A 57,671-nucleotide genomic window follows, 5' to 3' on the forward strand; every position below is an offset into this window, starting at 1 on the left:
CAACAACATCAATACTTTATACGTGAATGATGGTGTGAAGATGTCTCTTAAGACTGTTTACGTTTGGGAAACTGCAGATCCTTACACCGGAGATTACAGCCAAAATCTTGCTAACTTTAGAAACACAAGAACAAGTTTTGACGGAGATCTTGCTCATCTTGTCAATTACCCGTCAACTACAAGTGTTGCTTATCTCAACTCTCTTTGTACGACAGCGAGATATGCTTATTCTGGAATCAATATGACTTATGGGAATATTCCTACTTATTCTTGGACGATTATGGCAATGACTCATGAGATGGGGCATTCTTTAGGTTCTCCACATACACATGCTTGTGCTTGGAATGGAGATTCTACACCTATCGATTGGTGTGGTCCTACTGCTAGGCCAGTATTAATTCAGAACGAAGGACTTGACTGTACGTCAGATGTAATACCTACCAATGGTGGGACTATTATGAGTTACTGTCACTTGATGCCTTCTGTCGGAATCAATTTTACCAACGGATTTGGTGATCAGCCTGGCGCTTTGATTAGACAAACCGTAGAATCTAAAGCATGTCTGGGTGTAGATTGTACGACTGCATGTAATGTGACTGTTACAAATATGACTGTCGCAAACGTTACTAAAAATACAGCAACGGTTACTGTTACAGATGCTACATCTACGCAATGGAAATACAGGGTTACCAAAATAGATGGAACACCTGTGAAGTCTGGATTGAGTGCAAACAAAGTATTTGATATTACAGATTTATCTCCCAATTCATTCTATAGAGTAGAAGTAGGAACAGAATGTTCTGCAGCTTTCCAAAGAAGCCAAATTATTTGGACAGATGATAACTGGTGTGGTAAAACAATTACCGATTCCGGAGGTGCAGAGGCCAACTACACAGACCAAGAGTCTTGGACCAAAACTTTCTATCCAGATAACGCAAATGAAAAATTGAAACTAACTTTCACAGAGTTTGATCTTGAAACGGGTTACGATTTCCTAACAGTAAGAAATGGTCCGGCTGCGAACTCTCCACTTTTCACTGGCGCAAATAATATGTCTGGAACTACCATCAGAGGTCCATTCACATCCACTCACGCTACAGGTGCAATCACACTTGTTTTCAGATCAGATCAAATGGTAAATAACAAAGGATTTATTGCTAATTTAAGTTGTGCCGTACTTGGAGTTGATGATGTTGCAAGTTCTAAAGACATTTTGTTGTCTCCAAACCCAGTGAAAAATCATTTCACATTGGCGGGAGTTTCAAAAATAACTTCAGTTGAGGTTTATGATATTTCTGGAAAATTGGTAAAGCAATTTGATAAAGAAAGTTTATCTAAGAATTCATTCAATATTTCCAAACTTAAAACTGGAAACTATGTAGTGAAAATCAAAACAGATAAGGAAAGTTTCAACAAGAAGTTAATCAAAGAATAAGATTACTCGAAACGATATTTAATAGTAAAACCGACAGCAATGTCGGTTTTTTTTATTTCAAATGTTGAAGGTTTAATTAAAGAAAATTTAAAATTATTCAAACTCCACATAGATTTTTTCACCAGTGCTCATTCCGAAAAGAGTAGAAGCACCATTCAAAACGCTGCCTTTGTAAATCGTAATTTCCAGCAAATCTGTATCATTGAAAATGACAGACGATTTCCCGTGAGATTCCGGTTCTCTCTCCCAATCGGTCACGATGTCTGTGTACTGATCTGATATTTTTGAAACCACAATATTCCGGAATTTAACCGTGTATTTTTCTGAAACAGAGGCGTACTTATCAAAAAACTTCCGGCTGATGTTGGAGACTACATTTCCAAAATTATCCACGTACATCACTTCGCCAACAATCATCTTTTCATTTTCATTGTAAATCGCTCTTGGGAAGGAAACATCTTTTATAGATTTGATTTTTCGTCCAATCACTTCCGGTAATCCACCTTTGTAAAGATGCATCGCTGCAGGTACAAAAATCTCTGTTGCGGGAAAAATCACCTTGTCATCAAATCGATTGTTTAGTGTAATCTCGTAGATAGATTCTGGTTTAATATCAAAAAACATCAGATTGGTGATGCCGTTATCTGCACATATGAAATAGTGTCCGTCTATTTTGGCAAGAATGTTTTTTCTGTTTTTATGATAAAAACTATCTACCGCCACGATATGAATGCTGCCTTCCGGAAAGAATTTGTAGGCATTTCTCACAATGTAAGCCGTTTGAAGAAGGTTGTACGCTGTAATGTTGTGGGTGATGTCCACTACTTTTACTTCCTCGCTCCAACTGAGAATTTTCCCTTTTATGCTTGGGACGCGGTGATCCACAAGTCCATAATCCGAAGTGAGAGTAATGACAGCCATATCTTTTAATTTATTGCAAATTTAATATAATTCAATTTTTAAAAGCCTCAATTCATGTCAAATCTATTCATATATTTGTTAGACTAACCACTAATATTATTTATGTTCGAAATAAATTATGAACTTGAGGGCATCAACACCAAAACTTTTTATGGTGTGCAGAATCAAAACTTCAACCTGATAAAATCCAGCTTCCCAACGCTCAAAATCACAGGCAGAGACAACTTTGTATTTGCAATGGGGAACAGAGAAACCTTGGATTTGCTGAAACAAAAACTTGATGATGTTTCAGATTATATTTCCAAGCACAATTCTTTAGAAATTAAACAATTAGAATCTATTCTGAAGCTGAAAGACGAGTCGGAAAAACAATTGATTTTTGACCAGGACATCATCGTAAAAGGCGTCAATGGAAAAGTTATCAAAGCGAAAACGACCAATCTTAAAAAACTCGTAAAGGCATCGGAAAAGAAAGATATGGTTTTTGCCATTGGGCCTGCGGGAACCGGAAAAACCTATACCAGCGTTGCGCTAGCCGTACGAGCCTTGCGTGATAAAGAAGTTAAAAGAATTATTTTAACAAGACCTGCGGTAGAAGCTGGGGAAAGTCTTGGTTTCCTGCCTGGAGATTTGAAAGAAAAGCTGGATCCATACATGCAACCTTTGTATGATGCGCTTCGGGATATGATTCCGCACGAGAAGCTGGAAGGCTTTATGGAAAAGCGCGTGATAGAAGTTGCGCCATTAGCATTTATGAGAGGTAGAACTTTGGATGAGGCTTTTGTAATTTTAGATGAAGCACAAAATACAACACATTCTCAAATGAAAATGTTCCTCACGAGAATGGGAATGAATGCAAAATTCATCATCACCGGAGATCCTAGTCAGGTAGATTTACCAAAAAACCAACAATCAGGACTCAAAGAATCGATGACAATTTTGAAAGATGTAGAAGAAATTGGGTTTGTTCATCTATCCGAAGAAGATGTTGTGAGACATCCTGTGGTGAAGAAAATCATTATGGCTTATAATAGTATTGAGAAAAAATAGAAATCCTTTTTTTGGAACAGAAGTTGTAAAGCATAGTTAGAATTTTAAATTTTTAAAACTATGAAAAAGATTTTTGTTGCGGCTGCAATAGCCGTTTTTGGGTTTACTCAAGCGCAGGAAGGATTCAAGCTAGGAGCTCACATTGGAGCGCCAACTACTGGTAATTCTCCATTTACTTTAGGTTTGGATGCGGCTTACAGATGGAATATTGCAAAGAACTTCGACTTAGGAGTGGCAACTGGATATTCTCATTATGTGGCAAAAAGTTATAGATATGAAGGCGGGTCTTACAAAGGCAAAGATTTCGGATTTATTCCTGTGGCCGTTTCTGGTAAGTATTCTTTCACAGGAGCGCCAATTGCTGTAGGATTAGATTTAGGATATGCGATTTCAACCAATGAGTATGTAAATGGTGGATTGTATGCACTTCCAAAATTTATGTATAATATGCCAACCGGTGAATTGTATGTAGGTTACCAAAGTATTTCGGGTGATCACGACAGAAGATATTACAATGACAGACCAGTTCCGGGTAAAGAATCTGTAGGTGCTGTGATTGTAGGTTACAATTTTTACCTGAAATAATTAATTAATAAAAAATATTTTTTAATATAAACTCCGGTGTTTGCATCGGAGTTTTCGTTTGTGGTAGCTATTTTAGAATAAAATATTAAATGATTGTTTAATGATATTTTCATTTAAAATTTTGAATTATGTTAATAATAATTTTGTTGTTTCAAATTAATTGTTAATTTAGCAACGTTTTAAGTTAATTTAACATTTAATAACAACTAAAAATCATTATCATGAAAAAAATTATTTTAATCGGAGCGATCGCGCTGTGTGGAGCTATGAATGCTCAAACAAAATTCGGGGTAAAAGCTGGTTATGCTTTGTCTTCTGTCAATACAAAAATAGATGGAGTTGATGAAGAAGATATGGACGAAATGGATGCAATGTCAACCTTCTATGTGGGAGCTTTGGTAGAGCATAAGTTAACGGATAAGTTTGGATTACAAGCGGAGTTGCTTTATTCTCCTATGGGCGCAAAATACTCTGAATCTGTAGGTGGTGATAAATATGAGTTAAAACATAAATTAGGAACTTTACAGCTTCCTATTGGTGCAAAATATTACCCAACAGAGTCTTTTGCACTTACAGCTGGTCTTAACTTTGGATTTATACTTTCTGCGAAAGAAGAAGAAACGTGGACAGAAGACGGAGATTCTGGATCTGAAACAAATGATATAGAAGATACAAGTAGTTTAAACTTAGCGCCATTTATCGGGGCAGAATATACACTACCAATGGGCTTGTTCTTTGATGCTAGATACAATTTTGGCGTAAGTAATCTGTATAACGGAGAATTCAAAGATGAAATATCAACGAAAAACAGCTTCTTCCAAATCGGTGTAGGCTACAAATTCTAATCAATTTTTAAATATTAAAATTAAACTCTGATGCAAATCAGAGTTTTTTTTGTTGATTTAATTCCTGATTTTCATTTTCTTAATCCCGAAAAAATCGTATTTTCGCATCAAAGTAAAGCTATTATAATGAGTAAATCTATTGAAGATTTGAAAAGCCTTTCTAGGCAGATTAGAAGAGACATTCTTAGAATGGTTCACGCCGTAAACAGCGGTCATCCAGGTGGTTCTCTCGGATGTACAGAGTATTTCGTTGCATTGTACGGTGAGGTTATGAATTACAAATTACCATTCACAATGGAAGGTGAAAACGAAGATTTGTTCTTCCTTTCCAATGGTCACATTTCGCCTGTATTTTACAGTACTTTGGCAAGATTTGATTTCTTTCCGGTAGCAGAATTGGCTACTTTCAGAAAACTGAATTCCAGATTGCAAGGTCATCCGACTACACACGAAGGTTTGCCAGGCGTAAGAATCGCTTCAGGATCTCTGGGCCAAGGTTTGTCAGTTGCTTTAGGCGCAGCGCAAGGTAAAAAACTAAACGGCGACGATTCTTTGGTTTATACACTTCACGGTGATGGCGAATTGCAGGAAGGTCAAAACTGGGAGGCGTTGATGTACGGAGCAGCCAAAAAAGTGGACAATATTATCGCAACAATCGATTTCAACGGAAGACAAATTGATGGTGACACAGACGATGTTTTGTCACTCGGAGATTTGAGAGCAAAACTAGAAGCCTTCGGATGGTTGGTCTTGGAAGAGAAGAATGGTAACGATTTAGAAGCAGTTATCGGAATTCTAAACAGAGCAAAAGCAGAAACTGGAAACGGAAAACCTGTCGCGATTTTGTTGCATACAGAGATGGGAAGTGGTGTAGATTATATGATGGGAAGCCACTCTTGGCACGGAAAAGCTCCAAATGATGAGCAATTGGAAAATGCTTTCAAACAGTTGTACTTAGAAGCTCCGGCAGATTATTAACGCTTGCTATTTTGAAAAAAATCACATTTTTTCTTGTTGTTTTTAGTTTTTTGTGGTCATCTGCTCAAAACAAAAAAATTGTGTTTTCAAAAGAATTGAAATACACATTTTTGGATGATAAAACCAAAAACCAAAACGTAGAAATTGATATTTTTGGTAATGCTTCAAACGAATTATTACTTAGCAGTCACATAGATCAGTTGCCTCTCAATCTATTCATCGATGATCTTGGCGTGAGTACGGTGAGTTTCACGATGAATAACCAATTGGAAAATAGTGTCTTTTCATCGATTTTTTCTCAGATGATGTACGCCTCGCCAGAGCAGAAAAAAGGAGATTTGGAGATTAATAAAATCTCCGGAACAGAAACTATTTTAGGTCTTCCTTGCCAATATTATACGGTCAATTTTATAGATAAAACAAAAGAAGAATCTATGAAAATCTGTATCAATGAAACTTATCCAATCAATACATTTACAGCATTGACGGGTGTTTTGAAGGTTTTTACCAAAAGCAATTATTCCAATGGTTTGAAAGGTCTCATTCTCAAAGGCGGCCCCAATACGGATAAGTTTGAAACAGAACATTTCATCCTGAAAAGTATCAAAGATTCTGATGCCTATGTTTACTTCAATCATAAAGAAAGTATGATGAAGCATCAGCGCAAGATGGATTCTTTGATGATGGAACAGCGAAAATGGGAAGATGATTATGCCGCATTGGATTCTACCGCAGTTGCAGATAGCACCGCTTTTGCAGGCGATTATCCTTACATTCAGGAATATGTTTCGACTTACAAGAAGGAAAATTCGGTAATGGCCAATCTTTCCATAGACAATCCCAATTCCAAAAATCTTTTAAAAGGCGCCCCTCAATATTGCAGCAACTTGCACAAAGATTTTCCCGTGTTTGAACATAAAGAAGTTGCAAGACATCTCAAAAACTACGCAGGACAAGTTTGCGATATGTATCTCACGCAGTCTTATGACGAAACTGTGGACGAAAAAGGAACGATGGATGAGATCCGCCGAGAAGTTCTTTATCTTCTGGATGTCCGAGACAAACTATCAAAATCTGACCAGAAAAAACTCGACAAATACCTCAATCAATTAGATTAATTCTTCAAAAATAAAGTCAACTTTGACGATTAAAAATTAAAATTTAAAGATGAAATATACATACACAGAAAAAAAAGATACACGTTCAGGCTTCGGAGCTGGTTTGGCAGAATTGGCTGACACCAACCCAAATGTTGTCGCACTTTGCGCAGATTTGATTGGCTCTCTGAAGATGGAAAAATTCATAGAAAAAGCACCGGAAAGATTTTTCCAGACTGGTATTGCTGAGGCCAATATGATGGGCTTGGCAGCAGGATTGACAATCAACGGGAAGATTCCTTTCGCGGGAACTTTTGCCAACTTTGCAACGTCAAGAGTTTACGATCAGATCCGTCAGTCGATTGCTTATTCTAATAAAAATGTTAAAATCGCTGCTTCCCACGCCGGAGTTACTTTGGGAGAAGATGGCGCAACACACCAGGTTTTGGAAGACATCGGAATGATGAAAATGCTTCCTGGGATGACCGTTATCAATCCTTGCGATTACAACCAAACCAAGGCTGCAACTCTTGCAGCAGCAGCACACGAAGGCCCAGTTTATCTTAGATTCGGTCGTCCTGTGGTTCCAGTTTTCATTCCAGAGGATATGCCTTTCGAGATAGGAAAAGGAATTCTTTTGCAAGAAGGAACAGACGTTACCATCGTTGCAACCGGACATTTGGTTTGGGAATCTTTGCTTGCCGTAGAAGAATTGGAAAAAGAAGGAATCTCTTGCGAGGTTATCAACATTCACACAATCAAACCTTTGGATGAAGAAATTATCTTGAAATCTGTAGAGAAAACTGGAAAATTAGTTTCAGCAGAAGAGCACAATTTCCTTGGCGGACTTGGAGAATCTATCGCTGGAATGTTGTCCAGAAGAAGACCAACACCTCAAGAATTTGTAGCTGTTCAAGATACTTTCGGAGAATCAGGAACGCCGGCAGAATTGATGAAAAAATACCAGATCGATGCAGAAGCTGTCGTAAAGGCCGTGAAAAAAATCATCGAGAGAACAAAATAATTCTCAGAAATTACATCATACAAAATCCACCATTTTCGGTGGATTTTTTGTTTGCAAAATTTTTAGGAGCTTATCCCGCTATCCACTATTACTCCTCGCGCCAATGCTTTTCCCCAGGCTAGCTGTGGGGTAACCGTTACTATCGGGGCTATGGGATTTTCAACCAATTCAAGTTTTCTTAATTAGTTGAACATTCCAAAACCTAGAAATCACTATGCTAAAAACCAGTATGTCGGTGCTTCGCACCTCGTTTTTAGTTGTAAATATTTCTACCAATATTTCAGGGCTTTGCCCTTTGTTGAAAAAAGATTCTTTTTAATACCAATTGTACTTTAAATTGCAATTGCTTGTCCGTTTTTAATTATAATACTAAAATCAGCAGTCAATTTGTCGTTCCGCAGGAATCTAAACTGTTTTATTATCAGTGTGTTGAGATTCCTACGGAATGACAAACAAACTGTTAAAAACTAAGTTATTACTAATTACGGACTATTCATAAATTGCAAAACTAAAATGCTCTGTAGGAGCTATCTGTTTGTAGAAAATCAATTTTGAATAAACAATTCCGCTCCGTAGGAGTGATATCTTTTTGTTGTATTTAATGGTAGAATTTGTATAATACAAAGTTTTAGATTTTTTACATCTTAGCTAATCATATATTTTTTTTGATTCAAAACCATAAAGCAACGAAGTTGCGAAATGTTGATAGAATCTTCAAGGTGTATAAAAAGGTACGAAGCACCGACTACGGCATTAGAAAAAAATAATAAACTCTATGATTATATGATGAATAGAAAGGTCGCTCCTCTGGAGCTTTGTTTTTCGTAATTGCATTTTTTCTATTAACAGTAAATCCCAATAGGATTAATTACAGCTCCGTTAGGAGCGAACTGTTAATAGAAATATAGAGATTTTTTAAATTAAAGCTCCAGAGGAGCGACCTATTAATGATATTTTATTTTTTATTGTACAACAATGATTCTAAACAAAAACTTAAGTAATTTTGAAGATGCTTCAAATTCCGGAACATAAAATCCCAATCACACAACTGAAAACCAATTTTGATGTTCAGATTTTCATCAAGAGAGAAGACCTTATCCATCCAAAAATTTCCGGAAACAAATTCTGGAAACTCTTTTTCAATGTCAATCAATATTTGGAATCGAAACCTGAGAATCCTTTGCTAATTACTTTTGGTGGCGCATTTTCAAATCACATTGCTTCGGTTTCTGCTTTCGGGAAAGAGTTTGGAATCAAAACCATCGGAATCATCCGCGGAAACGAATTGGAGAACAATTGGCAAGAAAACCCCACACTTTCCGAAGCTTCAAAAAACGGAATGGATTTTCATTTTGTGTCAAGAGAAGATTATCAAAACAAAGAAAAACTCTCGGGAAATTTTTCAAATTTATATCCGAATTCATTGATTATTCCGGAAGGTGGAAGCAATGAATCTGCTGTGGAAGGTGTGAAATATATGCTGGGAAATGACACCAAAGATTTTGATTATCTTTGCACCGCAGTTGGAACTGGAGGAACAATTGCCGGGATTTCCAAATTTGCGGAAGCTGGTCAAAAGGTTTTAGGAATCAAGGTTGTAAGAGATGATTCTTTAGAGAAAGCAATTTTGAAATGGAGCGGAAGAGAAAACTTTGAGTTGAAAGATGCTGATGAAAACCGCTACGGTAAAATATCAGAAGAGAATGTTCGTTTTATAAATTGGTTCTTTGAGGAATATCAGATTCCCTTGGACCCGATTTATACGGGAAAGCTGATGCAAACCATTTTTGAATTGGCAGAAAAAGGATTTTTCCCGAAAGGTTCAAAGATTCTGGCTTTTCATAGCGGCGGATTGCAAGGCATAAAAGGAGCGAATCTGTTTTTGAAAAGCAAAGAAAGAGAACTGATAAATTGGAATTTGTGATTGCGGGACAAAACCCCTTCAGAGTTTTAAACTCTGAAGGGGTTGACAAAGATGTGGATTACTAAATTTTGAAATGGAAATGTTGAAAAGAATTTAGAACCCCATAGCCCCGATTGCAGCGGCATCCTTTTTTGTCTTTCTGCTAAAGTTCTTTTTTTGACATAATGTCGAAGACAAAAAAGATATAGCGGAAAGCGGGATTAAGCTTCCATAAAATTAAAAGTATTTTGTAAAAAATAAATATGAGAAAGTTATTAGTGATTGGTTTTGTGGGTGTTTTAGGCTTGGTGAAAGCACAAACTTGGAAAACGGAAGACCAATACATCCAAAAATTCGCTCCGTACGCGGTGGAAGAAATGGAGAAATATAAGATTCCGGCGAGCATCACTTTGGCTCAGGGACTTTTGGAAACTGGTGGCGGACAAAGCCGACTGGCGCAACAGGGAAAAAACCACTTCGGAATCAAATGCAAAGAAGATTGGACGGGCAAAACAATGAGCCACACGGACGACGCTCCCAACGAGTGTTTCCGCGTTTATGACGACCCGAAGCAGTCTTACGAAGATCACTCGATTTTTTTGGCAACTCGGAAATATTACGTTGGATTGTTCAAGCTGGATCCGAAAGATTACAAAGCTTGGGCGCACGGATTGAAAAAAGCTGGCTACGCAACCAATCCAAGATATGCTCATATTTTGATTTCAAAAATTGAGAAATACAGACTCTACGAATTTGATAATACGACTAAAGATGAAGTTTATTACGCTATTCTGAAAATGTATCCAAGCTTGAACCAGGATGCGGTTTTTATGGCGCAACTTGGACAGGAAAAGCAGAATGAAAAAGTGGTTCCGCCGACTATCAAAGTGGATTATAAGCAAGGTTCGTATGCAAAACAACAGAACGAAGTTTCGGATATTGTTGATTCTAAAACAAAGTCTGCGCTTTTGAAAAATATCTTGGTGAAGAATCATCCAAACGATGGACTTAAGTTTTTCATAATGCCTGTGGATGCCGATGTTTCTGAAATTTCTAAAAAATTTGGAATCAGCGAAAAACGTCTGATGAAGTACAACGAATTGGAAAGTACCAAACTGGCGAAAAATGACATCATCTTTCTCGAAGGTAAAAATTCTTCCGGAAACAAGGCGACTTACAAAGCCGGAACGGGCGAAACGATGCACGATATTGCTCAGAAATTCGGAATCAAAGAGAAGAAATTGTACAGCAAAAACAGGATGAGCCAAGGTGAGCAACCAAAATCTGGACAATTAATTTATCTTCAAAATAAGAAACCGCGAAGCTAAAGGTTGGAAGTCAGAAGCTGGATGCTGGAAGATTTCAATCATATATTTTCTCGCAGATTGTGCTAATTAGGCAGATTTTTAATCTGCGAAATCTCCAAAATCTGCGAGATAATTTTAATTTTTTACATTGAATTAACCTCCGACTTCCATCTTCGGACTTCGGACAAAAAAACAAATAATGTTATACCAAAGAAGTTCAGCGCTTTTTGAAGAAGCGTACAAATATATCCCGGGAGGTGTGAATTCGCCGGTTCGTGCTTTTAAATCTGTGGGTGGCGTTCCGCTTTTTATGAAGTCTGCGAAAGGTGCTTATCTGACCGATGAGGACGACAGAAATTACATCGATTACATCAATTCTTGGGGGCCAGCCATCTTGGGACACACGCATCCTGAAGTTTTAGAAGCTTTGAAATCTCAGGCGGAGAAAGGTTTTTCTTTCGGAACGCCAACGGAACTGGAAACCGAGATTGCAAAATATATCGTAGAAAACGTTCCAAACATCGACCAAATCAGAATGGTTTCTTCCGGTACAGAAGCTTGTATGAGCGCGATTCGCTTGGCAAGAGGATTTACAGGAAGAGAAAAAATCATCAAGTTTGAAGGTTGTTACCACGGACACTCGGATTCGTTTTTGATTCAGGCAGGAAGTGGAATGGCAACGTTTGGAAGTCCAAATTCGCCAGGCGTAACGCAGGGAACAGCGAAAGATACTTTGCTGGCTGAGTACAATAATTTTGAACAAGTTGAAGACCTTTTCAAAGCGAATCCAGAACAGATTGCCTGCATCATCGTAGAACCGATTGCTGGAAATATGGGTTGTATTTTGCCTGAAAATAATTTCCTTCAAAACCTTAGAAAAATCTGCGACGAGAATGGCGCACTTTTGATTTTTGATGAAGTAATGACAGGATTCCGATTGGCTTTTGGTGGCGCACAGGAGGCTTTGAATGTGAAAGCAGATTTGGTGACTTACGGAAAAGTGATTGGAGGCGGATTGCCAGTTGGTGCTTTTGCCGGACGCAACGAAATTATGAATTATCTTTCGCCAAGAGGAAACGTTTATCAAGCCGGAACTTTGAGTGGAAATCCTTTGGCAATGCGAGCTGGACTCAAAACTTTGCAATTAATAAAACAAGACCCAGAATTCTTTAACAAATTAGCAAAAACCACAGAAACCTTAGATTTCGAAATTGGAAAAATCCTAAATGAGAAAGGAATAAAACATAGAATCAACCGAAAAGGAAGTATGATGTCTGTCTTTTTTGATGCAACGTCTGTCAGCAATTTCAAAGAAGCGAACGAATCTGGAATTGGATTGTTCAATAACTTCTTTCATCAGCTGTTGGAACAAGGGATTTATCTTCCGCCGAGTGGCTATGAGACTTGGTTTATATCGTCAGCGATTGGCGATGCTGAGATTGATAAAACTTTGGAAGCCGTTAGAAACTTCCATTACTAAGATAAAAAGCGACTTGAAAATTATTTATCAAGTCGTTTTTTTGTTGAAAATCATATTGGAATTGCATTTAATTTGTGGTAAATTAGTAACTCCAAAATGAGAAATCGAATCTCGTTTAACTACCGTTCTTTTCTGTGAGGGCGGTTTTTTTATTTAAGATTACTTCGCTGGTTTTGCTCTCAAATACTGATGTGGATAGAAATTTTCTTCATCATTTTCCCAAGCAGATTGTACTGCGAAATACGGATTTCTCAAGATTTCTCTGGCTAAGAAAATTAAATCTGCTTGTTCGTTTTCCAAAATTTCTTCGGCGTGATTGGCATCTGTAATCAAACCAACTGCGCCAGTTTTGATGTCCGCATTTTTCTTTACGGCTTCGGCCAAAGGAACTTGATAGCCAGGATTCAGTGGAATGGTGACACCACTGATATTTCCACCGCTGGAAACATCTATCAAATTTACATTTTTGGTTTTGAGAATTTTCGCAAGTTCTACGCTGTCGGAGATTTCCCAGCCGTTTTCTGCATATTCGGTTCCGGAGATTCTTACGAATAAAGCTTGATTTTCTGTGATTTCAGAATTGACGGCATCTACAATTTCCATTAGGAATCTGGCTCTGTTTTCTGCGTTTCCACCATATTCGTCGGTTCTGGTATTGGAAAGTGGTGACAAAAATTGATGAATCAAATAGCCGTGGGCACCGTGGATTTCTATCACATCAAAACCTGCTTCAACGGCTCTTTTCGTTGCTTTTTGGAAATCTTCTACCAAGTTTTTGATTTCTTCAATCGTCAAAACGTGTGGCGTTCTTTCTGAATGGTGAAAAGGAATTGGACTTGGCGCAATGGTTTCCCAACCTTCTTCGATGCTGATTTGTCGGTTTTCCCAGGTCGAGCCTTTTCTGCCAGCGTGAGCCAACTGGATTCCGATTTTGCTCTCTGAATTTTGGTGAACAAAATCCACGATTTTTTTCAAAGCTAGAGCTTGCTCGTCATTCCAAATGCCAAGACATTTGTTAGTAATTCGTCCGCGAGGTTCTACGCCAGTGGCTTCTACCATTACCAATCCAACGCCTCCTTGCGCACGACTGCCGTAATGTACAAAGTGAAAATCATTGGCAACGCCATCTTCCGCAGAGTACATACACATTGGCGACATTACGATTCGGTTTTTCAGTTCTATGTTTCTGAATTTTATGGGTGTGAAAAGTTTCATTTTTAAATTTAATATTAGATTGATTTAGTTATTGAAATAGACAGGAAATTTCATTGTGTTTCCATAATTGGTCCAAGTTCCTTCGAATTTCAATTGATTTTTGTCTAATGATTCTTTGATTGAGAGTTCGCCGAAGAAAATCCCGTTATGTTTTCCTGTTCCTTTTTCAGAGAATTTCAAATCATAGATTTTGGATTCGTCTTTCGAATTTTTTGTTTTTTCTGAATTAAAAATAATGGTTCCGCTAAAATCTGCTTTTGTTCCTTCAACATCAGAATATCCATTCACTTTATAGGTTTCAGGAGAATCTTTATCTAAAAAAACAGAATAAAATCCAACGTTCATTTTTGCTTTATCATCAATTTTTCCAATATAGGATTTGGCGTCATTCATAAGTAGCTTAGAAGTTTGCGCATTGGTAATAATGCTCACAAAACTCATCATTAAAAGGAAAAAATATTTTTTCATAACTGTCAATTTAAAACGTTGAATCACTCGCAACCCGACTTGAACGGAGCTCTTTTTTGTTATTGCGATTATTGAAATGTTCTTTTGATGGTAAAATGTTCTTCGCAATGACAAAAAAAGCGGGAGTGGAAGGCGGAATAGTTGCCCAAATTATTAAACTCCAAACTGCGAAAGGTGATGGTCCAGATGTTTTGCCATCATATTGTTCCATTCTGTGGCCGTCAATTTTCCGAAGTTGAAACTTTCTTTGCCTTCAAATGCATCTGCGCCCAATTGTTGCGTTTTCTGGATAAATCCGATGAGGCGCTTTCTCTCTTCTTCGAAGTTTTTGCTGTCGGTAATCACAAACATTGCACCAGTAGGAAGGTTTTGCTTGTAAGGCAATTCATTGGTGACTTTGGATTTGACAAAATTTTTCATCAACCATTTTGTGATGAAGGTTGGTTTTCTGTGTTTTTCCTGTTCGTAGATGAGTTCGTAAGTCACGTTGCAGTGCGCGAGCATTTTGTCCACGGACATCAATCCCCATTTTGGGAAAGAATCTTCTGTAAGTGCGTTGATTCGTTTGATTAAGTGGGAAGTATCGGTTTGGTCAAATATATTTTTCATAATTAAAGTCTGTTTTTTGGTCTAAAAAATTTGAAAACAAATATAAGCACAAAACGAGAAATCGGTGTTAAGTTTTTATAAATGCTGTTACAAAATTGTGAGTTAGGTTCAGATGCTTTAACTTTGCACAAACCTAATCTAATGAGTAAAAAAGAAACGAAATACATCTTCGTGACAGGAGGTGTAACATCGTCACTGGGTAAAGGAATTGTCTCCGCTTCTTTGGGGCTTCTACTGAAATCACGCGGTTTCAAAGTGACTATCCAAAAACTTGACCCTTATATCAACATCGATCCAGGAACGCTAAATCCTTATGAACACGGCGAATGCTACGTGACCGAAGATGGCGCAGAAACAGACCTTGACCTTGGACATTACGAAAGATTCCTAGATTCTCCAACTTCCCAAAACAACAACGTTACAACAGGAAAAATCTACCAAACCGTTATCGAAAAAGAACGTAAAGGCGATTTTCTTGGGAAAACTGTTCAAGTGATTCCGCACATTACCAACGAAATCAAACGCAGAATAAAGATGCTTTCCAAGAAGGATTATGACATCATTATTACAGAAATTGGTGGAACTGTGGGCGATATTGAATCGCTTCCTTATATAGAAAGTGTTCGCCAGTTGCAATGGGAATTGGGCAAAAATAATTCGATGGTGATACATTTGACATTGTTGCCGTATTTATCTTCAAGTGGAGAATTGAAAACCAAGCCTTCTCAGCATTCCGTGCGTCAATTGATGGAAAGTGGAATTCAGGCTGATGTTTTGGTTTGCAGAACTGAACATACCATTCCAAAAGAATTGCGTTCCAAATTGGCTCAGTTTTGTAACGTTGGATTAGAAAACGTTATCGAGTGTATTGATATGGATACGATTTACGAAGTTCCATTATACCTACAAAAACAACATTTTGATGAGGTTGTTCTCAAAGAATTAAATCTTCCTATTGGAAAAGAAATTAATCTAAAAGACTGGAAATCATTCCTTAAAAAATATAAAAATCCAAAACGCAGTGTAGAAATTGCTTTGGTCGGAAAATACGTTTCGCTTCAGGATTCTTATAAATCTATTGCGGAAGCCTTCATCCACGCAGGTTCCGATATGGAAACAGAAGTGAAAGTAAGATGGGTTTACAGTGGCGATATCGAACAAGAAGGTGCAGAAAAATTGTTAAACGGCGTTGATGGAATCTTGATAGCGCCTGGTTTTGGAGACAGAGGAATTGAAGGTAAAATTCAGGCTTCGAAATATGCGAGAGAGAATAAAGTTCCTTTATTAGGAATCTGTTTGGGAATGCAGATTATGACTATAGAATTTGCCAGAAATGTCTTAGAATTGAGCAAAGCCAATAGTGTAGAGTTCGATACTTCTACGCCGGATCCCGTGATTTCTCTAATGGAGGAGCAGAAAAATGTGGTAGAAAAAGGCGGAACAATGCGTCTTGGTGCGTGGAAATGTGTTCTGAAAACAGGCTCAAAATTGGCTGAGGTTTACGGTGCAAAAACCATCTCCGAACGTCATCGCCACAGATATGAGTTCAACAGTGATTACAAAAAAGACTTCGAGGAAAAAGGCTTGATTCCAACAGGTCTGAATCCGGAAACAGATTTGGTAGAAACTTTGGAATTGAAAGATCACCCGTTCTACGTTGGCGTTCAATATCATCCGGAATATAAAAGTACTGTGGCGACACCACATCCATTATTCAAAGCTTTTATCAGCGCAACGGTTAAGAAATAGTAAAAAGTATTAAGTATAATGTACAAAGTATGATTCAGAATATGAAGAAATACATTGTACATTATACTTTTTTTACATAATACAGCAGAAAAAAAGTATTTCTCTGAGCCATTCGTCTTTATAATGGATTCTGAAAAATAAACACTATTTTTGCAGACCAAAATGAATTAGGTTTTGAACTGTCAGTCTGAGGCTCTCGAAGACTTTCAAATTAAAAACCTTAAACTTTAAACTCAATTCTATAATGCAACAGAATAACGGACTAGATAAAAGCCAGCTGATTAGCTTCGGTATTTTTTCTATGATTCTTATCGGTTTTATGTTTTATTTCCAAAACAAAAACGCACAGGAGCAACAAGAACAATTGGCAATAGATGCCAAAAAAACGGAACTTGTCACCAAGGCCAAACCCCTCGCTACAAACTTAAATGCAACTGCAGTTACACCAACTTCTGTTCAGAAAGTGAAACTTCACAATGATGAGCTGGATTTGGAATTTTCCAGCGTTGGCGGACAATTAAGCTCTGTAAAACTGAACAAGTTTCAGGCGTTTGGAGGAAAACCACTTTATTTGTTTAATAACAACAATGCGAGCTACGGTTTCCAGTTCAAAGACAAATCCGGAAAAGTTTTCAATACCAAAGATTTGGTTTTCGCACCACAAGTTGCAGGAAATGTTGTGACTTTGAGTTCTCAAATCGGAACGGCGACGATTCAATTTATTTATACACTTAAAGCAAAATATACGGTAGATTTCCAAGTTAAAACACAAGGTTTGGCAACATTGGTAAACGATGGTAAAGCCAATTTTGTTTGGGATTACAACGTAAGAGGTGCAGAAAAAGGACGTTCTCAGGAGGAGACTCATACAGAGTTTTCTTACGCATTCAACAATTATAAAGATTACGATTACGACGCTCGTACCGATATGGATGAGCCAGATGAAACCCTTAACTGGATTGGCGTGAAGCAACAGTTTTTCTCTGCAGTAATTGAAGCTAAGAATGGATTCACAAAATCAAAAGGTTATCAGGAACCAATCGAGGAAGGTGAGTTTTTGAAGAAATTCAATTTTGACGGTCAAGTTAATTTAGCTGGAAACGAGCTGAATCAAGATTTCACTTGGTATTTTATGCCATTGGATATGGATTTGCTTAAATCGTTTGATAAAAACTTCGACGAGATTTTGCCACTAGGTTGGTCATTCATTGGCTCATTGAACCGCCACGTATTTATGCCGATGTACACCTTGATTTCAGGTTGGGGCATCGCAGCAGGTTGGGCCATTTTCTGGATGACGATTATTATCAAACTAATCTTGTCTCCGGTAATGTTCAAACAGCACAAACTAAGTGCGATGATGAAAGTGATTCGTCCGGAAATCGATGAGGTAAATGCCAAATTCAAGGATGCTGACCCGATGAAAAAACAGCAGGAAACAATGGCGGTTTACAGAAAAGCTGGCGTGAATCAGATGGCAGGATGTTTACCAGCCTTGGTTCAGATTCCGCTCTTCTATGCACTTTTCCGATTCTTCCCGAATATGCTAGACCTCCGAGGCAAGAGCTTCTGGTTCGCACCAGATTTGACGGCTTATGATGATGTGATTAAATTCGGATTTAATATTCCATTGTTGGGAGAGCATTTGAGTATTTTAGCATTAGCTTGTACGATTGTAATCTTGATTTACACTGTGATGACTTCCGGAAACATCCAGCAACCACAACAGGAAGGAATGCCGAATATGAAAGTGTTGATGTACATTTTCCCAATCACATTCCTGTTCTTCTTGAACAGTTCTGCATCAGGATTGTCTTGGTATTATTTCGTGTCCAATGCAATTAACATTGTAATTATTTTGGTCATCAAATATTTCATCCTCGATGAGAAAAAAATCCACGCTCAGATTCAGGAAAACAAACAGAAGGAACCGAAAAAAGAAGGTAAGTTCCAAAAACGAATGAGAGAGATGATGGAGCAAGCGCAAGAGCAACAGAAAGCACAGCAAAACAAAAAGAAATAAATATAAGGCGGTAATTTTTTACCGCTTTTTTTATTTCTCAACCCCTTCAGAGTTTCACATTCTCAATATCATTTATCAGCTATCGATTATCAATTATAATTAGGAGCTTAATCCTGCTGTCCACTATATCTTTTTTGTTTTTCACAACGTTCGTTAAACCAAACAACGTGAGCCACATAAAAACAAAAAAGGATGCCGTTCCCATCAGGGCTAGGGATTTTCTAGAAAGTTCAACATATTCAATTAACTCCTTCAGGGGTTTCAAACTCTGAAGGAGTTTTTAGATAAAAATAAAAATCCCGAAATTTGCAAACAATCTTAAACCTAAAACCTTGAACCTAGAATCCACTTACGAATATCTTCAAACTTTTTTAACACCAGAACGTCTCCAAAAAATCGAACATTTTTCCAAAGAAAGTTCAGATTTCGTTTTGCCAGTGATGGAAGATATTTACCAATTCCGAAATGCTGCGGCGATTGTCAGAAGCGTGGAAGCTTGCGGATTTCACAAAGTCGTGGCGATGGAAAAAGAAAACTTCTTCGAACCCAACTTGAAGGTTACAAAAGGCGCAGACACTTGGGTAGAAGTGGAGAAAATGCCGAGAACAATAGAATCTCTCCAAAATATTAAAAATAGAGGATATAAAATCGTCGCAGTTTCTGCAGAGAACAACGCAAAAATGCTTCCGGATTATAAAGTGGATGAACCATTGGCTTTGGTCTTCGGGACAGAGTGGGAGGGAACTACGGATGAATTGTTGGACTTTGCTGATGAAACTTTGGCAATCCCAATGTTTGGATTCACGAGAAGCTTCAATGTTTCTGTTGCCGCCGCAATCTGTATGTACGAACTCAAACAAAAACTCCTGAAATCCAACATCGACTACAAATTGTCCGAAGAAAAACTACTTCAACTGAAAATCCGCTGGGCAAAGAATTCAATTCCGAGTGGTGATATGATTTTGGAGAAGTATTTGAAGGAGAATTCTTAGGTTTATTTGATGAAAAACTTAATTTTTTTAATTGTTCTATTGTTGACTTTTTCTTGTAAAAAGGAAGAAGAGAAAAAAGATATTGTAAATCAAAAAGATATTATAAATCAAAAAGATGGCGATTGGATAATTTTGAATGATAAAAACAAAATTCCTGAACAAATCAAAGATTTTTTTGTTGCATCAGAAAAAGATGAATTAAAAATTGCCAATCCTGATGAGGAATTTAATATAACAGATGTTGTTTTAAAACCTAATCTACCTTTCAGACAATTGAGATTATTAGAAAAGAAAAATCAAACTTGGCGAATGGTTTAAATCCAAGGTGGGATTGGAAAATCTTATCAATTCTATGAATTTAAAATTCAAGGAGACACAATCTCGGAAATCAAAAAAGCTTATTCTTTTGAAAATATTGAAACAAATGATTCATTAGAATATTATATTAAAAAAGAGAAAGTGAAATTTGAGAAAATCAAAATAAAATATGAGTAGTGAATTTAATTCTTTTTGAATTTAAAATTTTTTTTAAAGCACTCAATCAATTTAAAAAGAATTTTTTTAGACTAATGTTATAAATTTCCATCAATATATTTTCTGATTTCCAAAAGACTTTCGTGGAACTTTTCCAGTCTGTGATTGTCATCTGTTTCAATCAATTTTACGTTTTCAAAAGCCGTATTGAAAAGCCAATTTTGATTCAAAACTTTGTCGTTTTTGGTTGCGATGATTAAAGTGTTTTTAGGATTCTTATACTTTTTAAGTTGAGGTAAGAGTGACTTTGGAAACTCAAAATCTGCAATCCTTTCTTCAATATTCAAAAGTGGACTACTCAATATTAAGATGGATTCTGTGCCCTGATTTAATAATCTTTCTCTCAATTGATAAGCGAAATTTGCGCCAGTAGAATCTCCAATTAATATTAATTTTCCTGCATTTTTCAATCTTATTTCAGCTTCAGCCAAAAGCTTAGAAATATCACTTTCATTATTCCATTCAATAAAATCGTATTCAAATTCGTGTTTGAAGTATTCTTTCAGATTCAGAAATTTTCTAGAATTTTGGTCAGAGCCTAATCCGTGGATGTAGAGAAGTGTGGGTTTCATTGGATAAAATTAAACTTATTAATTTAATCTAATTTCAGATAAGTAATTTACTTTAAATCATTGAATATCAATAAAAAAATATTATCAATAGCGTCGGGCTTCAGCCCGATGTGTAAAATTGTAGATAAGTAAGGCTTTAGCCAAAATTTTGATTAGGTTTAGGCTAAAGCCTAATGTTCTCTTTGCATAAAAATGGGCTAAAGCCCATTCCTATTGATATTACAGAATTTTATTATTCCAAGGTTAGATTATTAGATTTTCAATAATTTCCCATTTATTAAGCTGTTCATCGTTGGCGAAAAACATTCTCATAGGATTATCATTTCGTGCTTGTCCTTTCTTGCCAGGCGTGTTTAACCAAATTTGATATTCTTCTTTTAATGTTTTTGCAACCAATTGACTTGGGACTATATAAACATCTGGCAATTCATTAGCTTTAAGATTGACAAAACAATAAATCAGATTTTCAGATTCTATATTTTCGTCTTTTTTACTTAGAAGCCATCCTTTTCTTCTGGAATCTCGATTAGCTTTTATTTGAATTCCAACAGATTTAAAAGAATTTTCAGAAGAAACCAAAATGTCAATTCCTTTTGTGTTTCTTGATGTCAACATTGCAATAAACCCCTTTTGTGATAATATAGCAGAAACATAATGAGCTCCTGCAATTCCTGTTAAATTGGATGATATTTTCATATTTAAATTTTGTTTAAATGAGAATTTACTTTACCTTTTCTATGAGAAAATCCCCTAAAGAAGCTGTTCCTCCTTTTAAACCAAATTGTCTTTCATAAGCCTCAATAATTATTTTAGAACTTGGAGGATGCGAATGACTTATCTGAACTTTCAAACCTTTGGTGATTTTTCCTATATTTCTTTTTACAGTAATGTTGTAAGTGTGGTTCATAATTATAACTTTTTTTAAAGTTTATTTCCCCAAAACTACCAACAAAATCCACGTCAAACTTTTCCCAATTTTGCCCAAAAATTTCTATTTTTGATAAGATGATAACCAAACTCAAAAAAGAATTCGAGGATTTGTATTTTCGGGAGATTTCAACCGTGAAAGGTCTGGAAAATCTTTCCGGAAAAATTCCCATTGCGAAGAATACATTGCGAAGATTTCTGGGGAAAATGAAATCTGAAAGCAATCTCAGCGTACATTCTCTCAACACGATTTCCAAATTTCTGAATTACAAAAATTTTGAAGACTTCAAAAATCAACAAGAAAAAAATCCAATATCAATTTTGGATTTGGGCACAAAGCAATTTTATGATTTTCTAAAAGAAAGAAAACCTAAAAATGAATTAGAATCTGTTTTCCAAAATATCAATATCCAGAATGCGGAAAGAATCATCAATAATCCCGATTTGCTCCGGTTATTTTTCTTGGAATACAGAGATTCTGCCGATGTTTTGGAATACGTTCTCGGCTGGCATCCGACGTATCACAGGTCTGCGGATTCCGATTATCAGGATGTTTTGCTGAATGTCGCTTCTCATACAAAGATTTCTCATTTCGGAGTTTTTGCTAATAGTTTTGTGATTCTGGGGAAATTCTTTTCCGAAGACAATCCCGATTTCGAAAAACATTTCAAAGATTTGGAAAAGTCTTATCAGAAGATGAAAAAAGAGTTTGGAAATCAGTACATTTTTCCTGTCGCAAGGTTTTCTGTAGCGAAACTTTTTGTCTTACACGCTCAAGATTCTGAGGATTTACGTGATTTTATTAATGAACAAATTCAGCTTCCAATCAACGAAAACTTGGACGAACTGCAAACCATTGTTTTCAAAGTTCATTTTGCAGATGCGCTCAATAAGATTGGAAAATATGAAGATTCGTTTGCATTGATGAATGATTATAATGAGGATGATTTTGATGAAATCTGGACCAAATATTACCACGAAAAATACAAATATCTTTTCATCGTTACCAAAATAATGACTTTGCTTGGACTCGGAAAAACCAAAGAAGCAAAACAATATTTTGATGATTTCAAAATCGATTGGAAAGACAGGCATCTCACGTTTGACATTGCATCTTACATCAAGCTTCAATATTTTACGCTTGGTTATTTCTTGGACAAAATTAATAGCGAAAACTATCTCAAAAACCTGAAAAATGAAATCGAAATCACGGGTTTCAAAAGATGGAACTCAATTTTTGAAAGACTAAAATGCTAGGCTTTCTCATCATTTTTATCGGTCATTTTGCATACGGAATTACCAATGCACTTTGGAAAAATCCCAGAGAAGCAGTCGGCACTTTTCCATTGATTGCAATGCGAAGTTTCGGTTGTATTCTTGTTTTTTCAACAATTTTTCTGATTTCCCAATTCTATGGAATCGTAAAATTTCCTTCAATCAGTTTTCTCAAATTTGCAGAGATTTTCGGACTTTGTATGGTTAATTCTTTAGGCTTGGTTTTCTACGTCACGTCCCTGAAATACGGCAACGCCAACAAAGTCATAGGCTTCGGAAAACTCAATATCGTGATTTGGATTCTTATTAGCGTTTTTATTTTCAAGGAAGATATTTCTACCAAAAAAATCATTCTCGGAATCGTCATTACTTTAGGAATCTATCTCATCGATTCTCAAAAAAGTTTTCAGAAAATCAAACCCTCCAAAGCATTATGGTTTACAATTTTGTCCAGATTATTTTGGTCGACCGCATTTTTGTTCATTCCTTACATCAAAGAATTTGGGATTCTGTTCTTCTGTATTATTTTGGAATTAGCAGTTTTTACAGTCAGTTTCACGATTTCAATATTTCAAAAAAACAAAATTGAAATCCGTAAAATTGAAACCAAAACTTTCAGAGAAATTACATTTTTAATCCTTCTTGGATGTATCGGAACATTGAGTTTGAACTTCGCCATTGCCGAAATCAGTATTTTCTTATTTGCAATTTTAGCATTGATGGAACCTATTGTTGGACTTGTTTTCGCAAGGATTTATTATAAGGAAAGTTTGGAGTTTCGTCAGATTTTGGGAATCAGTTTGTCTTTGTCTTCTTCTTTTATTCTAGCTTTGTAAAAAATCAATAGGAACGGGTTTTAACCCATTTATTTAAAGATAGCTAATAGGCTTTAGCCAAAATTTAAGATAAGTTTCGGCTAAAGCCACAGTAGTTTTATTTGAACATCGGGCTGAAGCCCGACGCAATTTATATGTTTGATTGTCTTTTTTAGTTCACTAAATCACAAACCATTTCCCCAATCTTCGGCGCCAGCGCAACACCCATTCCGGAAAGTCTCACGGCACAAAATTGTCTCTCAGAAATTTGTTTTACAATCGGTGTTTTCTCACTTCCCATCGCCATAATTCCTGACCAACGCATTGCAATTTTGAAATCTTGATTTGGTAAAATCACTTCTTTTAAAAATTGTTCCAAATGATTTTGTAGAAATTCTGTCGTTTCAAAATTGGTTGTTTTTTCGGTTTCGAAATCTTGATTTCTTGCACCTCCAAGCAGAATTTGGTTTCCGAGATTTCTGAAATAATAGAAGCCTTCATCGTAATGAAAAGTACCTTTCAGTTTCAAATTTTCAATCGGTTCTGTTAAAATAATTTGTCCTCTTGCAGGAATTATTTCTTCGGATTCAAGGAATTTTGAACTGAAAGCGTTTGTACAAAATATAACTTTTTCAGATTTGAGAATTAGATTTTTATTAATCTTAATTTCAACTTCATTTTCCAATTCTGAAACAGATTCCACTTCTGTTCCGCAGAGAAATTCCACTTTTAGTTCGTGACATTTTTCTACGAGTTTCATTAATAATTTTCCCGAATGCAAACTTCCTTCACAAAGATTCTCAACCAAAAATTCTGATTTTCCCAACCCAAATTCTTTGATTTTTTCATTAACGATTTTGAAAGTATTTTCAGTTTTTGTAATCGGAAAAAGATGTTGATCCACTTCATCTAACTTTTCTAAAGCAAATTCATCGTTCAAAATTTCATAACCGTCACAAAGGTCAAAATCAATTTCATCATTAGCAAAATAATTCTGAATCTTCTGCAAACCTTCGAATCTCATTTTGACCAAATCCAACGTTTTCTCCCAACCCATTTTCTCGGAATCAGAAATAATCTCCGTCAAACTTCCGAAGCAAGCAAAACCCGCATTTCGAGTTGAAGCGCCCATCGGAATCGGATTTCTTTCAACAATTAAAACTGATTTTTCAGGAAACTTTTCTTTGATAGAAATCGCTGTCCAAAGTCCTGTAAATCCAGAACCGATAATGATAATTTCTCTTTTTCTGTAAAAAGTTTCGAGTTCCCAAATGCTTGGATTCATAGTTTTGGTTTTGAGTTTTAAGATGAAAAAATAAACGCAAAGATTTAATTTGAAAACTGTAAAAATTTAAGCTTGCAAAGGCAGATAAATCTGCACTGATGAAGCTTTTGATTACACGCTTACAGTGATTTTTTCATTTATTTAATAATTCTGCCTTCATCAAATCAATTTATTGGTTATTCTTTGCAGGCTTTAATTACAGAAGATTTGATAAATCTTTGCGTTTAAATTTTGCAAAAGTAAATGTCTGAAAAATGTGATGTACTCAAGTTTTATGTTAAAATTCTCATATTTTAAATCTTAAAATCATCTCTCACTTCATCACTTTTTGCAAAACAAACGGGCGAAGAATTCTCCTGTTCATCAAACTTAGAATGCATTTCCTGATTGAAATCTGCTGATTTACTTCTCGCAATAGAAAGCGTTTGCCAATCCTCATTCTTCATCATTTTGGCGATGTAAATAATTTGACCAATGTGATAAGGATAATGCGCCAACTGACGAAAAACCGCGTCCACAACAGAATGCGCTTCGCCTCGGATATAAATTGTAGAATTGATATTTTCATCCGTGATTTGTTCCAAAGCTTCGAAAAGACAATTCCAACCTTTTTCCCAATATTCCAAAACTTCTTCTTTGGTTTTGAAGTTATTTTCAAATTCTGAATCTCTGTTTCGCCAAGATTTTTCGCCGTCTTCGGTGAGTAAATTGGTCCAGCGTGAAAGCATATTTCCAGCGACGTGTTTGATGATAATTGCAATCGAATTGCTTTCCTCGTTGTATTGCCAAAAGATTTGTTCTTCGGAAATTTGAGCGAGCGTTTTGTCGCCCAAGTCTTTGTAATAGAGGAATCTTTTGATGAATAAATCTTTCATTTTGGAAATGTTTTAACTTATTAAATATAAAAAAATCCTTTCAAATTTTGAAAGGAAATATATTTCTAAAGATTAACGCAGAAAACTAGAACATCTTATCATAATTCCAAGAAGCCACAAAAATTCCCGCAGTTTCCGTTCTCAATCTTTGATTTCCCAATGAAACTGCTTTCACGCCTTTCTCTGCCAGTAGCTGAATTTCCTTATCTGAAAAATCGCCTTCTGGACCAATTAGAAACGTAATTTTTTCATCGCTATTTTGATTCTTGATTTTTGACTCTTGATTCTTCAAATCGTTCAAATTAATTCTTTCCAAATTCTCATTACAATGCGCTACGAAAGTATTTTCAGGATTCAAATCTTTGATAAAATCAGAAAACTTCTGAAGGTCATTGATTTTTGGAAAGTGAGAACGCAAACTTTGTTTTGAGGCGCCAACGGCTTGTTTTCGCAATTTTTCGATGCTGATATTTTTGCGTTCGGTTTGTTCCGTCAGTATAAAACTGATTTCAGAAATTCCCATTTCCACAGCTTTCTCCAAGAAAAATTCGATGCGGTCTATTTTTTTTGTTGGTGCAATGGCGATGTGAAGTTTTGGCGAAAAATCGGGGAGATTCTCTTTGACTTCGGAAACTTTGAGAGAAACTTTTTTTCCTTCAAAAACTAAAGTTCCCGTGGCTAGATTTCCATTTCCATCGGTCAGCGAAATCTCTTCACCTTCGCGCATTCTCAGAACTTTTGTGATGTGCTGTTGCTCATCAGAATCGATGATGATTTCGGGGAAAATCTGTCCAAAGAAAAGTTTCATAGTTTTTTGTTGAATCGTTGAGTTGTGAAATTGTTAAATCGTAAAATTGTGATTTATTTTATTCTTTATTGATGGATTTATTCAGAGCATTAATTTGGTTAGTTATTAATTCTGCTTTTTCTCTCAGTTCAATGTAACTTTCATTTGACAAAAATCCTAAGTCGTTTGATAGGATAAGAAAATTAATAATTTCTATTGTTGACCCAAACGCAATATTCAAAAATCTAGATTTTTCTTTATTGGATTGTCTGGAAAAGCCTTCTGCTATATTTGCTGAGATACTTGTGGAAGCACGTCTCATTTGAATTGTAATTCCAAATTTTTCGTTATCAGGAAAAGAAGAAGTGACAAGATAAATTTCTTTTACCAATTTTCTTGAATTTTGCCAAACTTCTAATTTTTCAAAATAAAATTGATACATACTTTGCTTTGCTCTGTTTAACAATTCAACAAATTTTGCAGTTTAACAAATCAACGATTCGTCGGTTTTACTAATTTAAATATTTTCTTCCCAACAGTTGCCAATAAAACAGCAACCAATCCGAAGACTACACCCAACCCAAATTGTGGCACTTGCTCAGGAATATTAGCAGGAATATTTTCTGAAACCCAATGATGAATAACCTCTATGTAATGATGGAAAATCCCGCCAGAAACCAAAAGCAATGCAACAGTTCCAACAACGCCAAGAACCTTGATGACAATTGGCAAACCTTTAATCAAAACCTGTCCAAGTCCGTTTAAGAAACCTTTGTTTTGAGATTTTTTTTGTAAAAAATATCCGGCATCGTCCATTCTCACAATCAATGCGACAAGGCCATAAACACCGACTGTTGCGATGATTGCAACGAAAGAAACGCTGATGATCTGGGTAATCAAAGGATGTTGTTTTTCCAGTGCAGTTCCTAATGCGATAATGACAATTTCCAAAGAAAGAATAAAATCGGTCTTGATTGCCGAACTGATTTTCGACTTTTCAGAATTTTCATCATCTTCCGGTAAAGTAGCTTCCTGAACCACTTCGTGGCCTTTTTTCTCACGATGAAAAAGGAATTCTACAATCTTTTCCATTCCTTCATAAGCCAAATAGATTCCACCTAGAATCAAAATATAATTGATGGCAGGTTCGTACAGCCATTTAAGCAGAAAGACGAGCGGAAGGATGATAAGCTTGTTGATAAAGGAACCTTTGGTGATTGCCCAAAGAACCGGGATTTCTCGAGATGCCAGAAAACCTGTTGCTTTTTCCGCATTTACTGCCAAATCGTCGCCGAGAATTCCGGCTGTTTTTTTGGTAGCGAGTTTACTGGTCACTGCGATATCGTCCATCAACGCGCCGATATCGTCTAAGATTGCGAAAAATCCTGAAGCCATAACTTATTTTATTTTGATGCAAAAATAAGTTTTAAAGTTCAAAGTTCAATGCTTTAAATTGATGTGCAAAATATTTTTACTTAATGTTTTGGAACGCAATTTCGTTCTCACTGAAGAAGGCAACACCGGTTTTGATGGTTGTGTAAATATCTGTGTCGCATTCTCGCAAAGAGCACATATAGATTTCTTCTACCCAAATGTTGCTGAGGAAAATTAAATTCAAATATTCTTGTTTTCTCAAATTGTTTTTGATGGAAAGATAATCGCCTTCTTTTGGCTCGTAATGAAAACTAAACACGTTTTCAGCGTTGATTTTTTCCAGAATTTCTTCTTTGACATCTTGAAGATAACCTTTCTCAGAACTTATCAAATCAAAATCTTCCGACTCTTCTGTAGTTTCAGATTTACCAGTTATCGTTTCTAAAATCCAATAAAACTTTGAACTTTTCTTAGATTGTTTTCCGAGTTGTTTTTCTTCTAGTAATATTTTCATAGGTTTTATTTGGCTTTCGCTGATGTTTTAATGTTTGTAAACTCCCAAATCAAGTATAAGTTTCTTGGAATTATAGGCCTGGAACTTCGAAAAGGATTCCAAGTATTAGAACAAAGAAAGCTATTATAAAAGATGATATGGCCATTCCAATACAAAATAGAGTTATAAAATAGAAGTAGTTTTTTGTTTTTTCTGTAGTTAATAAGATAATGTATAAAAAATTTCCTAGTAAAATATATGTTAAATCTAAGAGAAATACAAATGATAAATCAGAGATAGTTTTAACTTCGATTTTAGATTTGTAAAAATATCCTACACCAATTATGGAGAAAAATATAATATTCAATAAATAATACGGATAATTGATTTTCTCTATTCTATTTTCATTTAGTTTAAAATTTAAAAATAAAAGAGTTCCAAACAAAAAAGTCCCGAACAAAAAAAGTTTTAATTCCATAATTCATATCAGAAACAAAATAGTTAGAAAATTCTTCTGACCTCCGACTTTCCTACAAATCATATTTAGCTGTCGCCGTCGTCCTAATATCCGTAAATTCACCACGTTCATATTTCAATTTCGCCACCATTGCAATCATAGCCGCATTGTCTGTTGTATATTCAAATTTTGGGATGAAGATGTTCCAGCCGAGTTTTTCCTGATTGTTTTCCATCGCTTTTCTCAAAGCTGAGTTGGCAGAAACACCTCCGGCAATCGCAACGTCTTTTATATTAAGGTCAACGGAAGCTTTTTCTAATTTGTTCATTAAGATTTCAATGATTGATTTTTGAACAGAAGCACAAAGGTCATTCAGATTTTCCTTAATGAAATCCGGATTTTTCCGCACTTCCTTCTGAATAAAATAAAGTACCGAAGTTTTAATCCCACTGAATGAATAATCATAATTCTCCATTCTCGGTTTGTTGAACTGGAAAGCGTCGGGATTTCCTTCTTTCGCCAACTTGTCGATGATTGGTCCAGCCGGATAATCAAGGTCAAAAATCTTTCCTATTTTGTCAAAAGCTTCGCCCGCAGCATCATCAATGGTTTTCCCAATGATTTCCATTCCGAAATAATCTTTCACCAAAACGATCATCGTATGACCGCCAGAAACCGTCAAACACAGGAATGGAAAAGTAGGCGAAGTTGGATTCGCATCATCGATAAAATGAGCCAGAATGTGCGCCTGAAGGTGGTTGACTTCTATCAGCGGAACGTCCAGACTCATCGCCAGAGATTTGGCAAAAGACGTTCCCACAAGCAACGATCCCAAAAGTCCGGGACCGCGCGTGAAACCAATCGCGCAAATATCATTTTGTTGTATATTTGCTTTGGAAAAAGCTTTTTCCACGACAGGAATGATGTTTTGCTGATGTGCTCTGGATGCCAATTCTGGGACTACACCACCATATTCATTATGTATTTCCTGATTGGCAGCAACATTGGAAAGGATTTTGTTGCCGCTGATGATGGCTGCGGAAGTGTCGTCACAAGAAGACTCGATACCTAAAATAATTGATCCACTCATAATAGATGGCAAATTTAGAAAATAAAAACACAACAAACGAAGATCCTCATATTGACCAACCTGTCAAAAAGAAAAAGACTTCACTTTTCTGGAGGATTCTCAACTATATCTTTTTCGGGATTTTAGGCTTGGTAGTTTTGCTTTTTGTGGCCATCAATCTGCCTGTTACCAAACGTTATATCGCAAACGAAGCCATCAAACTTCTGAACAACGACTTCAAAATGAGAATGTCTGTGGAAGATGTTGAAGTTAATTTTTTTGGAGATGTGAAAATCAAAGGGCTTCATATCAAAGATTATAAAGATTACGAATTTGTAAAAGCCAGAGAATTGCGCGTGGATTCGGATTGGTTTGCATTGGCTTTTAACACGAGAGATATTAAATTTAATCAAGCTACGATTATCGATCCTGTGATTCGAGTGATTACTTACAAGGGCGACAGCATCAGCAATTTTATCAGATATGTAGATAATTTCCAGTCCGATACGCCAACAGATCCTAAAAGACCGAAATTCAAAATGAATATGAAGATCGATCTCATCAATGGAGTGGCGAGTATCGTTAATGAAAATAGTCCGGGAGAAGCCGGAAGATGGCTGGATGCAAGAAAGGTTAACCTGAATGTGACTTCCCTGAAAGTTGAAGGCGCAGACGTTTTTGCAGACATTCGAAATTTTAGTTTAATTACAAAACGATATGGCAAAGAACACATCGTCGATACATTTTCTACCAATTTTGAACTGACGAAAAAGCATTTAAAATTCGGAAATATGACCATCAACACAGACCATTCACTTTTGCAAGGTGAAGCGGTTTTGAATCTTGATCCTAAAACCAAGTTTGCAGATTTTGGACACAAGGTAAGTTGGGATTTGAAGATGATTCCGGGAAGTCAGATCAGTGGTTATGATTTGAGTTATTTTGTGACAGATTGGGACAATTACACGCCAATCAATATCTCCGGAACGATGACTGGTCCGTTGAATGATTTTACTTTGAACAATTTCTTAATTCGTTCGCAGGATGTAAATCTTAATACCAAAAATCTTAGAATCAATGGTGTCATCGATAAGAAATTCTTCATCGAAAGTAAAAATGTTTCAGCCGATTTCACTTACAAAGCTTTGAAAGCCTCACTTCCGAATTTCATTTCAACAAAATTGGGGAATATTGCTGACGATTTTGGAAGAATGAAATACAATGGTTCGGTAAGAGTCAATCCGAAACAGATTTTTGCCAGCGGACAAGTCATTACTGGAATTGGACAAGCGAAAATGAAGGATTTCAATCTTGTGGATTACAGCACAAAACGTCCGAAATACAGAGGTTACGTGGATGTAAAAGATTTGAATGTCACAGCATTGACCAAGAACAAACAAGTTGGATTGATTTCAGGGAAATTCGATGTTCAGGGCGAAGGTTTTGATGTGAATACGATGTATGTCAAGACAAAATCTGATGTCGCTCACATCGAATTGATGGGCAAAAATCTGAATAATATCGCTATCGACGGCGTTCTGAATAAAAGACGATTCACAGGAAACCTGAATGCCAATGATCCCAATGCGAAAGGAAATTTCAAAGGTGTCGTGGATTTCTCGACAAAACGATTGTTCGCAGATTTTGTAGCGGATATCAAATATGTTAATTTAAAATATTTTGGCATCTCTGCTGGTGACACCAATTCTGTAAGTGGATTGATTGATGGAAAAGTTTCTATGACCAATTTGAATGATCTGAATCTGGATGCCAACATTCAAAATTTGACTTTGAATTCTACAGCGCAAAAACTTAATATTCCGGATTCAAAAATCAAAGCTTATTTTGAAGATGGAAATAGGATTGTTTCTGTAGATGCGCCTGGAGCGGTTGTAGGTCGCGTGTCTGGAAAATTCGAATTGGAAAATATTGCCTTGATGGTGGAGAATAGCTTAAATAAAATACTGGTTGGCAATCCTCCAAAAAAGACGTTCGCAGGACAAGGTTTTGATTTTGATTTCGATGTGAAGCAAGGTTTGGTTTCGTTTTTTGTGCCAGATCTTGAACTTAAAAATGGTGCAAAAGTTTCCGGAAATTACATCGGCAATACAAACGATTTGGTTTTGAATGCCGATGCGTCTTACATCAAATATGTTTTGACCAGCAAGAAAGAACTTAGCGAAGCCGAAAAATTCCTTGCAGAAACCGACGCAACTTACCAACCAGATTTGGAAAAAACCAAAGACAGCGCTATGGTGGACAGTCTTAGCCTGAGAGTCAATACCGCAAATCTGAGTCAGCAATTGCTCGCTACGGTGAAAAGAGCACAATACGGAAACAACGTTTTGCAAGACGTCAAGCTATCGGCCAACAATGAAAATGGACAACTGCTGAAAATCGGAACGGATTTCAAACTCGGAACTCTGGAAGATGAATCGGCAAAACAGATGAAGCAGTATTTGGTTAATATTAATCAAACTACAAATCCTGCCGGCGATTATGTTTTCAGATTCGAACCTACTACGATAAAATTAAATGATGTGGCTTGGAGTGTGGATACAAGTCCGGAACTCAACCATGCCATTACTTATCGGAAAAAAGAAAAAGACTTCCTGATAGAAAACCTGAGAGTCTATTCCGATGAAAGTGCGCTTCTGATAAAAAATGCGACTTTTAAATCTGGCAAAGAATTTATGGCAGATGCTGAAGTCAAAAATCTTGATATTTCCAAATTACTGGCTTTCAGCAAGGATAAAAATGCCTTAGATATTAAAGGAACAGCCAATGGAACTATTATCATAAAAAAATCGGGGAACAATCTGGAGCCTCTTTTGGATCTGGATGTGAATGATATTTTTATGAATGGAAAAGCGATGGGAAATCTGGAAACAAAAATTACCAAAAGCGAAAAACCAAATGTCTTTGATGTCAGTATTCAAGCTTTGTCATCGGATCTTTTGGGGCATAATACTTTGGATGTTTCCGGAACGATTGATAATAATCCGTCTTCCCCAGTTCTGGACGTGAATGCAAAAATGAATGAGTTTGATCTTGGATTTGCGCAACAATTCGTAAAAGAAATATTTGGAAACTTCCGAGGAAAAGCGACAGGCGATCTCAAGATTTCCGGACCGTTGAACGATATAGATTACAGTGGAGATTTAGCTTTGAAAGGTTTCGGATTGAAATTGATGTTCACTGGAGTGGATTACTCATTTGATGATACTGTTATCAATCTTTCCCGAGGTTTGGCTTTGCTGAATAACATCGGAATCAAAGATGGACGTTCCAATTCGAAAGGAAATATTTCCGGATCCATCCAGTTCGAAACGTTGTCTTCGCTGGGAATCAACTTAATTATGCGAGCAGATAATCTTTTGGTTATCAATAATACCCAAGAAGACAATGATCTCTTTTGGGGACGTGTGTACGGACAAGGCGATGTTTACGTGAGTGGGCCGGTTTCCGGATTGGAGATTTCTACACCAAATGATGGTCTTAAAGTTCTTAATAACAGTACTTTTACATTTAACAGTGCTTCCAATTCCAATGTGGAGGAATTCAAAATTCTGAGATTCTTGAAAAGAGAAGATGACGGAAAAATATCTATTGAAAAGAAGAAAAAATCTGGCGCCAATATGTTGATGGATTTTGATATCTCGGTAGATAAAGGAACTTTGGTAAATGTATTGGTGGGCGACGATGTTGGAAATATTTCTGTAAAAGGCGATGCAGATCACCTGAAATTCCGAATGGAAAGAAGTGGTAACATTGTAATGAATGGAACGTACACGGTGGATAATGGAACGTTTGTCTCAAAAGCTATCTTGGACAGAACATTCCAGATTGCAAAAAACAGCAGCATCCAATGGAGTGGAAGTCCGATGTCTCCGGATTTGGACATCACTGCAAACTATACCAGAACGGTAACCAACGCAGGTGAATATCTGGGAATGTCTCTCACGCAACCCATCAATGTGATGCTGACGACCAAGATCACGGAAACGCTTACAAAACCGGATATTTCATTTGGTGTTTCCGCGCCCGATGTTTCTTCGCAAGTCAAAGAAACCTTGGCTACAAAGATGAATACGGAGGACGAAAGAATCATCCAGTTCGGGTCTGTTTTGGTTCTCAATAATTTTAATGTGGTGAACAGTGGTGGATTGGATTTTAATCTTCAAAATACAGCGATTAATACTGGTTACAATATGCTTTTCAAGCAGTTGGGCTCTGTTCTTAATACCATTAGTAGTGCTTTCCAAGTCAATCTGGATTACATCAGCGGTGATCCCAATTCCAATACCGGCGATCGCGCGAATACAAGCGTGAGTCTGGCTTTGTCTCCAAGGATTAATTTCAAAACAGGTTTGGGAGTTCCTATTGCCAGAACAGAAAATACATCCAACAATTATCTCTCTGCAGAAGGAACGATAGAATATGACTGGAGTCGGAATAATAACGGAAGCAGGTTGCTGAGAGCTTATTCCAAACCGTCCAATTTAGGTTTGGGAACAGCCAATGCAATTAATCAAAGCTATGGTGTTGGCGTTGTGTACAGTAAAAGTTTTAATTCTCTCAAATATATCTTCAAAAGGCGAGAAAGAATAAAAAGAGACTCCGCTGCGGCAGAGGAGAATAAAGTAGATTCAATAAAAAATGAGGCTATAAAATGATAATTATCATCAAAAATGATAGTTTTGTTAAAAGCTGTTAATGTTTTGAGATTTGTTTTTAGTTAATTTAATTTTTTCTAAATTTGCAAAAAAGTTAGATATATTTTAAATAAATAATAAAATCAAAATGAACTATCAATTAGACGATATCGATAAAAAAATTCTAGATTTCTTAGTAGAAAACACTAGAATGCCTTTTACGGAAATTGCTAAGCAAATGGACGTTTCTGCAGGAACAATCCACGTAAGAGTAAAGAAAATGGAAGATGCTGGAATTATCTTGGGATCTTCTCTTAATATAGATTACAGCAAGTTGGATTACAACTTCACAGCATTCATCGGAATTTTGCTTACAAAATCAAACCACACGCAGGAAGTTCTAAGACAATTGGCGCTTATCCCAAATGTGGTAGAGGCGAGCGTAACTTCTGGAAAATACAACATCTTCTGCAAAATGAAGGCGAAAAATACAGAAGACGCGAAGAAAATCATTTATCAAATAGATGATATTCAGGATGTCATGAGAACAGAAAGTATGATCTCTATGGAGGAGTACATTAGTGATAAGAACCGTTTGATAAACGCGGTTAGTATATAGTTAGTTAATAGAAATTTCTATACAGAAGAGCTTAGTCATTAAGCTCTTTTTTTGTATTTTTATGCGATGAAAACAGTAGATAAAAGTTTTAAAAACAACAAAGATTATTACCTCATTTTCGGAGTGATTCTAATGGCGTTTTTGCTAAGTGTCAATACAGATGTGGCGGAATATTCTCTGCATCAGAAGATCCATATCCCTTCAGGATTTTTCTATTACACTTTTGGTGTGGATGCGCTGGTGATTGTCAGTTGGCTTTTGATTTTGTTTTTCCGAAAGTTGGGTGTTATTCTGTTCCCGATTTTGGTGGCTGTGCATTTTGGATTGCATCATTATTACCTCAGTACATTTCTTTATTCCGATGTCACCACTTTGTTTCTCTACATCGGTTTGGGACTTTTGGCAGTCATTCCCAGATGGAATGATTTGAAATAGTTTGTAAAAAAATAAAACTCCGGATCAATCTAATCAGGAGCTTTGTTTAATCAGCATTTTGATATGAAAAATAAAATTTAACAATTGAAAATAATGCTGATTTTCTGCAAGAAGTAGAACATTAATTTTCCAACTCAATTGATGTTCGTAAGTGTGTTTTCAGAATCTTAACGAAGGTGTTTTAATCAATAAATTTTTCTCAGAGATTTTCTCTTGCAAAACCTCTGCAAATATTGCTATTTAACATAATATTAGCAAAAAAACACCTACGACATATCTACAACATGTCTGTAAGTTTCAGATTATCAATAAGTAAAATGTGTTGTTTGACTGATTCTTAAAGATTCATCATCCAATTGTTGAGGTCAACTTCCGATGGGATGTTCAACTGTTTTCTGAGTCTACTCTTTTTCATTTCCACACTTCGGACAGAGATATGACTGCATTGCGCAATCTCTTTTGTAGAGAAATTAAGTTTTAGTAAGGCACAAAATTTCACCTGTCCACTTGTCATATCAGGATACTTTTCTGTCAGTTTGATGTAAAAATCAGAGTAGATTTCTTTGAATCGACTTAAGAAAGACGAGTCGTTCGCTTTTGCGAGTTCCAGCAATTCTGAGAAAGAATCATTGATTTTTGATTCCAGCTCATTCACTACCAATTCCTTTTCCAGAAGATTGTCTTTGGTTGTTTTCCGCTGCTGTTTTTCTTTTTTGTATCGTCTAAAAATCTTGATTGTAAAGTACAACTTCACCAAAAAGAAAATCACAAGTCCAGCGATGATGAAGTACAGATTCTCGTACCATTTTGTCTTTTCGTGGTCTATTATTTTTTTAGAGATTTTGTCGGTCTCTATTTTTTCTTTTTTTCTAATGATGTCGTACAACTCTTTTGATTTCTTGGAGTAGTAGTTGTAGAGCTTGTCTTCTCCAGATTTTTCGTAGATCGTAGCAAGATCATCATAGATGTATTGCAGTCTGTAGATATCCTGCGCTTTTTCGAAGATGGGAAGAGCCTTTTTGTAATAATAAATAGAACTGTCCAACTGATTCATTTCCAGATACGTATTGCCAATTCCATACAGCCCAAATGCTTGGTTGATTGAGTCATTTTCAATCTTAGACAGCAAATAAGCTTTGCGGCTGAAGTGTAGCGCTTCTTCGTGTTTGTTGAGGTCTATGTAAGTGTATCCTAAACTTGAATATTGGATCGCTAGCCAACCGTTTCTCTTTTTCTCGTCCTTTATTTTTTTGTAATATTCCACGCTTTTCAGGTCTTGCTCAAGCGTTTTTTCCGGTGGGAGATACTGTAGGTTCATAATTTCCGATCGTCCGGAATAGATCTGCCCCATAGAACTGTTGAACTCATCATTGTCTTTCACCTTTTGGCAGAGAGATTCAGCGAGTTTGCTGGTTTCGTATGCTTTTTCAAAAAAACCCAGATAGGAAAATCCCAACGCCTTGGCAATCAAAGCTTGAACTGAGTGATAATCATCGTTTTCTTTGCTGGATATGGCTAATAGTTTGTCGGCGTATTCCAGCGCTTTCTGCTGCTCACCAAGTCCGAGATAAGAGTTGATGATGGCTTTCAGTGATTTTGCTTTTCCGAGATAGTAGCCATTTTTATCAGAAAGTTTAAACGCTTCAAGACTTATTTTTAAGGCTTGGCTGCGGTCTGCCAGTTGGAAGGTGCTTACGATAGTGCTGTCAATTTTCTTGGTCGAAAATTCCTGGGCTTTCGTTTGCACAAATAACGAAAATAATAAGACTAATAATAAGGTTTGTTTTGACTTCACGGGTTTTTTCGTAATGACAAAAATATTGAAAAATCAATTATAAACCGTTATCAATGTTAATTATATTATTAAATTATCATTCTTTTGCTACAAAATATTATTTTGGTTTGAAGATAAACTCACATTCCGACAAAAGATCCGGATAGAAAGCATCAAAATAAAACTGAAGTTGCTCCTTGTTATTAAGAAAAACCTCGAAAATAGGAATGTTTTTCTCAAGATAAGTCGCTTTGTTGAGGACATTTTGCATACTAAATTTAATGCCCTGATTTTCTCTGTAATTCGTAAGCCAATCGTCTTGTTCCATTCTTACCAGCATTTTTTTATAATTTTCGGGAAGCCATTTTTCGTTTTCCCAAAGTATTTTGTAAACTTTTGCAGAATGTAATTTTAATTCTTCCACAATGTAAAGATGTGCGGTGAAATAATCAAATGCAACATCTACAAAAGCCCCAGAATAAAGCCTGACCAGCGGACTGAATATTTTTTTAGCTTCAGAAACGGCGGGATGAGAATCCGTAAAAGTGTCAATTGCCCGATGCAATTTGATGCCTTCCTGGATTTCCAAAGGAAAATTTTCCCGCTCCTTGTTTTTTATGAAATCCGCAATCATATTGCCAACGAGTTGTCCGTTGGTAAATGAAAGAATGGAGTGGGCGAGGTAGTTCAATTTATAAAGGGTGTTTTGTGAATTTACTTAAGAATAAAACGCTAAGCAAGAAAAAGGATATGATGGTGTAGTAACCATCTGAAAAATTTGTAACTACTCCCAGATATAGATTATAGACAAGGCTTCCGACAGCAATTATCGACATTAATATGGTGATGTTTTTTCTCAAAATTTAAGTGTGTTTTTATAATTTATGGTTGTTACTTATTCTTTGATAATTTAATCTAAATCTAAAACTATTTTCAGGCTGGCTTTTACTTCTTCAATTTTATCTGAGGAAATGGTGCCAATTTTTTTTATAAATCTTTTGTTGTCGATTGCTCTCAATTGGTCAATCATAATTTCGCAATCTTCAAACATATTGTTTTTTTTAGAATCTAAAAAAATACGGATGAACTCAGCATTTTTTACGTTGGTAGTGATTGGGCAAACAATTGTAGAACTGTGTTCTGCTTCATTTAGCAAGTTGGTTTGGACGATTAAAACAGGTCTTGTCTTTCCAGTTTCGGAACCAATTTGTGGATTGAGGTCAGCAATCCATATTTCGAATTGATTAAAAATCATCATTCAGATTTTCAAATTCTTTCAAAACTTCAAGATTATCTTCTCTCACCAGCAAAGAACTTTTTTTAAGTTTTGCTTTCAAAATTTCCCGTTGCTGGAGTTTATTATAAAAATCCAAAGCTTCGTTGATATATCTATTTCTCGGCTTTTTATGCTTAGAAAGAATCGTTTCGGTTTCTAGAAAAATCTGATCTTCTATTTTTAAAGAAATTGTTTTCATTAGCTTCAAATTAATTAAAGTAAATATACTAAATAATATACCAAAAGTATATACTTTTAGAAATTTAATTTAAAATAACAACTCCACAAAATCCTCAATCTTACTAATCTCTTCTATTTTAATCCCAAATTTTCTCTTCGGAAGTTTGTTCAGATTTGAAATAAAAATCTTTTCATAACCCAATTTTTCTGCTTCAGTAATACGTTGCTCCACTTGCGCTACGGGACGGATTTCGCCACTCAAACCAATTTCACCGGCAAAACAGTAATGGTCTGAAATTGCAATATCTTCATTACTAGACAAAACGGAAGCCACAACCGCCAAATCCAAAGCGGGGTCATCTGTCTTGATTCCGCCAGTGATATTGAGGAAAACATCTTTGGAACCGAGTTGGAATCCAGCACGCTTTTCCAAGACAGCTAAGAGCATATTCAATCTCTTAGAATCGAAACCTGTCGAACTTCTCTGCGGTGTTCCGTAAACGGCTGTGGAAACTAAAGCCTGAATTTCCAACAACATCGGACGGTTTCCTTCCAAAGTTACGGCCACAGAATTACCTGAAAGTTCTTCAGATTTTTTGGTGATGAGAATTTCCGATGGATTTTTAATTTCTTTCAATCCGCTGGAAATCATTTCATAAATTCCGATTTCTGATGTAGAGCCAAAACGGTTTTTATTTGCTCGCAACAATCTGAACAAGTGATTTCTGTCGCCATCAAAATTGAGAACCACATCTACCATATGTTCCAAAACTTTTGGCCCGGCAATTTGTCCGTCTTTGGTAATATGACCAACGAGGAAAACCGGAATATTGTTTTCTTTGGCAAATTTGATAATCTCATTGGAGCATTCTCGGATTTGAGAAACGGTTCCGGGCGAACTTTCTATCAACTGAGATTGAAGCGTCTGAATGGAATCGATAATCATAAAATCCGGCATCAGTTTTTTGGCTTCGTGCAAGATTTTCTCAACATTAGTTTCGGTGAAAAGGAAACAGTTTGGATTTTTGACTTCGGCAAGTCGGTCGGCTCTCATTTTGATTTGCGACGCACTTTCCTCACCGGAAACATAAAGAATTTTTTTCTTCATTTTCAAAGCCAATTGGAGAAGCAAAGTCGATTTTCCAATGCCCGGTTCTCCACCAATCAGCGTTACAGAACCCAAGACAATTCCGCCTCCCAAAACGCGGTCCAATTCTTCGGAAGGTGTTTTGATTCTTGGTTCTTCATTGGTTTCAACTTCTATGATGTTGATGATGGAAGATTTGGATTTTGTAGCTACGGATTTCGTAGATTTTTCAACAATTTCTTCTACCAGCGTGTTCCATTCGCCACAGGTTTTGCATTGCCCGTGCCACTGGGAATATTGCGCACCACAGTTTTGACAGAAATATTGAGTTTTCAGTTTTGCCATTCTGCGAAGTTCAAGAAAATTTTGGAAAAGAAAAAATTAGAAAGAAGTTTGAATGAAGTTTTATTTTGAAAAGCCTAAATTTGTTTCTTATATAATAACTGATTTTATCAGAATACTTTTAAACTTAAATTAATAAAAATGGCATTAGACAAAAATCACGTAGTAACGTTAAAATATGTTCTGCATACAGCTGATGAAACCGGAGAGAAAATTTTTGTAGAAGAAACTTCTTCCGAAGACCCAATGACGTTCTTGTACGGCGTAGGAATGATGATTCCTAAATTTGAAAACGAAATCCAAAACCTAAATATTGGTGATACAAAATCTTTCACCATAGAGCCAAGCGAAGGCTACGGAGAAAAAGACCCGGAAGCTGTGGCGCAATTGCCACTTGATATGTTTGAAGGACAAGAATTGCCTCCAGTGGGAGCGGTTTTGCCATTGTCTGACAATCAGGGAAATAATTTCCAAGCATTGGTGGTAGAAGTGACTCCGGAAGCGGTGGTTGTGGATATGAACCATCCAATGGCGGGAAGACCTTTGCATTTTGATGTGGAGATTCTAAACACACGTCCTGCCACTGAGGAAGAATTGGCGCACGGTCACGCACACGGTGCAGACGGACATTCTGGACACTAATCTAAGGTTAAGATAAAATAAAAACCCCTTCAGAGTTTAAAATTCTGAAGGGGTTATTTTTTAGAAGTCAGAAAAAATTATTTTTTAGGAATATTTTTCAAAATTTCCTGTGTGTATTTCCAGAATTTTTGCGTCGATGAGATGCTTGCTCTTTCATCTGGCGAGTGCGCCCCTTTGATGGTTGGACCAAAACTTACCATTTCCATTTTTGGATAATTGGCACCGATGATTCCACATTCCAAACCGGCGTGACAAGCGACAACCATTGGTTTTTCTCCGAAGTTGTTTTCATAAAGTTCCGTCATCACTTTGATGATTTCTGCATCTGGTTTTGGTTTCCAGCCTGGGTATGAACCTCCGAATTCTGTTTTCAAACCATTACTTTCAAATGCTGATTTCAATTGGTTGGCAACTTCCCATTTTGTAGATTCTACAGAAGAACGAGTTAGATTAAGTATTTTGATTTCGCCATTTTTCAGTTCAACTCTTGCAACATTGTTGGACGCTTCTACCAAACCTTCCACATCTGGACTCATTCGGAAAACGCCGTTGTTGGCACCATTAATTGAGAAAATTATTTTTTTCGAATCTTCAAAAGAAATGGCTTTTTCTGATGAATCAGCTTTTGTAATATAAATCGTTAAATCTTTCTCGATGGAAGCAAATTCCTCCAAGATTTCAGATTTCAATTGTTCTGCATTTTTCAAAAATTCAGATTCATTTTCTACTGAAAAGATAGCAACTGCTTCTCTCGGAATCGCATTTCTCAAACTTCCACCATCGATAGAAATCAACTGAATTTGATTTTCCAATCCGAGGAATAAAAATCTTCCAATCAATTTATTAGAATTTCCAAACCCTTTGTGAATGTCCATCCCAGAATGTCCGCCTTGCAAACCTTTGATTTCGATTTTGAAAGTTTCGCCTTTGGAATCATTCAAATCAAATTTTGCAGAAGCTGTTACATCCACACCACCGGCACAACCGATGTCGATTTCGTCATCTTCTTCGGTATCAAGGTTTAATAAAATTTCGCCTTTCAATTGTCCCGGTTTCAAGGCTAGTGCGCCAGTCATTCCGGTTTCCTCATCAATGGTGAAAAGTGCTTCCAAATCTGGATGGGGAATATCGTTGCTTTCTAAGATTGACATTATAGTGGCAACGCCCAAACCATTGTCTGCGCCCAAAGTTGTTCCTTTCGCCTTCACCCAATCACCATCCACAAACATTTGGATGCCTTGCGTTTCAAAATCAAAATCGACATCGTTGTTTTTTTGACAAACCATATCCAGGTGAGATTGCATCACGATTGCTTGTCTGTCTTCCATTCCGGCAGTTGCAGGTTTTGTGACGATGACATTTCCAACCTCGTCAACTGTGGTTGGCAAACCAAGATTTTCCCCGAATTCTTTTATAAATTTAATGACTTTTTCTTCTTTTTTTGAAGGTCTTGGAACGGAATTAAGCGCTTCGAAGTTTTTCCAAATCACTTTTGGTTCCAGTTGAGAATATTCCATTTTTTTTGAAATTTTTTGAGATTGCAAGGTACTAATTACAGAACGATATTAAAAGCTTATTTGCCATTGAAAGTAATTCTCTTTCTTGGTTTTGTTCCAGAATATTCTTCAATCCTTTTTATGAAATCTCCATTTTCAAAATAAAGAAGACAATTAAAGCAAGTTATTTTTTTGCCATCTACAATGATATTTACGTTAAGTCTGTTCTCAAATCGACTTACATAACTTGGCTTAAAATTATCTTCATCAGAATTTCTATTAATAACAAATACAGGAGATGGATTAGAATTTAACTCTTCCAAAGTTTGTCTGAGATTCATATAGCCATCCATTACAAAAAACAATTTGTAATCATTGTTTTTTGCAAATTCAATGTAATCTTTTAGAGGTTTTATTCTGCGATCGGTTCCATTGGTAAAAATATAGACAATCGCTTTAGGATGCTTTTTAAGTTCCTCGGTTAGTTGTTCTCCGGTAATTTTATAGATTAAATTTGAATTCAAATTATCAAAACTTTCTAAAGATTTTACTCTGTATCGATAATGGTCCGGCATTTTATCAGAATCATCTCCCCATCCATAGACTGTGCAAGAACTTAATGCAATAGTTGCAAATAAGAATAGAATTAGTTTTTTCATTTAGTTAAGCTAGTTTTTTTCAAAAATATAAAAACCTCTCAATAATTTGAGAGGTTTTGCTGATATAGTTTTATTAATTTTTTTAATCTTCCATCATATTGTCGCGCGTATTCTTCTGAACAGCAATTGCTCCGAAAAGTGCAAGCAAAAATGCGAAAGCATAAAATCCTTTTTCACTTGGGAGAATCGTTGCGTTCCAAAGTCCGATGACCAATAAAACAATCGAAGAAAGAGTTGCGAACCAACAAAGTCCGTAATAGATGTCGGTTACTTTGATGTTTTCCATCTTGTCGCGAACGGCTTTTTGCAGAGAAACAACGGCGAACAAACCGTAGAGTAGGATGGTGAAGTAGTAGCCTTTTTCATTCAGTTCCATTTCTGCGCGTGCAAGTCCTACGATGAAACCAATCATTCCTGCTCCCAGAGCTACCCATGATGCTGCGACGAAGGCATTTGATACTTTTTGTTTTCTCATTAATTTATGTTTTTTAATTGTTTAGTTTCATCAAATATATTCTTTTTTTGATAAATCATTTTAAATCGTTGAAAATTATAAGAAATTTCTTTTGATCGGAAAACCCCTAGCCCCGATAGTAGCGGTTACCCCACAGCAAGCAATAGGATAAGCGTTGGCGCGAGGAGTAATAGCGGATAGCGGGAAATAGCTCCTAAATATTAATAAAAAACGCTTCAGAAAAATTCTGAAGCGTTCAAATATGCTATAAGCCATTTGCTAGTAACGGTAATATTCTGGTTTGAAAGGACCTTTCACATCAACGCCGATATAATCAGCTTGCTCTGGAGAAAGAACTTCTAGCTCAACGCTTAATTTCTTAAGGTGTAATTCAGCTACTTTTTCGTCAAGATGCTTTGGTAACATATAAACTTCGTTTCCGTAAGCTGCAGAGTTTGTCCAAAGTTCGATTTGAGCCAAAGTCTGGTTTGAGAAAGAGTTAGACATTACGAAAGATGGGTGACCAGTTGCACAACCAAGGTTTACCAACCTACCTTCAGCAAGAATGATCACTTCTTTACCTTCGATGGTGTAGATGTCAACTTGAGGTTTAACTTCAGATTTTGTGTGACCGTAGTTTTCGTTTAACCAAGCCATATCGATTTCGTTGTCGAAGTGACCAATGTTACAAACGATTGCTTTGTCTTTCAATTTCAAGAAATGCTCTTTTCTCACGATGTTGAAGTTACCAGTCGTCGTGATTACGATATCTGCGTTATCAACAACAGTGTCAAGTCTTTTAACTTCATAACCGTCCATCGCCGCTTGTAGTGCACAGATCGGGTCAATTTCAGTTACAGTCACGATAGAACCAGCTCCTCTGAAAGATGCCGCAGTTCCTTTTCCAACGTCTCCGTATCCGCAAACTACAACTCTTTTTCCAGCCAACATAAGGTCTGTCGCTCTTCTTACAGCATCTACTGCAGATTCTTTACAACCGTATTTGTTATCGAATTTAGATTTAGTAACCGAATCATTTACGTTGATTGCAGGCATTACCAAAGTTCCGTTTTTCATTCTTTCGTACAATCTGTGAACACCAGTTGTGGTTTCTTCAGAAAGTCCTTTGATGTCTTTTGTGAATTCCGGGTATCTGTCAAAAACCATATTGGTCAAATCACCACCGTCATCAAGAATCATATTCAATGGTTTTCTGTCTTCTCCGAAGAATAAAGTTTGCTCGATACACCAATCGAATTCTTCTTCGTTAAGACCTTTCCAAGCGTAAACAGGGATTCCAGCAGCAGCAATAGCAGCAGCAGCGTGATCCTGAGTAGAGAAGATGTTACAAGAAGACCAAGTTACTTCAGCTCCTAATGCTACCAAAGTCTCTATAAGAACTGCAGTTTGGATTGTCATATGCAGACATCCAGCGATTCTAGCTCCTTTCAAAGGTTGAGATGGTCCGTATTCTTCACGGATTGCCATCAAGCCTGGCATTTCTGCTTCAGCCAAAGTAATTTCTTTTCTTCCCCATTCTGCTAAGGAAATGTCCTTCACTTTGTAAGGAACGTATTGTGTTGTTGTACTCATATTTATAATTAAAATAAGTTTAAAAACTAAAGTGCAAAATTACAATATATAATTAAGATATAAAAACCTTTAATAATTTCCGATTATGACAATTTACATAAGAAGATTTTATTTGGTTTAAATCTAAATAACTATTTTTGTGGCATCTAAAAAAATATATTATGAGTGAACAGACAGAAGAAGCAAAAAGACAAGCAAAACCTATTGCTCCAAAAGTAAGAGAATTGATTGCAAAAACTCAAAGCCTTATTTTAGCAACTGTAGATGCGGAAGGAAACCCAAATTCCAGCTATGCACCATTTGTAGAAATCGATAATCAATTTTATATTTTGGTTTCTTTTATGGCAAGACACACAAAAAATTTGGCTGAAGGAAGAAAAGTTTCTGCAATGTTCATCGAGGATGAGTCTGCTACAAAACAGGTTTACGCAAGAGAAAGACTGACCGTTGAGGTTTCTACTTCTCAAATCGAAAGAGATACTGATGACTGGAATAATGTTGTTGGAAAACTGAAAGAAAGACACGGGAAAATCGTAGATGTTCTTAATGAAATGACAGATTTTATCTTAGTTGCGCTTCATCCTGTGAAAGGTGCTTATGTGAACGGTTTCGGAAGTGCTTATTTTGTAGATTCAAATCTTGACATAATGGAACACAGAAACGATATCAATCATACTCAGAAATAATATCAATTTCAAATATAAAAAGGCTTAGTTTTTACTAAGCCTTCTTTTTTTACCACATAGACACATAGTTTTTAAAAACTTAGCTCAAAAAGGAAAAGTAGCTTTTCTATTTTATCTTAATTATTAAATCTTTTAAGACTCTTTTATCTATGTGTCTATGTGGTTTATTTTAAATTTTCCTAAAAATAATCGTCGAGTTATGGCCACCAAAACCAAAAGCGTTGCTCATCGCGATGTTAATTGGTTTTTCCTTATTTTCGGTTATGATATTAATACCTTCCGGAATATTCTCATCAAGATTTGAAATATTTATCGTCGGTGGAATTACACTATTCTGAATTGCTTTAATACACAAAATTGCTTCAACTGCGCCAGCTGCTCCCAACAAATGTCCCGTCATAGATTTGGTTGCGCTGATATCCAGATTAGGACTTCCTTTGAAAACTTTGGTGATAGCATTCAGTTCTGCTAAGTCTCCAAGTGGCGTAGAAGTGGCGTGCGGATTCAGATAATCGACTTGTTCTGGTAGAATTTCTGCATCTTGCAAAGCTAATTCCATAGATTTTGCAGCTCCGATTCCTTCCGGATGAGGTGCAGTCATATGATAGGCATCGGCAGTCATTGCTGCACCAATCAGTTCTGCATAGATTTTTACACCTCTTGCTTTGGCGTGTTCATATTCTTCCAAAATTAAGGCTCCTGCACCTTCGCCCATTATAAAACCGTCTCGTTCTACGTCATAAGGTCGGCTGGCTGCTTTTGGGTTTTCATTTCTTGTGGACATTGCTTTCATTGATGAAAAACCACCAACAGAAGCTTGAGTAATGGGCGCTTCCGAACCACCACTTACAATGATTTTCGCTTTTCCCCAGCGGATATAATTGAACGCATCCATAAAAGCTGTGTTTGCAGTGGCGCAAGCGGAAACTGTTGTGTAATTGATTCCTCGCAAACCATATTTCATAGAAATCATTCCGGAAGCCATATTGGCAATCAGTTTTGGAACAAAAAACGGATTGAATCTCGGTATTCCATCTCCTGAAACATATTCTGTGACTTCATTTTCAAAAGTTTCCATTCCACCTTGTCCTGTTCCCCAGATGACGCCAATATCAAAAGGGTCTATATTTTCCAAATCTAAACCGGAATCTTTCATTGCTTCCGCAGATGCGTATATAGCGAATTGCGTGAAAAGGTCGCTTCGTTTTATTTCGTTTTTGTCCAGATATTTTTCCGGAGCAAAGTTTTTGACTTCTGCCGCAAACTGAACTTTGAATTTTTCCGCATCGAAGTGTGTGATTGTATCAGCGCCGCTTTCGCCTTTCAGAATGTTGTTCCAAAAAGTGTCGACGTCATTTCCTAAAGGAGTTACGGCTCCCATTCCGGTGATTACAACTCGTTTCATTATCTTGTAATTTGTGTTTTGAATAAGTTTGAAGTACCTTTTGCAATCAGTCTGGTTTTGTCAGAATTCCAGATTTCGCAAGTGGCATTGATGAATTGTTTTCCCAACTTCGTAATGTGTGTTTCGGCAATGATATTTTCGCCTTCTTTTCCGATTGAAAAATAATCGATGACATTATTAATTGTTGTGTAGAAAGTTGGTTCGTTCAGAGAAAACATTGTTGCGCCCAAAACGTCATCAATAATTGCTGCAGTTACGCCGCCGTGAAGATTTCCGATTGGATTCAGCCATTCCGGACGAATTGTGTACTGAAATTCCAAATGTCCTTTTTCTGCAGAAACCACAATCGGTTTCAGCCAGCGCATAAATGGCGAAGGCGAATCTGTGAATTCTTTTCCGATTAATGATTTCAAATGTGCTAATCTGTCCATAATTTCTGTTTTAGTAATCAATTGTAATTTATGTTGAAACCCGCAGCCCGACTTGAGCGGAAATCCTTTTTTGCTTGCACTCGAGTTCTATTTAAACTGAAATGTTCTGCAAAAAAGATTGGGAGCGGAAGGCGGATTAAGCTGCCCAAATAAATATTAATATTTTAATTCTGACTCAGTTTTGCTAAAGCTTCCTGAAAAACACCAAGTACAACTTTGGTCTGTCCAACTGGAACATCGAACTGATTTTGTTCCAAAGCTATCAATAATTCGTCCGCAACTTCTTTTGGTGGAATTCCGTTTTCTCCACCGATTTCTGTTGAAAAGCTTGTGTTGACCAAAGGTGGCAAAACTTCGAAAATCTTAACAGAAGTTTCTTTCAAAGCATTTCTGAGTGACTGCGTGTAACTTCTAAGTGCGGCTTTGCTGGCAGCGTAAGTCGGAAGTGGCGCATAAGAAATCAGCGATGCGATAGACGTTACATTGACAACCGCAGAATCTTTTTGTAACAAATGCGGAAGCAATAATTCTGTAAAGTGAATGATTGTCAGGTAATTGGTGTTGATTTCTTTCTTACCTAATTCATAAGAATTGGTGTTGTCTGCTAAGTTGTAATAATAAGCTTCTCCAGCGTTATTGATGACAATGTTGATGTCCGGATGATTCTGAATCAGTTCGTTGGCAATTCTAATTCTTTCACTTTCTATTGACAAATCTCCTTGAATTCCAACTGCGTTTTCCAATTGTTCCAAAGCTTTATCAAGACGTTCTTGGTTTCTTCCGTTGATAATGACTTTATTCCCTTTTTCGGAAAATGATTTGGCGATTTCTAATCCGATTCCAGCTGAACCTCCGGAAATAAATACTGTGTTGTTGGTGGTTTTCATAATGTGAGATGTATTATTTGATTTTGATGATTACTTTTCCTTTTGCCCGTCCACTTTCTACATAATCAAGAGCGTCGTTGGTTTGTTCAAAGGGAAATATTTTGTCTATGATTGGTTTTATGATGCCAGCTTCGATGAGTTTTCCAATTTCTGCGAGTTGTGTTCCGTTGGCTTGCATAAAGAGAAAAAAATAATCTACGTTTTGCTTTTTTGCCAATTTTTTTGTTTTGCGACTCAGAAGTGAAATGATGAATTTCATAAAAAAGTTGAGTCCAATTTCTTTTGCAAATGTTGAATCTGGCGGACCTGAGATGGAAATTAATTTTCCTCCTGATTTCAATATTCTTAATGATTTTTCTAAAGTCTCTTGATTTTGGCTGTTCAAAACCAAGTCATAGTCTGTCAGAATATTTTCAAAATCCTGAGTTTTATAATCGATAATAACATCGGCTCCGAGTTGTTTTACCAAATCGAAATTCTTTTCGCTTGTGGTAGTTGCTACGAAAGCTCCCAAATGTTTTGCCAGCTGAATCGCAATAGTTCCAACACCACCAGAGCCAGCTTGTATAAATACTTTTTGTCCTTTTTTTAATTTTGCTTTTTCAATAAAAGCCTGCCAAACAGTCAACGCTACCAAAGGAATAGAAGATGCTTCTTCCATCGAGATGTTTTTTGGTTTCAAAGCGACAAAGTTTTCATTAATCGCAACAGATTCTGCAAACGCACCAATATGAAAATCGGGAAGTCTGGAGAAAACTTCGTCTCCCACTTTAAAATTTTTGACTTTCGAACCCGTTTTCACAACAATTCCTGCAACATCGTGTCCTAAAATCAAAGGAAATTTGTAAGGAAGTATCATCTTGAATTCTCCGCTTTTCAGCTTGCTATCCAATTGATTGACACTTGCAGAATGAATTTCTACCAAAATTTCGTTTTCCTTTAGATTCGGTTCAGGAAATTCTACTAATTCAAGCTTGTCTGTTTTGCTATAACCTTGTAATGTGAATGCTTTCATAGTTTTATTTTGTTTATTTTGTACCAATCGGTATATTTTTATTCAAAAAAAATTATTTGATTAATTCGTTATCGATGATTTTTTCGATTCTTTCTAGTGCGTTGAAAAGATGAGCTTTGTTATTCATCGTTTTTGAAAGCAGAATTCCACCTTCTATCAATACAATGAATTGATAAGCATATTTCTGAGAATCGATTGATTCTACAATTTCGTTTTGAGATTTGCCATTTTCCAAAATATTAATGGTTTTCTGTGCCCAATTTTCAAAACTTTTGGCAACTTCTTTTTTTAAGAAAGGCATTGTGTCGTCTGCTTCGATGGCAGTATTGAGCAATGGGCAACCGCCACGGAGAAAATTACTTTCCCACGATGTTCTGTAAAAATCAACAATCGAAAATAACTTTTCTCGGCACGTCATTTCTCTATTCAATTTGTCAGCAACGCTTTGCTGAAGTCTTTTTGAATTATAGAGGAAGACTTCTTTTGCGACTTCATCTTTGTTCTCAAAGTTTCCATAAATGCTTCCTTTTGTCAGTCCTGTTGCAGAAGTAATGTCGGACAAAGACGTTCCTGCATAACCTTTCTTGTTGAAAAGTTCTGCGGTTTGTTCTATGATGAACTGTCTTGTTTTTTCTGCTTTTGACATTTTAAATTTGAATTGACTTTGCAAAGATAAACAAACTATATACCAATTGGTATATTTTTAAATATTTATTTAAAACAAAAAAATACTCCCGAAAAAATTTCCGAGAGTATTCGAATTATAATTAGTGTTAATAGATTTTAGATGTGAGAAATTTGAAGTTAGAATCGAGTTTTTAATCTTTATTCTTGAGTCTTCAACTATTTCCAACCGCCACCAAGACTTTTGTAAATGTTCACAACCGTGCTTAACTGTCTTTCTTTAGCTTCGATAAGTTCCATTTTGGCGTCCAACGCATCACGTTGATTCATCAGAACTTCCAAATAATCTGCTCGGGAATTTCGGAAAAGTTGATTGGCGATTCCGATTCCGTCATCCAAAGCTTTTGATTCCTGAGCTTTCAATTCATAATATTTATCGAGGTTTTTGATTTTCGACATTAGATTTGAAACATCGATGTAAGCGTCCAAAATCGTTTTGTCATATTCATACAACGCTTGGATTTGTCTCGCATCAGCCGTTTTGAATTGTGCTTTAATCGCACTTTTGTTAATCAATGGACCAGCCAATTCTCCAACCAAATTAAAAGCAATCGATTCTGGTAATTTCACCAAATACGAAGGATTGAAAGCTTCTAAGCCAAGCGTTGCATTGATTTCCAGACTTGGATAAAATTCTTTTCTCGCTGCTTCCACATCCAATTTTGCCGATTCCAATTCCAGTTCAGCTTGCTTGATATCAGGTCGATTGGCCAATAATTGTGACGGAATTCCAGTATAAATCGTTTGCGGAACAATGGACATAAAACTTTCCTTGGTTCTCACAATCGATTGCGGATAACGACCCAACAAAGCATTGATTTGATTTTCCTTTTCGGTGATTTGTTGTTTCAAATCATATTCTGTCGCGCTGGATTTTGCCAACTCAGCCTCGAATTTCTTAACAGCCAATTCGGTTGCAGCCATCGCTTGCTTCTGGATTTTCGCAACTTCCAAAGCTTTTTTCTGCAGATCCATATATTGATGGATAATATCAAGTTGATTATCAAGTGACAATAATTCATAGTAATTATCAGCCACTTCAGCAATCAAACTTGACAAAACGAAATTCTTTCCTTCAACAGTCGAAAGATAGTGTGCAACGGCTGCTTTCTTTTCAGTTCTCAGTTTGTGCCAAATATCGATTTCCCAATTCGCTACCAATCCACCTTCGAAATTTCCAAGTGGATCTGGCATTTCTCTTCCCGGTTCTATTTCGGTCGTTGCGTCACCAGCGCCTTCAGACGTATATCTTCCAGCTTTGTTGACGCCTGCACCCAATTTTGCTACAACAGTCGGACTAAGTTTTCCGTTTTTGTACATCACGTCACTTTTCGCAATCTCGATCTGTTGAAGTGTGATGAGCAATTCCTGATTGTTTTTCAAAGCTTCATCAATCAGTTTTACGAGATTGGGATCTGTGAAAAATTCTTTCCAAGGTATGATTCCGGAATTATTTTCAGAAGTTGTTTGATTATCAAAATTTTGAGGAATCGTTTCTTTCACCTGATCGGCAATTTTGGTTGCCATTGGTGCTTTACATCCAATTAATATTAATGAAATGAATGTCGTTGCGATGATGTTTTTATTAATATTCAAATTTTCCATCGTGTTGGTAAGGTTCAGTTTGTTCTGTTAAAGGATTTTCTTCTTCGTAATAAGTCAGTTTGGACTTGGCGGCAATGTTGGCAAAAATGTAGTACAATCCTGGGATGATCATCAATCCGAAAATAGTTCCGATCAACATTCCGCCGGCTGCGGCCGTTCCGATTGTTCTATTTCCAACGGCTCCAGGGCCTGTTGCCAAAGCCAATGGAATCAAACCAGCAATAAATGCGAATGAGGTCATCAAAATCGGTCGGAATCTCAAAGATGCGCCTTGCAACGCGGCTTCTTTTGTCGAAAGTCCTTCTTCCGCTTTTTTCTGAACCGCAAATTCCACAATCAAAACGGCGTTCTTCCCGAGTAATCCTATGAGCATTACCATTGCGACTTGAGCATAGATGTTATTCTCCAATCCGAAAAGACTCAAACATAAAAATGCGCCGAAAATCCCCGTTGGTAAAGACAAAATAATAGGCAAAGGCAAAATGAAACTTTCGTACTGTGCGGAGAGAATCAGATAAACAAATCCGAGACAAACGAGAAAAATGTATATTGCTTCATTCCCTCTGGAAACTTCATCTTTTGAAATCCCTGCCCAATCGATTCCGAAACCTCTTGGCAAAGTTTTGTCCGCCACTTCTTGGATTGCTTTTATCGCATCACCAGAACTGTAACCTGGCGCTGGCGTTCCACTGACTTCGGAGGAATTGTACATATTGTGTCTCGTAATTTCGGACAAGCCATACACTTTTTCGAGATGCATAAAATCTGAGTACGGCACCATTTGGTCTTTGTCATTTTTTACATACAATTTCAAAAGATCACTTGGCAACGCGCGATATTGCGGACCAGACTGGACGATGACTTTGTACGGTCTGTCAAATCGGATGAAGCTGGTTTCATAATTGGAACCAATCAAAGTCGAAAGATTGTCCATCGCTTTTTCTATGCTGACACCTTTTTGCTCCGCCAAATCATTGTCGATTTTCAACATATACTGAGGGAAACTCGCGGAATAGAAAGAGAAAGCCGATCCCAATTCAGGACGTTTTTTCAATTCTTTTACAAAATCATTGCTCACGGTTTCCATTTTGTGATAATCGCCACTTCCTGCTTTGTCGAGAAGTCTTAATTCAAAACCACCCGCAGCGCCGTAACCCGGAATGGATGGAGGTTGGAAGAATTCGATATTTGCGCCTGGGATTTCTTTCGCTTTTTGTTCTAATTGTTCGATGATCTCTGTGGAAGATTCTTTTCTTTCATCCCAGTTTTTAAGATTAATCAAACAAGTTCCTGAGTTGGATCCGGTTCCTTCAGTCAAAATTTCGTAACCAGCCAAAGAAGAAACAGACGAAACGCCATCGATATCTTCAGAAGCTTTTTGAAGTTGAAGAGCAATTTGATTGGTTCTTTCCAAAGTCGAACCTGGAGGTGTTTGGATAATCGCATAAATCATCCCTTGATCTTCACTTGGGATAAAACCGGAAGGCAATCTATTACTCAAGAAAAAAGTACCGATGCAGAAAAGGACAAGCAATGGCAAAGTCACCATTTTTCGGGTAACGACTTTCGTTAGCAAGTTATGGTATTTGCCTGCTCCGATTGTAAAAAGATTATTAAAACCATCCAAAAATCTGGTCATTGGTGTTTTCTTTTTCTCTTTTCCGTGATTGTTTTTTAGGATTAATGCACATAATGCCGGCGTCAAAGTCAACGCAACAACGCCCGATAAAATGATAGATGAAACCATTGTAATCGAAAACTGACGATAAAAAACACCGACTGGACCAGACATAAATGCCACAGGAATGAAAACCGAAGCCATCACCAAAGTAATCGCAATGATTGCTCCGCTGATCTCGTGCATCGCTTCTTCCGTTGCCTTGAGTGGCGACAGATGCTTTTCTTCCATCTTGGCGTGGACGGCTTCTATCACCACAATCGCATCATCGACGACGATTCCGATGGCCATTACCAAAGCGAAGAGTGAAATTAAATTTAATGTAATTCCAAACGCCGACATAATTGCAAATGTTCCTATTAATGATACCGGAACTGCAATGGTTGGAATCAATGTTGAACGCCAATCGCCCAAGAAAAGGAACACGACAATCGCAACCAAGATAAATGCTTCAAACAATGTGTGAATCACTTTTTCTATGGATGCATCCAGAAATCTGGAAACGTCATAACTGATTTCGTAATGCATTCCTTTTGGGAACGTGGTTTTTTCCAGATCGGCCATCAATGATTTTACATTTTTGATAACATCGCTGGCGTTGGAGCCATAAGATTGTTTCAAGGTGATTGCGGCGGAAGGTTTGCCATTCAGCGTAGAGTAGATGTCGTACATTGAACTTCCAAATTCCACATCTGCCACATCTTTCAATCTTACAAATTCGCCATCCGGTTTGGCTTTCAGGATGATATTGCCGTAATCTTTTTCGTTGTTGAATCGTCCTGGATATTTCAGAATATACTCGATGGATTGAGATCGTTTGCCGGAACTTTCGCCTGTTTTCCCAGGTGAAGCTTCCAAACTTTGTGCGCTGAGTGCTTCCATCACTTCGTCTGCAGAAATGCTGTATGCTGTCATTCGATCAGGTTTCAGCCAAATACGCATTGCATATTCTCTGGTTCCCAAGATATCCGCGAAACCAACGCCGTTCACCCTTCTCAATTCTGACATTACATTGATGTCAGCATAATTGAAAAGGAACTTTTGGTCAGCTTTGGGATCATCACTGTAAAGATTGACATACATTAGCATATTCGGTTCTTCACGGGTGATTTTCACACCTTCACGCACAACCAAAGGTGGCAATTTGTTTACGACCGACGACACACGGTTTTGAACATTTACTGCCGCGACATTCGGGTCTGTTCCCAAATCGAATACAACTTGGATGGAACATTCTCCATCGTTACCGGCATCAGACGTCATATATTTCATTCCGGGAACACCATTTAATCCACGCTCCAAAGGAATTACGACAGATTTAATCAGCAACTCGTTGTTGGCGCCGGGATATTCTGCGGTGATATTTACTTTTGGTGGCGAGATGGACGGAAACTGAGTGACAGGCAATTTTACCAAAGATAAAATCCCTAAAAATACGATGATCAGTGAGATCACGATCGACAGAACTGGTCTGCGAATGAATTTTTTAAACATAAAGTTTTATATTTTGGAGATAATAGATGAAAGACGAAGAGATTATAGACATTCAATCGAAATCATTTATCCATCATCACTTATCATTTATATTTTAGTTCGCTTGTAATCTTAATGATGATAAAACTTTCTTCGGATCTTGGAATTTTGTTTTCACTTTTTGATCATCTTTTACTTTTTGAACGCCCTCCAAAAGAAATTTGTCATTTTCAGTCAAGCCTTTAGAGACGACGTAAGTGTCTGGAAGCGAGTAGGCGACTTTGATGTTTTTCGAACTTACTTTTCCATTTTTATCAACCACGAAAACATAAATTTGATCTTGGATTTCGTAAGTCGCTTTTTGAGGAATAATCAAAGCATTTTTCAAAGAAACCGTCATTTGAACTTTCCCAGTTTCTCCATTTCTGAGTAATTGATTTGGATTTGGAAATTTGGCTCGGAAGGCGATATTTCCAGTTTCGTTATCAAATTCACCTTCGATATTGGCGATTGTTCCTTTGACCGGAAGCAGTTCTCCATTTGCCATTAAAAGGGAAACTTGGCTATTTTCTCTTTCTGCAGAATGGGTTTGATAATTGAGATATTCAGGTTCAGAAACATTGAAGTAAGCATAGATTCCTGTGTTGTCTGATAAACTGGTTAGCAAATCACCTTCAGCAATCAGGCTTCCTAATTTTAACGGAATTCTATTGATATAACCAGAGAACGGCGCTTTGATCGTTGTGAAGTTGAGGTGAATTTGAGCCAGTTTTGCTTCGGCATTTGCGGCGTCCAATTTTGCTTTGGACATTGCGCGTTCGTTTTTCGAAACGATATTGTTGCTCGCCAAAGTGCTTGAATTTTGCAACTCGATTTTTGCCTGTTCCACTTCGGCTTGGGCTTTCATCAATTCTGCCTGATAGATTTGTGGCATAATTCTGAAAAGTGTTTGTCCGGCTTGTACAAACTGACCTTCATCCACGAAGATCTTTTCAAGGAAACCTTTTTCTTGAGCTCGGATTTCTATATTTTTCAAAGATTGAATCTGTGCGACGTAATCTTTGGTGACAACCGTATCCATTTTCACAGCCGATGTTACGGGATAAATGGCGGTTTCTTCTTTCTCTTCTTTTTTGTCTTTACAGCTAAAGATAATCAGCAAGGCGCTGAGAGCAACAGAAAATGTGACTCTTTTGATCATAATTTTTTATTTTTTTAATTAAGGATTGGATTAATGCTCACAAAGAATCACTAATCACAAATGGAATATTTGAATAAGGGAAATTTCAAAAACAACGAGGAATGTTACCGCTTTGGAATAAGGGTAATAATGTCTTTGAAAAAGTAGATTTTAAATACGGATAGAACGGAGCAGAATAAACCTTTTGACCGAGTAGATAATGGTTTCCGGCTCGTGGAATTTCTGTTTTTTACGTTTGAAGAAAGCTTGAAATAAAAGACCAAGACCAAAAACTGCCAGAACAGCAATGGTATTCAAAGAATCTGAAAAATTGAGATTCAATTCTTCGGGAGAGTCCAGTGAATCATTGATTTGTTGAAAAGATGCTTTTTCTAACGAATGATTGAGATGGTGTTTTTTTGCAAAAGAAAGAAAGTGAAAAGAGATGTTTTGAGTCGCAACATCTTGCTGGAAATCAATAGATTGGTTCTTCTCTGCCAAGAATAGCAGAAAAATTCCCATCAATAGATATATGATACTCTTTTTCATTTGATGTTGCAAATTTACTTGCTTAAATGTTAACCAAATCTTAAATCTGAAAATTTAAGGAATTTTTAAGTTGAGGTCTTCAATTTTTGAGATTTTGACTTCAAGATCTTTTTAGTACTTTTATGAAATCAAAAAATTGCTGATGCCACTTTACAAAGATCTTTCCGACGATGTTGCAAAAATCCTGATTTGGGAATTTGATGAAGATGAAGAATTGGATGTCGATCTTTTGCTGGAGCCGGAAAATCAGCATAAAATTCTTGGTTATCACAAAAATAAAATTGCTGAGGTTTTGATGGTGCGAAAGATGCTGAAAATTGTGCTTCCAAATCACAAAATTCTCTACAGAGAAAATGGCGAGCCTTATCTTTTTCCGCAGGATTTTCATATTTCAATCAGTCATTCTTATCCTTTGGCAGGTTTGGCGATTTCTAAAAATAAAATTGGAATCGATATCGAAAAACGGAAAGAGAAGATTAAAAATATCCGACACAAATTTATTTTGCACGAAGATCTTTATATTGATAATTCCCAAGAAATGGATTTCCTGACCGCGATCTGGTGCGTGAAAGAAGCGCTTTACAAAATTCATCACAGCAAACATTGGTCATTGAAAAAGCATTACGACGTTTTGCCTTTTGAGTTGCAGGAAGAATTTACGGTGAAAAGCAGAGTTTATGATCTTGAAAATGAAGATTTCTTCCAAGCTAAAATCAATTTTT

54 protein-coding genes (2 of these 54 only partly in view) are annotated in these 57,671 nt (G+C 36.6%); 22 read left to right on the forward strand and 32 right to left on the reverse strand.

What is annotated here, in order from left to right:
- Positions 1–1,435 carry the 3' portion of a M12 family metallo-peptidase gene (locus tag B0I22_RS00800; protein ID WP_133942711.1) on the forward strand. 740 nt of this gene lie to the left of the window's left edge, so the window shows 1,435 of its 2,175 coding nt (coding positions 741–2,175); the start codon falls outside the window, past its left edge; it ends in the stop codon at positions 1,433–1,435.
- A 93-nt stretch (positions 1,436–1,528) separates the two neighbouring features.
- On the opposite strand, the gene B0I22_RS00805 is transcribed toward B0I22_RS00800, so the two are convergent.
- Positions 1,529–2,356 (reverse strand): SAM hydrolase/SAM-dependent halogenase family protein, encoded by an 828-nt coding sequence (locus B0I22_RS00805; protein WP_133942712.1) that lies wholly within the window; start codon positions 2,354–2,356, stop codon positions 1,529–1,531.
- Between the two features lie 102 nt (positions 2,357–2,458).
- Between B0I22_RS00805 and B0I22_RS00810 the strand changes: the two genes are divergently transcribed.
- The 9 genes from B0I22_RS00810 to hemL all read left to right on the forward strand — a co-directional run bounded on the left by B0I22_RS00810 (position 2,459) and on the right by hemL (position 12,625).
- Entirely contained in the window at positions 2,459–3,406 is a 948-nt protein-coding gene (locus B0I22_RS00810) for a PhoH family protein (RefSeq protein WP_133942713.1), read from the forward strand.
- Between the two features lie 60 nt (positions 3,407–3,466).
- Positions 3,467–3,991, forward strand: a complete 525-nt coding sequence (locus B0I22_RS00815) for a hypothetical protein (RefSeq protein WP_133942714.1) — start codon at positions 3,467–3,469, stop codon at positions 3,989–3,991.
- A 221-nt stretch (positions 3,992–4,212) separates the two neighbouring features.
- Positions 4,213–4,836 carry a porin family protein gene (locus B0I22_RS00820; protein WP_133942715.1) on the forward strand — a complete coding sequence of 208 codons (624 nt, stop codon included), beginning with the start codon at positions 4,213–4,215 and terminating at the stop codon, positions 4,834–4,836.
- A 126-nt stretch (positions 4,837–4,962) separates the two neighbouring features.
- A complete protein-coding gene (locus B0I22_RS00825; protein WP_133942716.1) occupies positions 4,963–5,814 on the forward strand; it encodes a transketolase in 852 nt (283 codons plus the stop codon).
- A 95-nt stretch (positions 5,815–5,909) separates the two neighbouring features.
- Positions 5,910–6,932, forward strand: a complete 1,023-nt coding sequence (locus B0I22_RS00830) for a hypothetical protein (protein WP_133942717.1) — start codon at positions 5,910–5,912, stop codon at positions 6,930–6,932.
- 49 nt (positions 6,933–6,981) lie between these two features.
- A complete protein-coding gene (locus B0I22_RS00835; RefSeq protein WP_133942718.1) occupies positions 6,982–7,935 on the forward strand; it encodes a transketolase family protein in 954 nt (317 codons plus the stop codon).
- Between the two features lie 1,009 nt (positions 7,936–8,944).
- Entirely contained in the window at positions 8,945–9,859 is a 915-nt protein-coding gene (locus B0I22_RS00840) for a 1-aminocyclopropane-1-carboxylate deaminase/D-cysteine desulfhydrase (RefSeq protein WP_133943930.1), read from the forward strand.
- 242 nt (positions 9,860–10,101) lie between these two features.
- A complete protein-coding gene (locus B0I22_RS00845) occupies positions 10,102–11,166 on the forward strand; it encodes a glucosaminidase domain-containing protein (RefSeq protein ID WP_133942719.1) in 1,065 nt (354 codons plus the stop codon).
- A gap of 178 nt (positions 11,167–11,344) precedes the next feature.
- The gene (hemL, locus tag B0I22_RS00850) at positions 11,345–12,625 is read left to right on the forward strand and encodes a glutamate-1-semialdehyde 2,1-aminomutase (protein ID WP_133942720.1); all 1,281 of its coding nucleotides are present in this window, start codon (positions 11,345–11,347) and stop codon (positions 12,623–12,625) included.
- A 159-nt stretch (positions 12,626–12,784) separates the two neighbouring features.
- Here hemL and namA read toward each other — a convergent pair whose 3' ends face one another.
- The 3 genes from namA to B0I22_RS00865 form a co-directional block, all read right to left on the reverse strand.
- Complete coding sequence (gene namA, locus B0I22_RS00855; protein WP_133942721.1) at positions 12,785–13,840, reverse strand: NADPH dehydrogenase NamA; 1,056 nt, start codon at positions 13,838–13,840, stop codon at positions 12,785–12,787.
- A 24-nt stretch (positions 13,841–13,864) separates the two neighbouring features.
- Positions 13,865–14,308 (reverse strand): hypothetical protein, encoded by a 444-nt coding sequence (locus B0I22_RS00860; protein ID WP_133942722.1) that lies wholly within the window; start codon positions 14,306–14,308, stop codon positions 13,865–13,867.
- 153 nt (positions 14,309–14,461) lie between these two features.
- Positions 14,462–14,917 (reverse strand): DUF1569 domain-containing protein, encoded by a 456-nt coding sequence (locus B0I22_RS00865; protein WP_133942723.1) that lies wholly within the window; start codon positions 14,915–14,917, stop codon positions 14,462–14,464.
- 141 nt (positions 14,918–15,058) lie between these two features.
- On the opposite strand from B0I22_RS00865, the gene B0I22_RS00870 reads away from it, so the two are divergent.
- From B0I22_RS00870 to B0I22_RS00885, 4 genes are all read left to right on the forward strand, one after another.
- On the forward strand, positions 15,059–16,666 hold the full coding sequence (locus B0I22_RS00870) for a CTP synthase (RefSeq protein ID WP_133942724.1): 1,608 nt from the start codon (positions 15,059–15,061) through the stop codon (positions 16,664–16,666).
- A gap of 244 nt (positions 16,667–16,910) precedes the next feature.
- A complete protein-coding gene (gene yidC / locus B0I22_RS00875; RefSeq protein ID WP_133942725.1) occupies positions 16,911–18,689 on the forward strand; it encodes a membrane protein insertase YidC in 1,779 nt (592 codons plus the stop codon).
- Between the two features lie 332 nt (positions 18,690–19,021).
- Positions 19,022–19,681: a TrmH family RNA methyltransferase gene (locus B0I22_RS00880; protein WP_246022121.1), complete on the forward strand. Its 660-nt coding sequence runs from the start codon at positions 19,022–19,024 to the stop codon at positions 19,679–19,681.
- A gap of 9 nt (positions 19,682–19,690) precedes the next feature.
- On the forward strand, positions 19,691–19,999 hold the full coding sequence (locus B0I22_RS00885; RefSeq protein ID WP_133942727.1) for a hypothetical protein: 309 nt from the start codon (positions 19,691–19,693) through the stop codon (positions 19,997–19,999).
- 254 nt (positions 20,000–20,253) lie between these two features.
- Here B0I22_RS00885 and B0I22_RS00890 read toward each other — a convergent pair whose 3' ends face one another.
- The 3 genes from B0I22_RS00890 to B0I22_RS00900 form a co-directional block, all read right to left on the reverse strand.
- Positions 20,254–20,787, reverse strand: coding sequence for a YqiA/YcfP family alpha/beta fold hydrolase (locus B0I22_RS00890; RefSeq protein ID WP_133942728.1), 534 nt, complete (start codon positions 20,785–20,787; stop codon positions 20,254–20,256).
- A 243-nt stretch (positions 20,788–21,030) separates the two neighbouring features.
- A complete protein-coding gene (locus B0I22_RS00895) occupies positions 21,031–21,483 on the reverse strand; it encodes a hypothetical protein (protein ID WP_133942729.1) in 453 nt (150 codons plus the stop codon).
- Positions 21,484–21,508: 25 nt separating this feature from the next.
- Complete coding sequence (locus B0I22_RS00900) at positions 21,509–21,694, reverse strand: hypothetical protein (RefSeq protein WP_133942730.1); 186 nt, start codon at positions 21,692–21,694, stop codon at positions 21,509–21,511.
- A 98-nt stretch (positions 21,695–21,792) separates the two neighbouring features.
- Between B0I22_RS00900 and B0I22_RS00905 the strand changes: the two genes are divergently transcribed.
- Positions 21,793–22,971, forward strand: a complete 1,179-nt coding sequence (locus B0I22_RS00905; RefSeq protein WP_133942731.1) for a hypothetical protein — start codon at positions 21,793–21,795, stop codon at positions 22,969–22,971.
- The gene (locus B0I22_RS00910; protein WP_133942732.1) at positions 22,965–23,825 is read left to right on the forward strand and encodes an EamA family transporter; all 861 of its coding nucleotides are present in this window, start codon (positions 22,965–22,967) and stop codon (positions 23,823–23,825) included. Before B0I22_RS00905 ends, B0I22_RS00910 begins: the two co-directional genes overlap by 7 nt.
- 151 nt (positions 23,826–23,976) lie before the next feature.
- Here the strand turns inward: B0I22_RS00910 and B0I22_RS00915 are convergent, their stop codons facing one another.
- From B0I22_RS00915 to tsaD, 7 genes are all read right to left on the reverse strand, one after another.
- Positions 23,977–25,089 carry an NAD(P)/FAD-dependent oxidoreductase gene (locus tag B0I22_RS00915; protein WP_133942733.1) on the reverse strand — a complete coding sequence of 371 codons (1,113 nt, stop codon included), beginning with the start codon at positions 25,087–25,089 and terminating at the stop codon, positions 23,977–23,979.
- Between the two features lie 293 nt (positions 25,090–25,382).
- Positions 25,383–25,964, reverse strand: coding sequence for a DUF1572 family protein (locus B0I22_RS00920; protein ID WP_133942734.1), 582 nt, complete (start codon positions 25,962–25,964; stop codon positions 25,383–25,385).
- Positions 25,965–26,049: 85 nt separating this feature from the next.
- Positions 26,050–26,772, reverse strand: coding sequence for an RsmE family RNA methyltransferase (locus B0I22_RS00925; RefSeq protein ID WP_133942735.1), 723 nt, complete (start codon positions 26,770–26,772; stop codon positions 26,050–26,052).
- Positions 26,773–26,830: 58 nt separating this feature from the next.
- On the reverse strand, positions 26,831–27,193 hold the full coding sequence (locus tag B0I22_RS00930) for a four helix bundle protein (RefSeq protein ID WP_133943931.1): 363 nt from the start codon (positions 27,191–27,193) through the stop codon (positions 26,831–26,833).
- A gap of 50 nt (positions 27,194–27,243) precedes the next feature.
- Entirely contained in the window at positions 27,244–28,146 is a 903-nt protein-coding gene (locus B0I22_RS00935) for a DUF808 domain-containing protein (RefSeq protein WP_133942736.1), read from the reverse strand.
- A gap of 76 nt (positions 28,147–28,222) precedes the next feature.
- Positions 28,223–28,639, reverse strand: a complete 417-nt coding sequence (locus B0I22_RS00940; protein WP_133942737.1) for a hypothetical protein — start codon at positions 28,637–28,639, stop codon at positions 28,223–28,225.
- Between the two features lie 509 nt (positions 28,640–29,148).
- On the reverse strand, positions 29,149–30,165 hold the full coding sequence (tsaD, locus tag B0I22_RS00945; RefSeq protein WP_133942738.1) for a tRNA (adenosine(37)-N6)-threonylcarbamoyltransferase complex transferase subunit TsaD: 1,017 nt from the start codon (positions 30,163–30,165) through the stop codon (positions 29,149–29,151).
- 5 nt (positions 30,166–30,170) lie between these two features.
- On the opposite strand from tsaD, the gene B0I22_RS00950 reads away from it, so the two are divergent.
- The 3 genes from B0I22_RS00950 (at position 30,171) to B0I22_RS00960 (ending at position 35,853) form a co-directional block, all read left to right on the forward strand.
- Positions 30,171–34,820 carry a translocation/assembly module TamB domain-containing protein gene (locus B0I22_RS00950; protein ID WP_246022122.1) on the forward strand — a complete coding sequence of 1,550 codons (4,650 nt, stop codon included), beginning with the start codon at positions 30,171–30,173 and terminating at the stop codon, positions 34,818–34,820.
- A gap of 127 nt (positions 34,821–34,947) precedes the next feature.
- Positions 34,948–35,418 carry an Lrp/AsnC family transcriptional regulator gene (locus B0I22_RS00955; RefSeq protein ID WP_133942739.1) on the forward strand — a complete coding sequence of 157 codons (471 nt, stop codon included), beginning with the start codon at positions 34,948–34,950 and terminating at the stop codon, positions 35,416–35,418.
- 66 nt (positions 35,419–35,484) lie between these two features.
- Positions 35,485–35,853: a hypothetical protein gene (locus B0I22_RS00960; protein ID WP_133942740.1), complete on the forward strand. Its 369-nt coding sequence runs from the start codon at positions 35,485–35,487 to the stop codon at positions 35,851–35,853.
- A gap of 337 nt (positions 35,854–36,190) precedes the next feature.
- Here the strand turns inward: B0I22_RS00960 and B0I22_RS00965 are convergent, their stop codons facing one another.
- From B0I22_RS00965 to radA, 5 genes are all read right to left on the reverse strand, one after another.
- Entirely contained in the window at positions 36,191–37,600 is a 1,410-nt protein-coding gene (locus tag B0I22_RS00965; protein WP_133942741.1) for a tetratricopeptide repeat protein, read from the reverse strand.
- Positions 37,601–37,745: 145 nt separating this feature from the next.
- Positions 37,746–38,318, reverse strand: a complete 573-nt coding sequence (locus tag B0I22_RS00970) for an acyl carrier protein phosphodiesterase (protein WP_133942742.1) — start codon at positions 38,316–38,318, stop codon at positions 37,746–37,748.
- A gap of 219 nt (positions 38,319–38,537) precedes the next feature.
- Positions 38,538–38,885: a type II toxin-antitoxin system PemK/MazF family toxin gene (locus B0I22_RS00975; RefSeq protein WP_221411208.1), complete on the reverse strand. Its 348-nt coding sequence runs from the start codon at positions 38,883–38,885 to the stop codon at positions 38,538–38,540.
- Positions 38,872–39,102: a hypothetical protein gene (locus B0I22_RS00980; protein WP_133942744.1), complete on the reverse strand. Its 231-nt coding sequence runs from the start codon at positions 39,100–39,102 to the stop codon at positions 38,872–38,874. Before B0I22_RS00980 ends, B0I22_RS00975 begins: the two co-directional genes overlap by 14 nt.
- A 69-nt stretch (positions 39,103–39,171) precedes the next feature.
- A complete protein-coding gene (gene radA / locus B0I22_RS00985; protein WP_133942745.1) occupies positions 39,172–40,515 on the reverse strand; it encodes a DNA repair protein RadA in 1,344 nt (447 codons plus the stop codon).
- A 138-nt stretch (positions 40,516–40,653) separates the two neighbouring features.
- Between radA and B0I22_RS00990 the strand changes: the two genes are divergently transcribed.
- Positions 40,654–41,154 (forward strand): FKBP-type peptidyl-prolyl cis-trans isomerase, encoded by a 501-nt coding sequence (locus B0I22_RS00990; protein WP_133942746.1) that lies wholly within the window; start codon positions 40,654–40,656, stop codon positions 41,152–41,154.
- A gap of 77 nt (positions 41,155–41,231) precedes the next feature.
- Here B0I22_RS00990 and B0I22_RS00995 read toward each other — a convergent pair whose 3' ends face one another.
- The 4 genes from B0I22_RS00995 to ahcY all read right to left on the reverse strand — a co-directional run bounded on the left by B0I22_RS00995 (position 41,232) and on the right by ahcY (position 45,356).
- Positions 41,232–42,671 carry an aminoacyl-histidine dipeptidase gene (locus B0I22_RS00995; RefSeq protein WP_133942747.1) on the reverse strand — a complete coding sequence of 480 codons (1,440 nt, stop codon included), beginning with the start codon at positions 42,669–42,671 and terminating at the stop codon, positions 41,232–41,234.
- A gap of 56 nt (positions 42,672–42,727) precedes the next feature.
- A complete protein-coding gene (locus B0I22_RS01000; protein ID WP_133942748.1) occupies positions 42,728–43,309 on the reverse strand; it encodes a membrane lipoprotein lipid attachment site-containing protein in 582 nt (193 codons plus the stop codon).
- 82 nt (positions 43,310–43,391) lie between these two features.
- Complete coding sequence (gene yiaA, locus B0I22_RS01005; protein ID WP_133942749.1) at positions 43,392–43,784, reverse strand: inner membrane protein YiaA; 393 nt, start codon at positions 43,782–43,784, stop codon at positions 43,392–43,394.
- Between the two features lie 258 nt (positions 43,785–44,042).
- Positions 44,043–45,356, reverse strand: coding sequence for an adenosylhomocysteinase (gene ahcY / locus B0I22_RS01010; RefSeq protein WP_133942750.1), 1,314 nt, complete (start codon positions 45,354–45,356; stop codon positions 44,043–44,045).
- A 161-nt stretch (positions 45,357–45,517) separates the two neighbouring features.
- Here ahcY and B0I22_RS01015 point away from each other — a divergent pair, with 161 nt between their 5' ends.
- Entirely contained in the window at positions 45,518–46,042 is a 525-nt protein-coding gene (locus B0I22_RS01015) for a pyridoxamine 5'-phosphate oxidase family protein (RefSeq protein WP_133942751.1), read from the forward strand.
- Between the two features lie 169 nt (positions 46,043–46,211).
- Here the strand turns inward: B0I22_RS01015 and fabF are convergent, their stop codons facing one another.
- The 9 genes from fabF to B0I22_RS01060 form a co-directional block, all read right to left on the reverse strand.
- Positions 46,212–47,447 (reverse strand): beta-ketoacyl-ACP synthase II, encoded by a 1,236-nt coding sequence (fabF, locus tag B0I22_RS01020; protein ID WP_133942752.1) that lies wholly within the window; start codon positions 47,445–47,447, stop codon positions 46,212–46,214.
- The gene (locus tag B0I22_RS01025) at positions 47,447–47,878 is read right to left on the reverse strand and encodes a PaaI family thioesterase (protein WP_133942753.1); all 432 of its coding nucleotides are present in this window, start codon (positions 47,876–47,878) and stop codon (positions 47,447–47,449) included. The genes fabF and B0I22_RS01025 overlap by 1 nt, the downstream gene beginning before the upstream one ends.
- Before the next feature lie 164 nt (positions 47,879–48,042).
- Entirely contained in the window at positions 48,043–48,765 is a 723-nt protein-coding gene (locus tag B0I22_RS01030; RefSeq protein ID WP_133942754.1) for an SDR family oxidoreductase, read from the reverse strand.
- Positions 48,766–48,778: 13 nt separating this feature from the next.
- The gene (locus B0I22_RS01035) at positions 48,779–49,780 is read right to left on the reverse strand and encodes an NADP-dependent oxidoreductase (RefSeq protein WP_133942755.1); all 1,002 of its coding nucleotides are present in this window, start codon (positions 49,778–49,780) and stop codon (positions 48,779–48,781) included.
- Positions 49,781–49,832: 52 nt separating this feature from the next.
- Positions 49,833–50,426, reverse strand: a complete 594-nt coding sequence (locus tag B0I22_RS01040) for a TetR/AcrR family transcriptional regulator (RefSeq protein WP_133942756.1) — start codon at positions 50,424–50,426, stop codon at positions 49,833–49,835.
- A gap of 197 nt (positions 50,427–50,623) precedes the next feature.
- Positions 50,624–52,069, reverse strand: a complete 1,446-nt coding sequence (locus tag B0I22_RS01045; RefSeq protein ID WP_133942757.1) for a TolC family protein — start codon at positions 52,067–52,069, stop codon at positions 50,624–50,626.
- Complete coding sequence (locus tag B0I22_RS01050) at positions 52,050–55,241, reverse strand: efflux RND transporter permease subunit (protein WP_133942758.1); 3,192 nt, start codon at positions 55,239–55,241, stop codon at positions 52,050–52,052. Before B0I22_RS01050 ends, B0I22_RS01045 begins: the two co-directional genes overlap by 20 nt.
- Before the next feature lie 94 nt (positions 55,242–55,335).
- Positions 55,336–56,421, reverse strand: a complete 1,086-nt coding sequence (locus B0I22_RS01055) for an efflux RND transporter periplasmic adaptor subunit (RefSeq protein ID WP_185145331.1) — start codon at positions 56,419–56,421, stop codon at positions 55,336–55,338.
- A gap of 150 nt (positions 56,422–56,571) precedes the next feature.
- Entirely contained in the window at positions 56,572–56,949 is a 378-nt protein-coding gene (locus B0I22_RS01060) for a hypothetical protein (RefSeq protein ID WP_133942759.1), read from the reverse strand.
- Positions 56,950–57,091: 142 nt separating this feature from the next.
- Between B0I22_RS01060 and B0I22_RS01065 the strand changes: the two genes are divergently transcribed.
- Positions 57,092–57,671 carry the 5' portion of a 4'-phosphopantetheinyl transferase family protein gene (locus B0I22_RS01065; protein ID WP_133942760.1) on the forward strand. It continues 32 nt past the right edge of the window, so only the first 580 of its 612 coding nucleotides appear in the window; it begins with the start codon at positions 57,092–57,094; the stop codon falls past the right edge of the window.

This window comes from Epilithonimonas xixisoli (assembly GCF_004365655.1).
GTDB classification, from domain to species: Bacteria; Bacteroidota; Bacteroidia; order Flavobacteriales; family Weeksellaceae; genus Epilithonimonas; species Epilithonimonas xixisoli.

Excerpts from the sequence above, each read along its gene's own strand:
- B0I22_RS00805 (WP_133942712.1), bottom strand. The coding sequence starts at position 2,356 with ATGGCTGTCATTACTCTCACTTCGGATTATGGACTTGTGGATCACCGC.
- B0I22_RS00810 (WP_133942713.1), top strand. The coding sequence starts at position 2,459 with ATGTTCGAAATAAATTATGAACTTGAGGGCATCAACACCAAAACTTTT.
- B0I22_RS00815 (WP_133942714.1), top strand. The coding sequence starts at position 3,467 with ATGAAAAAGATTTTTGTTGCGGCTGCAATAGCCGTTTTTGGGTTTACT.
- B0I22_RS00820 (WP_133942715.1), top strand. The coding sequence starts at position 4,213 with ATGAAAAAAATTATTTTAATCGGAGCGATCGCGCTGTGTGGAGCTATG.
- B0I22_RS00825 (WP_133942716.1), top strand. The coding sequence starts at position 4,963 with ATGAGTAAATCTATTGAAGATTTGAAAAGCCTTTCTAGGCAGATTAGA.
- B0I22_RS00835 (WP_133942718.1), top strand. The coding sequence starts at position 6,982 with ATGAAATATACATACACAGAAAAAAAAGATACACGTTCAGGCTTCGGA.
- B0I22_RS00840 (WP_133943930.1), top strand. The coding sequence starts at position 8,945 with ATGCTTCAAATTCCGGAACATAAAATCCCAATCACACAACTGAAAACC.
- B0I22_RS00845 (WP_133942719.1), top strand. The coding sequence starts at position 10,102 with ATGAGAAAGTTATTAGTGATTGGTTTTGTGGGTGTTTTAGGCTTGGTG.
- hemL (WP_133942720.1), top strand. The coding sequence starts at position 11,345 with ATGTTATACCAAAGAAGTTCAGCGCTTTTTGAAGAAGCGTACAAATAT.
- namA (WP_133942721.1), bottom strand. The coding sequence starts at position 13,840 with ATGAAACTTTTCACACCCATAAAATTCAGAAACATAGAACTGAAAAAC.
- B0I22_RS00860 (WP_133942722.1), bottom strand. The coding sequence starts at position 14,308 with ATGAAAAAATATTTTTTCCTTTTAATGATGAGTTTTGTGAGCATTATT.
- B0I22_RS00865 (WP_133942723.1), bottom strand. The coding sequence starts at position 14,917 with ATGAAAAATATATTTGACCAAACCGATACTTCCCACTTAATCAAACGA.
- B0I22_RS00870 (WP_133942724.1), top strand. The coding sequence starts at position 15,059 with ATGAGTAAAAAAGAAACGAAATACATCTTCGTGACAGGAGGTGTAACA.
- yidC (WP_133942725.1), top strand. The coding sequence starts at position 16,911 with ATGCAACAGAATAACGGACTAGATAAAAGCCAGCTGATTAGCTTCGGT.
- B0I22_RS00885 (WP_133942727.1), top strand. The coding sequence starts at position 19,691 with ATGAAAAACTTAATTTTTTTAATTGTTCTATTGTTGACTTTTTCTTGT.
- B0I22_RS00890 (WP_133942728.1), bottom strand. The coding sequence starts at position 20,787 with ATGAAACCCACACTTCTCTACATCCACGGATTAGGCTCTGACCAAAAT.
- B0I22_RS00895 (WP_133942729.1), bottom strand. The coding sequence starts at position 21,483 with ATGAAAATATCATCCAATTTAACAGGAATTGCAGGAGCTCATTATGTT.
- B0I22_RS00900 (WP_133942730.1), bottom strand. The coding sequence starts at position 21,694 with ATGAACCACACTTACAACATTACTGTAAAAAGAAATATAGGAAAAATC.
- B0I22_RS00905 (WP_133942731.1), top strand. The coding sequence starts at position 21,793 with ATGATAACCAAACTCAAAAAAGAATTCGAGGATTTGTATTTTCGGGAG.
- B0I22_RS00910 (WP_133942732.1), top strand. The coding sequence starts at position 22,965 with ATGCTAGGCTTTCTCATCATTTTTATCGGTCATTTTGCATACGGAATT.
- B0I22_RS00915 (WP_133942733.1), bottom strand. The coding sequence starts at position 25,089 with ATGAATCCAAGCATTTGGGAACTCGAAACTTTTTACAGAAAAAGAGAA.
- B0I22_RS00920 (WP_133942734.1), bottom strand. The coding sequence starts at position 25,964 with ATGAAAGATTTATTCATCAAAAGATTCCTCTATTACAAAGACTTGGGC.
- B0I22_RS00925 (WP_133942735.1), bottom strand. The coding sequence starts at position 26,772 with ATGAAACTTTTCTTTGGACAGATTTTCCCCGAAATCATCATCGATTCT.
- B0I22_RS00930 (WP_133943931.1), bottom strand. The coding sequence starts at position 27,193 with ATGTATCAATTTTATTTTGAAAAATTAGAAGTTTGGCAAAATTCAAGA.
- B0I22_RS00935 (WP_133942736.1), bottom strand. The coding sequence starts at position 28,146 with ATGGCTTCAGGATTTTTCGCAATCTTAGACGATATCGGCGCGTTGATG.
- B0I22_RS00940 (WP_133942737.1), bottom strand. The coding sequence starts at position 28,639 with ATGAAAATATTACTAGAAGAAAAACAACTCGGAAAACAATCTAAGAAA.
- tsaD (WP_133942738.1), bottom strand. The coding sequence starts at position 30,165 with ATGAGTGGATCAATTATTTTAGGTATCGAGTCTTCTTGTGACGACACT.
- B0I22_RS00950 (WP_246022122.1), top strand. The coding sequence starts at position 30,171 with ATGGCAAATTTAGAAAATAAAAACACAACAAACGAAGATCCTCATATT.
- B0I22_RS00955 (WP_133942739.1), top strand. The coding sequence starts at position 34,948 with ATGAACTATCAATTAGACGATATCGATAAAAAAATTCTAGATTTCTTA.
- B0I22_RS00960 (WP_133942740.1), top strand. The coding sequence starts at position 35,485 with ATGAAAACAGTAGATAAAAGTTTTAAAAACAACAAAGATTATTACCTC.
- B0I22_RS00975 (WP_221411208.1), bottom strand. The coding sequence starts at position 38,885 with ATGATGATTTTTAATCAATTCGAAATATGGATTGCTGACCTCAATCCA.
- B0I22_RS00980 (WP_133942744.1), bottom strand. The coding sequence starts at position 39,102 with ATGAAAACAATTTCTTTAAAAATAGAAGATCAGATTTTTCTAGAAACC.
- radA (WP_133942745.1), bottom strand. The coding sequence starts at position 40,515 with ATGGCAAAACTGAAAACTCAATATTTCTGTCAAAACTGTGGTGCGCAA.
- B0I22_RS00990 (WP_133942746.1), top strand. The coding sequence starts at position 40,654 with ATGGCATTAGACAAAAATCACGTAGTAACGTTAAAATATGTTCTGCAT.
- B0I22_RS00995 (WP_133942747.1), bottom strand. The coding sequence starts at position 42,671 with ATGGAATATTCTCAACTGGAACCAAAAGTGATTTGGAAAAACTTCGAA.
- B0I22_RS01000 (WP_133942748.1), bottom strand. The coding sequence starts at position 43,309 with ATGAAAAAACTAATTCTATTCTTATTTGCAACTATTGCATTAAGTTCT.
- yiaA (WP_133942749.1), bottom strand. The coding sequence starts at position 43,784 with ATGAGAAAACAAAAAGTATCAAATGCCTTCGTCGCAGCATCATGGGTA.
- ahcY (WP_133942750.1), bottom strand. The coding sequence starts at position 45,356 with ATGAGTACAACAACACAATACGTTCCTTACAAAGTGAAGGACATTTCC.
- B0I22_RS01015 (WP_133942751.1), top strand. The coding sequence starts at position 45,518 with ATGAGTGAACAGACAGAAGAAGCAAAAAGACAAGCAAAACCTATTGCT.
- fabF (WP_133942752.1), bottom strand. The coding sequence starts at position 47,447 with ATGAAACGAGTTGTAATCACCGGAATGGGAGCCGTAACTCCTTTAGGA.
- B0I22_RS01025 (WP_133942753.1), bottom strand. The coding sequence starts at position 47,878 with ATGGACAGATTAGCACATTTGAAATCATTAATCGGAAAAGAATTCACA.
- B0I22_RS01030 (WP_133942754.1), bottom strand. The coding sequence starts at position 48,765 with ATGAAAACCACCAACAACACAGTATTTATTTCCGGAGGTTCAGCTGGA.
- B0I22_RS01035 (WP_133942755.1), bottom strand. The coding sequence starts at position 49,780 with ATGAAAGCATTCACATTACAAGGTTATAGCAAAACAGACAAGCTTGAA.
- B0I22_RS01040 (WP_133942756.1), bottom strand. The coding sequence starts at position 50,426 with ATGTCAAAAGCAGAAAAAACAAGACAGTTCATCATAGAACAAACCGCA.
- B0I22_RS01045 (WP_133942757.1), bottom strand. The coding sequence starts at position 52,069 with ATGGAAAATTTGAATATTAATAAAAACATCATCGCAACGACATTCATT.
- B0I22_RS01050 (WP_133942758.1), bottom strand. The coding sequence starts at position 55,241 with ATGTTTAAAAAATTCATTCGCAGACCAGTTCTGTCGATCGTGATCTCA.
- B0I22_RS01055 (WP_185145331.1), bottom strand. The coding sequence starts at position 56,421 with ATGATCAAAAGAGTCACATTTTCTGTTGCTCTCAGCGCCTTGCTGATT.
- B0I22_RS01060 (WP_133942759.1), bottom strand. The coding sequence starts at position 56,949 with ATGAAAAAGAGTATCATATATCTATTGATGGGAATTTTTCTGCTATTC.